Origin of the sequence: Ideonella livida (genome assembly GCF_010499455.1) — a bacterium.
GTDB classification, from domain to species: Bacteria; Pseudomonadota; Gammaproteobacteria; order Burkholderiales; family Burkholderiaceae_C; genus Ideonella; species Ideonella livida.
The window spans coordinates 1-48,395 of the sequence record NZ_JAAGOH010000032.1 but is presented as its reverse complement, the minus strand read 5'-3'; the positions used below and the strand labels follow the sequence as shown (position 1 = coordinate 48,395).

Below are 48,395 nucleotides of genomic sequence, written 5' to 3'. Positions count from 1 at the left end.
GCGGTGGCCGCCGTGTCACTGGCCGTGGCGGCCCTGGCACCCGTCACCGCCGCGCAGGCGCAGACCGCTGGCGCGGCCCCCTGGCCCGCCGGCCCGGTGCGCCTGCTGGTGGGCTTTGCCGCCGGCGGCCCGTCCGACCTGGTGGCCCGGGCCTTTGCCGACCACGCCGCCCGCCCGCTGGGCCAGCCGCTGGTGGTGGAGAACCGCCCGGGCGCCAACGCGGTGCTGGCCACCGAGGCGGTGGCCCAGGCCCGCCCCGACGGCCAGACCCTGCTGGCCGCCGCCAGCAACCACGCCATGATCCCGGCGCTCTACGCCGCCCGCATCCGCTTTGACGCCGCGCGCGCCTTCAGCCCGGTGTGCACGCTGGCGCAAAGCGCCACCGTGCTGGTGGTGGGCCCGGCCCTGCCGGTGCGCAGCCTGGCCGAGCTGCTCCAGCTCGCCCGCAGCCGGCCGCAAGGCCTGACCTACGGCTCGCCCGGCCTGGGCAGCTCGCCGCACCTGGCGGCAGAGCGCTTTGCCCGCCTGGCCGGCGTGCCGCTGGTGCATGTGCCCTACAAGGGCGCGGCCCCGGTGGTGACCGACCTGATGGGCGGCCAGCTGGAGCTGTCACTGGCCACGCTGGGCTCGGTGCTGCCGCACCTCAAGTCGGGCCGGCTCACCGCCTTGGCGGTGGCGTCGGCGCGCCGCTCGACCCTGCTGCCGCAGGTGCCCACTTTTGAGGAGGCCGGCCTCAAGGGCTTCACCGTGGACACGTGGTACGGGGTGCTGGCGCCCGCCGGCACGCCGGCCCCGGCCCTGCAGGCCCTCACCCGCGAAGCCATGGCCTTTGGCCAGTCGCCAGCCGTGCGCGAGCGCCTGGCCAGCGCCGGCCTGGAACCCTCCACCGTCTGCGGCGAAGCCTTCGCCGCCCAGATCACGCAGGAGATCGCCCTGAACCAACGCCTGGCCCAGGCGCTGGACCTGAAGGCAGAGTGAAACGCCCCGCCACGCCCCACCAAGGACCCATGCCCATGCGCCGCACCACCGCCCGCCCAACCGGCCGCCCCAACGCCTGTCCCGCCACGCCCGACCAGCCCAGCCAGCCCAGCCAGCCCAGCCAGCCCAGCCAGCCCGCCAACGCCGCCCGCCGCCGCCTCTGCCAGGGCCTGGCCCTGGCCTCGGGCCTGGCGCTGACCGCCACCGGCCTGCCCGCAGCAGCGCAAGCGGCCCCGGCGGCCGACGGACCGGCCGCGGGCAAGACCGTGCGCCTGGTGGTGCCCTTTCCGCCCGGCGGCAATGTGGACCTGAGCGCCCGCCTCCTGGCCCCAGAGCTGGGGCGCGAGCTGGGCCTGACCGTGGTGGTGGACAACCGCGCCGGCGCCGCCGGCATCGTGGGCCTGGACAGCGTGGCCAAGGCCGCACCCGATGGCACCACGGTGGGCATCGCCTCTCCCGTCAACCACCTGGCCGCCCCGGCCCTGCACCCCCGCCTGCCCTACGACCCGGTGCGCGACTTCAGCCCCGTGGGCCTGATCGCCAGCGTGCCCATGGTGCTGGTGGTGGGCCCGTCCTCGCCGGTGCGCAGCGTGGCCGAGCTGCTGGCCCGCGCGCGTCAGAAGCCCGGCGCGCTGACCATGGCCTCGGCCGGCAGCGGCAGCGGCAACCACATCGTGGGCGAGCTGTTCCAGGACGCCACCGGCGTGCAGCTGGTGCATGTGCCCTACAAGGGCAGCTCACCGGCCAACACCGACGTGGCCGGCGGCCATGTGGACCTGCACTTTGACCAGCTCTCGGCGGTGCTGCCGCTGCTGCAGGCCGGCCGGCTGCGCGCCCTGGCGGTGACCACCGCCCGCCGCTCGGCCCTGCTGCCTGAGGTGCCCACCCTGGCCGAAGCCGGCGTGCCCGGCTTTGACGCCTCCACCACCCTGGGCCTGGTGCTGCCCGGCCGGGCCGACGCCGCCTTGGTGCAGCGCTGGCACCAGGCCTTGCAGGCCGTGCTGCGCCGACCCGCCGTGCGCGAGCAGTTCGCCCGCCTGGGCGCCGAGCCCCGCGAAGGCAGCACCGCCGCCTACGCCGAGTTCATCCGCAGCGAGATTGCCCGCACCGCGCGCATCGTGCGCGAAGCCAAGATCACCCTGGACTGATCGGCCCGCCATGACCCCTGCGCCCCACGCCCCCGCCGGTCCCCCATCGGGCGCCGCCCACCCCATCGGCGTGACCGATGGGGTGGACTGCCACTTTCACGTCATCGCCCCGCCCGAGGACGCCCCCATGGCGCCCGGCCGCAGCTACACCCCCGCGCCCGCTCCGCTGGCAGCCTGGCGGGCCCGCCTGGGCGGCCTGGGGCTGCGCCAGGGCGTGGTGGTGCAGCCCAGCCTGTACGGCACCGATGCCCGGGTGCTGCTGGACGCCCTGGCCCAAGGCGGCGGCGCCCTGGTGGGCGTGGCCGCCGCCACACCGGAGGTGGACGAGGCCACGCTGGACCGCTGGGCCGAGGCCGGTGTGCGCGGCCTGCGCATGGCCCACTTCGAGCCCGGCGACCCGCGGGCGCTGAGCGGTTTTGTCCACTTTGAGGCCGCCTTTGACGCCCTGGCCCCGCGCATGGCCGCGCGCGGCTGGCACCTGCAGCTGCTCACCGACAGCCGCCTGCTGCCCGCGCTGGCCCCCCGCCTGCGCCGCTCGCCCGTGCCGGTGGTCCTGGACCACATGGGCCGCACCCCGGCCCGGCTGGGCACCGCCCACGCCGGCATGCAAAGCCTGTGCGCCCTGCTGGCCGAAGGGGTGGTGTGGGTCAAGCTCTCAGGAGTAGCCAATGTGTCAGAGGCCGCGCCCGGCTATGAGGACGCGCGCGCCGTGCACGATGCCCTGCTGGCCGCCGCGCCCGAGCGCCTGGTGTGGGGGTCGGACTGGCCGCACACCCGCCCCCAGGGCGAGGTGCCGGACACGGCGGCGCTGCTGCGCCACTTTCTGGCCTGGACGCCCGAGGCCTGGCACGCGCCCATCCTGTGCCGGCAGCCGCGTGCGCTGTACGGCCTGCCGGACATTACCCAACCGGCGGCGGCATCGGTCTGAGCTGGCTTCAACCCTTCAGCGCCTGGGCATGCCAGGCCACATGCTCGCCCAGGAAGCTGGCGATGAAGTAGTAGCTGTGGTCATACCCCGCATGACGGCGCAGGGTGAGCGGGTGGCCGGCGGCGGCGCAGGCCGCCTCCAGCAGCTCGGGGCGCAGCTGGGTGGCCAAGAACTCGTCGGCCTCGCCCTGGTCCACCAGCAGGGGCAGGCGCTCCTGAGCCTTGGCGATCAGGGCCACCGCGTCATGCGCGGCCCAGGCGGCGGGGTCGTCGCCCAGGTAGGCGGTAAAGGCCTTCTGGCCCCAGGGCACCTGGCTGGGCGCCACGATGGGCGAGAAGGCCGACACGCTGGCAAAGCGCCCCGGGTGGCGCAGCGCCAGGGTGAGGGCGCCGTGCCCGCCCATGGAGTGGCCGCTGAGGGCACGCCGGCCGGGCTGCACCTGGCCGGCAAAGTGCGACTCCACCAGGGCCGGCAGCTCCTGCACCACATAGTCTTCCATGCGGAAGTGCGTGGCCCAGGGCGCCTGCGTGGCGTTCAGGTAGAAGCCCGCGCCCTGGCCCAGGTCGTAGGCCGCATCGTTGGGCACGCCCAGGGTGCCGGCGGGGTCCCGCGGGCTGGTGTCGGGCGCCACCACGATCAAGCCGTGCTGCGCGGCATGGGCCTGCACGCCCGACTTGGTGATGAAGTTCTGCTCGGTGCAGGTCAGGCCCGAAAGCCAATACAGCACCGGGCAGGGCTGACCGGCCAGCGCGGCCGGCGGCAGGTACACGCCCAGTTTCATGGGGCAGCCCAAGGTGGTGCTGGCGTGCTGCCACACCTCCTGCCGGCCGCCAAAGCTGGCGTGCTGTTCAACGCGTTCCATGCGGTCGCTCCAGGTCAGGCGGGCCGGGATCAGTACTGCAGCACCGAGCGGATGGACTTGCCTTCGTGCATCAGGTCAAAGGCATGGTTCACCTCGTCCAGGCCCATGGTGTGGGTGACAAAGGGCGCCAGGCGGATGCGGCCGGCCATGGCGTCTTCCACCATGCCAGGCAGCTCGCTGCGGCCCTTGACGCCGCCAAACGCGGTGCCCAGCCACTTGCGGCCCGTCACCAGCTGGAAGGGGCGAGTGCTGATCTCTTGGCCGGCACCGGCCACGCCAATGATCACGCTCTGGCCCCAGCCGCGGTGGGCGCATTCCAGCGCCGCCCGCATGACGTTGACGTTGCCAATGCACTCAAAGCTGTGGTCCACGCCCCAGCCGGTCATCTCCACGATCACCTGCTGCACAGGCTTGTCAAAGTCCTTGGGGTTGACGCAATCCGTCGCGCCAAAGGCCCGGGCCAATTCAAACTTGTCGGGGTTGGTGTCCACCGCAATGATGCGGCCCGCCCCGGCCAGCTGCGCGCCGTGCACCACCGCCAGGCCAATGCCACCCAGGCCGAACACGGCCACGGTGTCGCCCTGCTGCACCTTGGCGGTGTTCTTCACCGCGCCCAAGCCGGTGGTCACGCCGCAGCCCAGCAGGCACACCTGCTCGGGGTTGGCGTCGGGGTGGATCTTGGCCAGCGAGACCTCGGCCACCACCGTGTACTCGCTGAAGGTGGAGCAGCCCATGTAGTGGTACAGCGGCTGGCCGTTGTAGCTGAAGCGGCTGGTGCCATCGGGCATCACGCCCTTGCCCTGGGTGGCGCGCACCGACACGCACAGGTTGGTCTTGCCGCTCTTGCAGAACAGGCACTCGCCGCACTCGGCGGTGTAGAGCGGAATGACGTGGTCGCCGGGCTGCACGCTGGTCACGCCCTCGCCCACTTCCACCACGATGCCCGCGCCTTCATGGCCCAGCACCACCGGGAACAGGCCTTCGGGGTCGTCACCGCTCAGGGTAAAGGCATCGGTGTGGCACACCCCGGTGTGGGTGATCTTGATCAGCACCTCGCCCTTCTTGGGCGGCGCCACGTCAATCTCCACCACTTGCAGGGGTTGACCAGGACCAAACGCAACAGCAGCACGGGATTTCATCGGGGGATTCCTTGTGGGGGGAAAGGGGGCTTCGGGAACAGGAAGGGGGTATGGACCAGGCCTGCGAAATAGGGTGGCGCCAGAAGACCGCCAGCCGCCTCAGCGCAGGTAAGAGCGCACCAGGGCCGTCAGGTCCTGCGCCAGCTCGCCGGCAGGCCGGTCAGCGGCCAACGCCTCACGAATGTGCGACTCCAGGATCTCGGACATCAGGCCATTGACCGCGCCACGAATGGCCGCCAACTGCTGCAGCACCGGCGCGCAATCTGCGCCAGCCTCCAGCGCGCGCTCCAGCGCCTCGGCCTGGCCGCGGATGCGGCGCACGCGGGCCAAGGCCTTGCGTTTGTCTTCAGGTGCGTGGGGCATGGCCTAAGGCCTCCAAGGTACTGGGGGCCAGTATATGAAGGACAAGGCCGCCGCGCCACCCACAACGCTGTTCACCACACCGGCTCTCCGCACCACAGGCCGCGCACCGCACACTGCCCGCCACAAGCGACCAACGGGCCCTGCACCTGCCCAGTTGCCGAGCGATCTCGCTGGGCTTGACGTCCTGGCTCAGCAGCAGGCTGATCTGCGTGCGCTCCTCCATGCTCAGGCTTGAATATGCTTGGCCCATCGCTTCAAGTCATTGACCCAGTTGAGGTGTTGCACTTCAGTCTAGAGCCCAGGCTCACCACTTTTGAGCTGCCTGTGCGGCAGTGAACTCATCGTCGGCTGATCCGCGATGCGATCACCATTTCTGAGCTGCCTGTGCGGCAGTGAACGTCAGCATTGAAGAGCGCGTGGTCGAGCCAGATTTCTGAGCTGCCCGTGCGGCAGTGAACAGAATGTCGGCTTCCTCTATCGCTCGGACCTTTTTCTGAGCTGCCTGTGCGGCAGTGAACCTGGCGTTCCTCCGCGCCCGCAACGGCGCTGATTTCTGAGCTGCCTGTGCGGCAGTGAACCGCTGCCTCTCGGCGCTCGTCCTGCTCCTGCATTTCTGAGCTGCCTGTGCGGCAGTGAACATGGAAGCGGGCGCTTGAAGAGGGCCGCATGTTTTCTGAGCTGCCTGTGCGGCAGTGAACCGAACCCTGCGACAGGAAACGCGGCTCCGTCATTTCTGAGCTGCCTGTGCGGCAGTGAACGGCGGATGCGGGGGAGCTGGTGCGCGCCACTTTTTCTGAGCTGCCTGTGCGGCAGTGAACCCGCGGATTGCATCGTCTGGACTGCTGAACAATTTCTGAGCTGCCTGTGCGGCAGTGAACGTCCTGGAGCGCAGCCTTGCCAAGGCGCTGGTTTTCTGAGCTGCCTGTGCGGCAGTGAACACCCCTCTGAGCGATTCGCGCATCTGGACCCATTTCTGAGCTGCCTGTGCGGCAGTGAACCGTGGAATTCTCGCGTCACCGTGGCGCCGTCATTTCTGAGCTGCCTGTGCGGCAGTGAACCCCCAGCCAGACTATTCCCGCCCTACGGTGAATTTCTGAGCTGCCTGTGCGGCAGTGAACATCCTGCATCCCGCGATCACGGCAATCGTCCATTTCTGAGCTGCCTGTGCGGCAGTGAACGGCACGGGTGTTGTGCTGCTGCGCTGGATTGTTTTCTGAGCTGCCTGTGCGGCAGTGAACTGCGTTCCCAGCAGGTTCGTCGCCACTCCCAATTTCTGAGCTGCCTGTGCGGCAGTGAACATCGACGTGACCAACGAGATGGCCCGCGCACTTTTCTGAGCTGCCTGTGCGGCAGTGAACAACAGCTACAGCCCAGGTGCTGCGCACCTGAATTTCTGAGCTGCCTGTGCGGCAGTGAACTCCTGTGCCCACTGTCGATAGCGGCCACGTGTTTTCTGAGCTGCCTGTGCGGCAGTGAACATCTCGTCGCGGTTGAACTGGCCGCGGTCGTATTTCTGAGCTGCCTGTGCGGCAGTGAACAAAGCATTTCCGTCTTTCTGTTGGGTTGCGATTTTCTGAGCTGCCTGTGCGGCAGTGAACGCTCGATGTGCTCGGCAGAAACGCCGTGCTCTTTTCCGAGCTGCCTGTGCGGCAGTGAACGGTACATCAGCGGCAGGTGGTCGCCGTTGCCTTTTCTGAGCTGCCTGTGCGGCAGTGAACCGAGGGTGGAACCAGACCCAATTGGCGATTGCTTTCTGAGCTGCCTGTGCGGCAGTGAACCAGAGGAAAGCCGGCTCCTGTTCGGTGCGCATTTTCTGAGCTGCCTGTGCGGCAGTGAACAGTGCGCTGCGCTCCCACGAGGCAGTCTTCATTTTCTGAGCTGCCTGTGCGGCAGTGAACAGTGCGCTGCGCTCCCACGAGGCAGTCTTCATTTTCTGAGCTGCCTGTGCGGCAGTGAACGCCATGGTTTAGGGCTCCCAGACGGTGCGCAGTTTCTGAGCTGCCTGTGCGGCAGTGAACCTCTCCACCGGCGGCGCGACGGGCGCGAGTGTTTTCTGAGCTGCCTGTGCGGCAGTGAACGGCTGCACGTCCCGCGGACAGGCTCACCGGGCTTTCTGAGCTGCCTGTGCGGCAGTGAACGCATGCCCCGCGTGGCGCTGGAAAGCCCAGAATTTCTGAGCTGCCTGTGCGGCAGTGAACACAAACTGGCTCTTGGACAGAGCGTCATTCGTTTTCTGAGCTGCCTGTGCGGCAGTGAACTTCCGGCTTTGTGGCATTCCGAATCATGATGATTTCTGAGCTGCCTGTGCGGCAGTGAACGTACCAGCGAGCGTTGCTCCAATTACGTCTCATTTCTGAGCTGCCTGTGCGGCAGTGAACCGAAGCCTTGAGCCAAGGTGCGCAGCACCTGATTTCTGAGCTGCCTGTGCGGCAGTGAACCGAAGACGTCGATCTCTGCTAGTGCAGGTCGTTTTCTGAGCTGCCTGTGCGGCAGTGAACGGCTGGAGCGCCCGCCACGGCAGCTTTGCACATTTCTGAGCTGCCTGTGCGGCAGTGAACGAAGTGCCGCACACCGGCCGCCCCATCGTGGTTTTCTGAGCTGCCTGTGCGGCAGTGAACCCCATCTTCACGCGCAGCGTTTTCATGCGCACTTTCTGAGCTGCCTGTGCGGCAGTGAACTTCATCATGCGCACGTCCTCGATGGGCGTGGATTTCTGAGCTGCCTGTGCGGCAGTGAACACCGTGGGCGAAAACTCCACCCTGCTCGACCATTTCTGAGCTGCCTGTGCGGCAGTGAACGCGGTGAGCGCCTGCGGGCCGCGGTTCTGCAGTTTCTGAGCTGCCTGTGCGGCAGTGAACGCCGCCGCCATCGCGCGCCGGTCGGGGTCATATTTCTGAGCTGCCTGTGCGGCAGTGAACAATTTGTGAGCGACGCAATTAGACCGATGAAATTTCTGAGCTGCCTGTGCGGCAGTGAACTAAGGACACGATCGGCAATGCCACCCGCCTTATTTCTGAGCTGCCTGTGCGGCAGTGAACAGCCATTCGTCCCCGATCCAAAAGCCGCGGATTTTCTGAGCTGCCTGTGCGGCAGTGAACGTGACGTGATCAAGTTGAAGGACACCCCGTGGTTTCTGAGCTGCCTGTGCGGCAGTGAACGTCAGCGCACGCTCGCCGTAAGCGCTAGCGTATTTCTGAGCTGCCTGTGCGGCAGTGAACGGGTCATAGATGTCGCTGCGCCCATCCATGAGTTTCTGAGCTGCCTGTGCGGCAGTGAACAAAGCCCGCGCCGCCTACAACAAGGGCGTCAATTTCTGAGCTGCCTGTGCGGCAGTGAACGTCAGGCCACCACGTCGAGGGTGACTTGAGCGTTTCTGAGCTGCCTGTGCGGCAGTGAACGGAGGAAGGCCGTACTCGCTCAATATCTCGTTTTTCTGAGCTGCCTGTGCGGCAGTGAACTTGGCTAGAGCGTTCTGGCCTCCGCACTTTTCTTTCTGAGCTGCCTGTGCGGCAGTGAACTGCCCGCACAGCTCGCAGCGGCCCGGGCAAAATTTCTGAGCTGCCTGTGCGGCAGTGAACGCGAAACGGTCGCGTGGGGCGGTGTCGGAAAATTTCTGAGCTGCCTGTGCGGCAGTGAACCAGGCGCAGCACGCCGCCAGCGGTGGCCACCTTTTCTGAGCTGCCTGTGCGGCAGTGAACCGCCTGAGCGCCCTGGAATTGATGGCGCTGCTTTTCTGAGCTGCCTGTGCGGCAGTGAACGGTGTGCCGGCTTCCCGTCCGGCGCCGGGAGTTTTCTGAGCTGCCTGTGCGGCAGTGAACTGATCGCGGCAGGAACGAGGTCTGAGCGCGTGTTTCTGAGCTGCCTGTGCGGCAGTGAACCGCATCATCGCGTGCGCCCAGCGCGCAAGCATTTTCTGAGCTGCCTGTGCGGCAGTGAACCAGCGCTCCACCGTCCAACTCCCCCGCCTTCATTTCTGAGCTGCCTGTGCGGCAGTGAACCCATTCCACAACGTCACTGTCCGCGCCCTCGTTTTCTGAGCTGCCTGTGCGGCAGTGAACGTCGATCCACTCATCCCCATGCTGCTGGCGCATTTCTGAGCTGCCTGTGCGGCAGTGAACGAAGCTGTCCGAAGCATGAAGCTTCGGGAGCTTTTCTGAGCTGCCTGTGCGGCAGTGAACGCGTGGTGGAGATCCGCGGCGAGTCGTCGCTCTTTCTGAGCTGCCTGTGCGGCAGTGAACCGCTGCCGTCGATCATCAGCGCGCGCCTGGGTTTTCTGAGCTGCCTGTGCGGCAGTGAACGGCGGCACTAGTCCCGCCGGGTCGTATCTCGTTTTCTGAGCTGCCTGTGCGGCAGTGAACGCCGACCTGCTGACGGCACTGGGGATCAGCGTTTTCTGAGCTGCCTGTGCGGCAGTGAACATGGCCGCCGGATCGCTGACGCTCATTGCCGATTTCTGAGCTGCCTGTGCGGCAGTGAACGTGTCCATGTGGCCCTGCACGCGCTTGGCAAATTTCTGAGCTGCCTGTGCGGCAGTGAACTTCTCCCTCAGCAGGACGTACTCAATCCCCAGTTTCTGAGCTGCCTGTGCGGCAGTGAACGACGACCTCGACTTGCAGCACATCCTGCCCCATTTCTGAGCTGCCTGTGCGGCAGTGAACGCATCAGGCCTGCACGTTGGACTGAACCTGCATTTCTGAGCTGCCTGTGCGGCAGTGAACGAGGTGAGCCTGCGCGACATGGCCCGCCGGGTTTTCTGAGCTGCCTGTGCGGCAGTGAACCGGGCCTGCCCCTGACCCTGCCAGCTCTGACATTTCTGAGCTGCCTGTGCGGCAGTGAACCCTCCTGGGCTGCGCCTTCGCATGGGCCCTGTTTTCTGAGCTGCCTGTGCGGCAGTGAACAGCTCGCGCTGGAATATGCCGAGTACACCCAATTTCTGAGCTGCCTGTGCGGCAGTGAACGTCGCCACGGTCTACAGCCGGGATCGCTTCATTTTCTGAGCTGCCTGTGCGGCAGTGAACGATCCGCGCCAGCGATCGGAAGGGGTACAAATTTTCTGAGCTGCCTGTGCGGCAGTGAACACAGACGGGTATTGGCGGCTGCGCAGCTCCATTTTCTGAGCTGCCTGTGCGGCAGTGAACGAGAAAACCCCGGAAACATCCTGCGTCGTCCATTTCTGAGCTGCCTGTGCGGCAGTGAACAATAGGTGCATATGTCCTGCGGGTTTTACAGATTTCTGAGCTGCCTGTGCGGCAGTGAACGCGGTGAACACCTGCACGCGCTCGCCGGTCTCTTTCTGAGCTGCCTGTGCGGCAGTGAACTCCGGGGTCTTGGTGCTCGGTGAAGCCACTGTTTTCTGAGCTGCCTGTGCGGCAGTGAACGCGATGGGCGTGTGCACACCGCCGGTCTTGGTTTTCTGAGCTGCCTGTGCGGCAGTGAACGAGTCCCCCGCCCACCCCCAGCCGCACGAACATTTCTGAGCTGCCTGTGCGGCAGTGAACTACCTCGGCAGCCAGAGACAAAACCGCCAGGATTTCTGAGCTGCCTGTGCGGCAGTGAACTTTCAGGCCACAACGTCCAGCGTCACTTGAGCTTTCTGAGCTGCCTGTGCGGCAGTGAACGCTTCAGCCGCTGCCGTCTCCTCGTCGCACCATTTCTGAGCTGCCTGTGCGGCAGTGAACACAGTAACCACATTGCTAGGCGTGCTGCTGCTTTTCTGAGCTGCCTGTGCGGCAGTGAACGGATGGTTTGCGGGCACTGCGGTGGCCGATCATTTCTGAGCTGCCTGTGCGGCAGTGAACGCGATGAAGGCGCTTGGCGCGTCGCTGTTGGCTTTCTGAGCTGCCTGTGCGGCAGTGAACTTTCCGGTCGCGTCGTCTCGCCTTCTCCTTCTTTTCTGAGCTGCCTGTGCGGCAGTGAACTAGAAGAGGCTTTTTCTAGACCGTTGATTGTCAAAGAGTTTTGTCCGAACGGCGCCATCAGACCCAAATTTTCAGATCAGGCGTAAGTGATTGATTCTTAAGGACCGTGGGTGGCGCCGGCAATTTTGGGCTGCCAGGTGATCAGAACCAAGGCACGGTGGAGCCGTCCAAACCCATGCCATAGGCATTGAAGGTCCCCGGTTTGGCTGCGGAGACGACCTGCCGCACGAACAGCGGAAAGGGCTGTCCCGTGCTGCGGCTGCGAAGCTGAATGAATGGCAGGTCGAGCTTCTCTGCCGCTTCGGCAGGAAATGCTGCCTCTGCCACTTCGGGGGCTTCGCCCGGATGACGCTTCAACCAACGCCGGCGCAGCCGATTCGGGTTGCTCTGGGCTTGTACCCGCTGCACTACGCGGTGCGCCACCACACTGCCCGGCACCGGCAAGATGTCCGGGTTTGGCTGTTGCAGGTGATCTCGCAATCCAGTCAGCCAGGTGGTAGCCATGAGGAGACCTAGGGTTTGCGCGCTGCCGTGAAGGCGAACGGATCGCCCCAAGCCCCCCGGCCGGGGCCGGTAGGCCGGAAAGCTCAACCCCACACTGCTGGCAGCACCGTGTATGGCCAGTTGGTCAAACAAGGCGCGGTGAAGCTTGTTGATGAGTGCGCTCATCAGCTGGGCTTCGGTGAAGTCCGGGTCTTGATGAAGCGTCAATTCCAGGTAGTGGCTGGTTGGCGCCACCGCACCTTCATCGAAAGGTGCCATGGCTCAGTCCTTGCCCGCGTCGCCAAACACGCCACCCCGGATGAGGGTGGCCACCACGAAGTGTTGCTGCACCAGCTCAGGTGCCCGGTCCTTCAGGATCCAGTTGTCCAGCAGGTTGTAGAAGTCTTGCTTGCCCGCTCCCGGCGCACGGAAGGCCTTGCCCAGCGTGGTAACCGAGCCATACGGCTCCACGGCGATGGGGCCCAGGTCTTCAGCGCCGGGATACCAGGTGTCGATGGTGCGCAGCGCGTTGCCCAGCTTTTGGGAGTGAATGCCCGCCACGCCCTTCACGTGGTACAGCGTCTTGCTCTTCTTGCTGTTGCCCTTGTCCAAGATGAGTTCTTGCGACGGATACACCTCTTGGGCGGCTCCGATGCGTGCAAATGCCGTGACTTGCAGCAGCACATGGCTGCTGCCTGCCAAGCCCTGGGCGATCACATCGGCCAGCGCAGCCAGGTCAGCAGCCTTGGCTGGCGGGGCGTCAAAACTGCGTGTGGGCATGGCCAGGGCGTCAAAGGTCCAGGCTTGGGTGGGTGCGCCCTGCACCAGCTGGGTCACGTGCACCTCCACTTGCTCCGCCCCCACCCGGTTGCGCCACAAGAAGCGGCCATTGGCCAGGTTGAAGGCGTAGCGCCGGGCCAACTCAGTAAAGCCATGGGCCTGCACATAGCTATGTACTGTGGCCAGCAGCTTGGCTTGGTAGTCGGCGTTGTTGCAGGCAGAGGGGGTGCCCGTGCCACCCAACACACGCAGCGTGAAACTGACTTTCAGGGTGTCAGCATCGGCCGGCAGGGCGGCCACATCCACGGTCTGCAGGTTGGGGTTCTCGATCTGGGCATCCAGCTTGGCCGGGTCTTGGTCCTTGGCCTTGAGCCGGTTGGAGATGGTGCCGCGCACCGACTTTTCATTGATCGTGACCGGCGCCCACGCTTTGGCGTCAGCGCGGGCATCCCAGCGGCCGGAGAAGAGTTGGGCGTCAGACGGGTCCAGCTTGCGCTCAAAAGCGAGCACAGAAGCGGTCTTGAGAGCGATTTCCTTGGTAGCCATGAAAGATCTCCTTGAAGTTCAGTGTTCAGCCGTTGATGGCTTCTGGCGCCCAAACGGTTGGGCTGGGGGTGTACTCATTGACGCAGCGGTACAGCGCGTGGGCGCTGTCCTCTGCGGTGGGTGGGGTGTAGACGGGGAACCAAACCAAGTCCGCCAGGCTGCGCAGGCGATGGGGGCTGATCCACTGGCCCATGGACCAGACGGTCTCCACAAAGCGCACGGGTGTGCTGCGGTCGCGTGCGCCCGCCACCGTGCCCGGGGCCTGCAAGGGGGTGAGCCCGGCAAAGCCCACAGGAATGGGCACCGTCCACCCCGCGCGGGGTGCCGTGGTCCAGGTGGCTGGCGTGGCGTCAGTGGGTTCACCGTCGTGGTCTGGTGCCAGCGCGGCTTGGCTGTTCCAGCGAGAGAGGTCCAACCAAGCGTCCAACACCGTGGTGGCGGGTTCGGCCTGCCGCATGTGGGCCAAGTGGTTCTGCAACAAGTCATCGCGCGAGACCAAGGCAAAGCCCGGCATCCACTGCCGCGCCAGCTTGCGGAACTGCGCCCGCCCTGCCTCGGCGTCCTCAACATCCGCCAGCAAGGCCAGGCTGGGGTGGCCCTTGCGCCGCGCACCTGTCCCTACCCCGCCTATGGGTGGCAGCACGCTACCCCCCGCCAAGCGCATGCTGGCAAGCGTGTGGCCCACACGCGCTGCCAGGGCAGCGCGTTCAGCGTCACCCACCAGCTCTTTGGCCAGGTCCACGGAGAAGACCAGCGTCAGGTCCAGGTGGATCCGCCCTTCTTCCACCAAGGCGGCGCTGCTGCCGTCTGCCAGCACGGGGTGCCGGCTGAGGTGAAACGCTCGGGTATAGCCCCCGGAAACCTGCGCTTCATAGCCGTGGCAGACCACCCCAACACCCAGAAAGGCGATGCCGGCTTGCGGGCCCAGCCGCCGCTCCAGCGCTGTCATCAGGCCGGTGAAGGCCGTCATGGCCGGGAAGCCCCAGGTCAGCGGGCTGGAGATGGCGTTGGCACCCTGCACCCGCAGGTGCGGCAGCACCAGCACGGCGGCGCGGTCAGGGGCGGAGAGTTGAACCGTGTCGGTCGTCACAGCGCGCCCTCCCGCTCGGCCAGTTTGAACAGCTCACGCGCCTGCTTGCGCCAGTGCTGGTACTCCGGATCCGCCATGGCCAGTGATTCACGCAGTTGTTGGTTCAACCAGCGCGCAAAGGCGGCCGCCATCTCGTCCAGGGCGTCATCTCCGGGTTCAGGGGCAGCCTCAGGGTCCAGCCACGCCTTTTGGGCTTGGGGCAAGTGGCAGGCCGGGTCTTGGCTCCAGCCGGGTGGCAGGGTGTGCTGCTCAGCGGTCAGCTGCATGAGTTCATCCAAGAGTTGCTCCACCAAGTCGGCGCGGTGGCCGCGCGTGCGCTGGTTGTTGGCGGGGTCCGTTTCCAAGAACTGACGCAGCGACTTGAGGAGGTTCCGCACGCTCTTGCGCCAGGCCATGGCCTCAAACATCGAACCCACGCCCAGCAGGGGCTTGACCGCTGCGGACTCCCACACCGGCGGGAGAGAGGCCAGCAGCAGGTTTTGGCCACGCCGTTCACTGTTGAGCTGGCTGATGTTCTGAGGATTGCTACCTCCCATTTGACGGCAGGCCAGCTGGGGGTACTCGCGCAGTGGGTGCGAGCTCCAACGACCTGCATTGGACGCAGCCCATGCCGCTTTGGCGGCATCACCAAAGCGGTCTTCCTGCAGCGTCAAGTGAACCTCATGCACCAGTGAGGTGGGGAACAACGGCGCCAACAGGTGAAAGTCCGCATCGCTGTGGGGATTGGTGCCAGTGAACCAGTACAACTGCTTGGCCAAAGTGTGCGAAGCCAGCAGACCAATTGGCTGAGCTAGGCTCGCGAAAGCAGCGAGCCATTGAGCCGCTTCAGCAGGATCGGTGCTGAAAGCCGAGGCGAGGTCAATGTCTGACTCGACACATAAGACCCAAAGCGTCTTATCTAGGAACGGAAGCTTCAGAAACTGGTAGACGTCCAAATTGCGCGCGTCACACACTACATCTGCTTCAAAGCGCTGGCCAAGCGCATGACTGCCCAACTCCGATAGCGGCGCCAAGGTACTGGGCAAGCAGTACAGATTTGTACCTTTGGCGTCAGGGTGGATTGGCTTGAGGGAATGGGTAACGGCTTGAACTTTTTCGACCCGACGAGCGGCGTCTGCGAGCCAAGTCTTGTATTCGAACTTTGCATAAAGCGCCGCTCGGCCGGACAGTTGCTCAGCGCCAAGCTTTTCGACCGCTTTCTCCTTCTTGTCTAACTTCTCCAGCTTGTCTGCCAGCCGCTGCTGAAGAAAGCCCTCTATCAAGGCGCGCAAGGCCTCAGTTCGCTGTGGATCGGGTGGTGCCATCTTTGCTCTCCCAGAAAAACCGGTCATCAAACTTGTGTCAACCAACTATGCCGTGGTGGCGCTACACGCCTTTGGCAAAGCCCAACATCGGGTGATATCGCCAGCCGCCGGCGCTCTCCGGCACGGTCACGGTGCCAAAGCGCTCGGCGCACTGGCGCAGTGACAAGCCTTTGGACTCGGCAAGCTCGGAGAGGGCGGTCTCGTAGTCGGGCACCGCCCAAGGGGCGACACGCTCAGCTTGGAGGGCCCCGTCGTCGATGGACACACAAGCTTCGCCTTCTACTGGCCGGTAAAGCTTCTTATGTCCTGGACCCATGAGCTGATGCAGCTTGATGTCGCCGTCTTCATCTGGCAACCGGGCCACCGTGACCTCGTGCTGTGTGGTCTTGCGGAACGGCTGCTTCTGTTGCAACAAGGCGGTGAGTTGCGCGCGCTGTGTGGCAGCCTGCCACCAACTGCTGGCATTGATGGCGGGCGCTGCTGGCGCATCGCTCTGCGCCGCAAGGGCCCTGGCCCGTGGGTTGGCGGTGCGCGCGGGCGGGGGCACCGAAGAGCGAGGCAGCATGTCGTGCTGCAGCCGCGCGTGCTCCAGGTCAGACAGGTAACGCTGCGGCTCCAGGCTGCCTCCTGCTGGCAGGCACAGCCGCGGGCGGGCGTCGATGACCGGCAGTTCCTCCGGGCGCAACAGCGTCTTCATGTCATGGCTGCGCAGCGAAAACGGTGAACCCGGGGCGCCTTCAAAACCGGGCCAGCAGAAGGCGGCTGTTTGCGGGCTGCGCTGGCTACGCAGGTTGTGCTGCAGGATCAGGATGTTGGGCTCCGTGACCGGGCCCCCGTGGTGGCGGCGCACCCGCCCACACAACTGAATGAAGGACCGCATGGAAGACGGCTCCACCACAGCCCAGTCGTAGCAGTGGTCCCGCCCCACCTCCGTGACCGGGCTGCCCAGCACGATGAACAGGTGGTCCGGCTGCTCGGTGGCATCCAAGCGCTGGCGGATGCTGGGGCGTGAGAACACGGCTTCAGGCTTATGGCGCTGCAAGGTGGCGTCCAGCTCATGCTCAATGGCTGAGCGCACCAGTTGCGGATGGCGTGCGTGGTACACGCAAACATGCAGTTGCACCCCTGCGGGCGGCACCTGCTGGTACAGAGCCAAGGCCAGTTCAAACAGGGGTTCAATGTTGGCCAGGCGCACCAGGCCAAAGCTCACACGCCGCCCCGTCACCGGGTCAATGCTGTGATGGTGGTGGTGCAACTGCCCAGCCGCCTGCATCAACTGTGCGGCCAGGTCCGCCGCCAGATCGGCCATGCCCATGCCGCTGGGCAGTGGCTGGGCCGGCCAGGGCCACAGGGCGGCCCGCCGGCGGGGTGAGGCCGCCTCTTGGGCCAGGCGGGCGTGGCGCCGCTGGGCAAATTGCTGATGCGTGGCCAAGAAGCTTTCACCATCTCCGCAGGGCTGGGCCTGTTGCTGGAACTCATCGACCCAGGCGCAGCAAACGGGCTGGGCGGCCACTTGGCCGGGGCGATCTGCGCAGTGCCGTTGGTGGAGCTGGCGGCCCTGGCGATAGGCCTCAAACAGCCCGTGCACCAGCGCCGGCGGCAGCGTGGCAGAAGACAACAGCACCCGGGCGCCCAGCAAGCCGGCCCAGTTCACCAAGCGGGTCAAGGCCGGCAGGTCCGACAGGTCAAAGTCATCTGGCTCATCCAGCACCAAGTCGCCACTGAGCAGGCGCAGCATGGGGGCAATCTGCCGGCCGCCGCGTTGGCTCTCCGTCGCGGGTGCCAGGTGGTCAATGGTGCAGACCAAGAGCGGCGCCACCAGCAGCTTGCGCACGGTGGGGTCAGCCACGGCGCGGCGCAGCAGCGGGTCGGCATCCACCGCGCCGCCAAAGTCCACATGCCCGTCTTCGTCCAGCAGCGCTTGCTGAGAGGCTGAACCAGTTTTTTCGGCCCGCGCTTCGTGAAACTCAAACAGCGCCTGGCTGGCCGACCCGCCCACGCGCACGGCCAATTGGTCATCGTCCAGCCGGAGCATGTCCCGAAACGCCCGGCCGGTCTGCAGCGTGAGCGTGCGCAAGCCCATGGCAAAGGCACAGCGCATGCCCACGGCAGGGTCGGCCAGCGCATACATCATGCGGGCATTGCCCAGCGTCTTGCCGCAGCCGGTAGACGCCATGTTGACGATGAACGCCCCCTGGCGGCGCGAGTCATCGCGCAGGCCACCAGCCAACTCTGCCGCGCGGTCTTGCCAGCGGAACCGATCCAGCTTGGCCCGCTTCTTGAGCAGGGGATGCTCCCCCAGATGCGGCAGGTTCTGCGCCACCTGCGGCAAAAAGCGTCCCACCAGCGCGCCCAGTTGGGCCACCCCCACCAGATGCTCATCCAAGCCTTGGTTGCGCCCACCTTGGGCCGTGGTGTTGGCCCACAGCGGAAAGCCTGGTGCGCCCTTCACCCGGTCAGGGTGCGAGCCCTGCAGGCTGGAATAGTGGTGGTCCGCCAGCATCAGGCACAGGCGGCTGAGGTGCATCACAAAGGCATCGGCGGGAACGGCCTGCACCGCTGGGCCCGCTTGGGCCAGAACCTGCAGCAGGCCACGCGCCACGCGGCTGGCCCGTTGGCGCCAGGCGGTTTGGGTGACCATGGGCAGGCCATGGGGAAAGGTCCAATAGGGGCGAAAGGCCTCGGCGTCCAGCTCCTTGAGGCAGGCATCCTCGTTCCAAGAGGACGCCAGCTCTTGCAATGGGTCTACCAACGTCGCAGGCTGAAGCACTTGCTGCTCTTGGGACCGATGGGGCAACTGAGGCAAGCGGTGGTGGGTGACCACCAACCAACCCAGTGCGGCCGCCAAGGGGGCATGCGCCAGGGCCTTGAACGGCGAGGGTTGTGGGCCGTCCAGATGGTCACGCCGCAAGTGGGTCAGCCAGGCCGCGTCGTCAGCCGCCGTGGGGGCTGCCAAGCGCTGCAGCCACTGCGCGTCAGGGTCTGAGCCGACAAACGACTCCAGCAGGCGGAGTGACACCCACTCATGCCGGATGAGGTTCTTGCCTTCCAAGTTGCCAGACAGGCGCATTTGGAAAGCCTGCGTGGCCTTGCCCAAGTCGTGCAGCAGGCCGGCCAAGTCAGCCAACAGGCGAATCAGCCCGGCCGATTGCCAGGTGTCTTCATCCTTGGCTCGCAACACATCGCGGGTGGTGGTGTTGGTGGGCACGGCGCCTTGGGCATTGAAGCGGCTGCGGTCGCCCACCACCCACAACAGCTCAGAGTGGTCGATGCCCCGGATCCAGTGGCAGGCCACGGCGGTGTTCTTGCGCGCCGAAGTTCGCAGCAGACGGCGCAGGGTGTCCAGCCCATCTTGCGTGATGGGGGTCTGCCAGGTGCGGTCACCCCGCCGCTCGGCGAACTGGTCCAGGATCCGGCGGGTCTGCGTGAGGGCCCGCTTGTCGCACTGGGAGATCAGCAGGATGTTCACTTCTGCGCCCCCGCCTGAACTTGTTGCCCCAAGGCCGTTGCCGTGGCCTTGAGTGTGTCAATCATGAAGTCCAGCGCCTCGCTGCGGGTGAGCGCTTCCACACAAGCTTGGCGGAAGGCCTGTTCGCTGTGGCCCCGCATGGCGGACACAAAGGCCTGGGGCAGGATCACCGCGTCCTTGACCAGATCGGCCACGTCAAACACCAGGCCGCCGCGCCGCGTTTTGCCGTGCAACACGGCCAATCCGTGCGGCAAACCCAGCACCCAGCAGGCGGTGGCCCCCAGCCCGTAAGCCAGGTAGTTGCCATGGTCCAAGAACTGGTTGGCCGGGCCATCGCCGCCTGCGGGTTGGTCGTCACCACGCTTGGCGCGGGTGAACTCGCCGTAACGAGTGGCTTGGGCGGCCAAACGGTACAGCTGCTTGGTGAGCCGAGCCTCCTCTGTGAGCAAGGCCGTGTGATCCGGCGCCATGGCCTGGGCCGAGGCACTGCCCAACACCAAGGATTCCAGCGCCTGGCCATCGGGCTCAAAGCCCTGCTCTTTGAGTGCTTTGGACTGGATCCAGTGGTCACGCAGCCGAAGCAGCCGCGCCTTCTGGAACATCTTGGCAGCCTGCAGGCGCAGCGGTTCGTCAAACCAAAAGCGCACCCATTGCTGCAGGTACTCGGTGGGCCGGTACTCGCTTTGCGGCGGCATCCAGGCGACTTCCAGCGTCGCCTCGGTGCCGGCGAACAAGGGCGTGCCGCCGCCCCCGCAAAAACCCACCATCACCCCGGCCTTGACCAACTCCCGCATGGCAGCCTGGGTGATGGAGGTGCCCGTGCCCAGCAACACCGTGGTGGTGTTGGCAATGGGAATGTTCCAGTACTGCTGCTGTTTGCCGCGTTCGGTGAGGTACTCCACCCGCCCACCGTTGACCAACACCCGGCAATGCTCTAGGTAGTACAAGTTGGCACGCTTGGAATGCAGGATGGTCTTCAGATCACTGGCATGTATCTCGTCCATGGCCGCCCCTAAACATTTTTCCAACCATCTTGCCAGGCCAAAGGCTCATGGGACGACACCGTAACCAAACACCACTCAAGTTGAATTTACGCGCCGCCCCCCTCAATCCAACACGTGAAACCGGTCCGGACTGGCCGGGAGCGGCAGGCTGTCGGCATCGCACAGCTCCAGCAGGCTGCGTTCGATGGTCAGGCACATGGCGTTGAGGGGGAGGTCGTTGGGTTCGGTACCGAAGGGTTCTTCCAGCTCGCAGGCGATGGCGTCTAGGGCCATGAAGGCGTAGGCGATAAAGACGGAAACGACGGGGGTGAGCACGCCAGCGGCGCTGACCAGGCTGAAGGGCAGCAGAGTGCAGTAGACGGTGACGGTGCGGTGCAGCAGGACGCTGTAGGCGTAAGGGATGGGAGTAGCGGCGATGCGTTCGCAGCTGCCGTGGTAAAGGGTAAGTTCGTCGAGGTTGCGGTCCATGGACTGGACGGCAACCTCGCTCAGGCGGCCTTCGGTGTGCTGGCGGCGCACCCAGGCGGCCAGCTCACGCAGCAAGCGCACGCAGGGGTACTGGGCGCGGGCCACGGCGGCAGCAAGGTCGGCGGGCAGCAGGCGCTGCAGGTCGGCCTGCGCGGCGGGGCTGGCCAGGCTGTGGCGCAGTTGGTGGCGCAGCACGCTGGCCAGCGCCACCAGCAGGTGGCAGAACTCGCGCACGGCGGGGTCGGTGGGGGCACGGCCGGTCAGCGTTTGCGCCTGCCGCAGCAGGCAGCGTGAGGCCACAAGCAGGCCGCCCCAGAGCTTGCGCGCTTCCCAAAAGCGGTCGTAGCTGACGCTGTTGCGAAAGCCCAGGAAGATGGCCAGGGCAATGCCGATGAGACTGAACGGCGCGGTGGACAGCTCCAGTCCGTGGCCCTTGAGCCAAGGCATGAGGCAGACGGCAAAGATGGCCAGCGCGCCGTTGAGTCCCAGGCGGAACAGGATGTGGCGCAGCACGGAGCCGTGCCACACCAGGAGCAGTTGCAGCCAGTGCTGGCGGGGGCGAACGATCATCGGCAGGATCCGAACAAGCTAAGGGAAAACCCTCATTTTGTCCGGGCCTGCTCACCGCGGCCTGACGGGGCGTGGTCTGCGCCCAGACGGGCCCAACCGTTGAGGCGTCAGCCCCTCCCCCACCGCCCCAGCAGCGCCGAGATGTCCGCCGGCCCGGTGCGGCAGCAGCCGCCGATGAGGCGGGCGCCGCAGTGGGCCCAGTCCTGGGCGTGGTCGGCCAAGGTGGCGGCGGTGCCACCGGCATGGGCGGGGTCGGCACGCCAGGTCTTGCTGACGGCGTCGTAGACCTCGCCGCCGTTGGGGTAGGCCAGCAGGGGTTTGGTGGTGTGCGGCCGGGCGCTGGCCAGCAGGGCGGCCACGTGCTGGGGGGCGGTGCAGTTGACGCCCAGGGCCAGCACACTGGCGAAGGGTTCCAGGGCGGCGGCGCAGTCGGCCAGGGGCTGGCCTTCGCAGGTGTGGCGGGCGTCGCGGCAGGAGAAGCTGATCCAGCCCACGGCCTGTTCCGTGTCCATCAAGGCGGCCAGGGCCAGGGCTTCGGTCAGGCTGGGCAGGGTTTCGCAGGCCAGCAGGTCCGCCCCGGCGCGGGCCAGCACCTGCAGGCGCGGGCGGTGAAAGTCCGCCAGGGCCTGGGGGCTTTGGCCGTAGTGGCCGCGGTATTCGGAGCCGTCGGCCAGGTAGGCGCCGTAGGGGCCCACGCTGGCGGCCACCAGGGGGCGGTGGCGGCCGGCCACGGGCTGGGCGGGGTCGGCGGGCGGGGTGGCCAGACCGGCGGCGGCGCCATGTTCAGCGCAGTGTTCGGCCCAGAAGCGGTTGCGGGCGTTCACGGCCAGTTGCACGGCGCGGCGCATCAGGTCGGCGGCCTGGTCGGGGTGCAGGCCACGGCGGGCAAAGCCTTCAAAGGTGGCCTGGTAGCTGGCGGTGGTGGCCACGTCCGCGCCGGCGCGGAAGTAGTCCAGGTGCACGGCCTCGATCAGCTCGGGCTGTTCCAGCAGCACACGGGCTGACCAGAGCGGGTCGTTCAGGTCGGCACCGCGGCGCTCCAGCTCGGTGGCCAGGGCGCCGTCCAGTAGCAGGTGGCCGCCCTGGGCCAGGAAGGGGGCCAGGGGGTTGGGGCAGGCGCTGTGCATCACGGGTTGGCCGAGGCGGCGGTGGTGGACGACGGGGCGGTGGCGGCAGCGGTGGGCACGCTGCCCGGCAGCGCGGTGGGGGCGGCGCCAAACCAGCGGGTGTGGATCTCGGCGTAGCCGCCGTCGGCCAGCAGCTTGACCAGGCCGTCGTTGAGCTGGGCCAGCAGGGCGGCGTTGCCCTTCTTGACGACCAGGCCGTACTGCTCGGGGATGAAGCTGGGGTCTTCCACCGATTTGAAACGGGCGCCGGGGTGGTGGGCCACGTAGTGGGCGATGACGCCGTTGTCGGCCACCACGGCGTCCACGCCGCCGGCATCCAGCTCCTGGAGGGCCAGGGGAGTGGATTCAAAGCGCTTGAGGCGGGGGTTGGTCTTGCCCAGCAGCTGGCTGACGACCTCGTCGCCGGTGGTGCCGGTCTGCACGGCCACGCGCAGGGGCTTGAGGTCGGCAAAGCGCTGCACCTTGGAGGCGGCGGGCACGGCGATGAGCTGGCGCGCATCGAAGTACGGGGCGCTGAAGTCCATGGTCTGCGCCCGCTCGGGGGTGATGGTGATGGCCGAGACCAGGATGTCACGGTCGCCCTGGGCCAGGGTGTTGAACATGCCTTCCCAGGGCGTGTTGACGAACTTGACCTCGATGCCCGCGCGCTGGGCCACGGCCTTGACGAGGTCGATGTCAAAGCCCTGGATCTCGCCGCGCTCGTTCTGGAACTCGAATGGGGCGTAGACCGCATCCGTGCCCACGGTGTAGATGCGGGCGGCCGGTGCGGCGGCCGGGGTGGGGGCAGACGCGGTGGGGGCGGCGGGCGCCTCGGTGCGGCCGCAGGCGCTCAGCAGGGTGGCCAGCAGCGGGGTGGCCAGGGCAGCGCCCAGAGTGAAGGTGCGGCGGCGCAGGGTGGCGGGGGGGGTGGTCATGTCGGGGGGTGTCGTGGGGAATGGGGAGGGGTCAAGCGCGCAGGGCTTGGTCCAGGTCGGCTTGCAGGTCAGGCAGCGCCTCCAGGCCCACGCTGAGGCGAAAGACCCCGTCGCCGGCATAGCGGCGGTATTCGGCCAGGCCGGCGGGGGGCAGCGCGTAGCTGCGCATCATGTCGTCGGTGCCCAGCAGCACCACGAGGCTGCGCTGGTGGCCCAGCGAGAAGGCGTAGTGCACCAGGCGCAGGCGCTGGGCCAGCTGGCGCGCCATGGCCTCGGGCTGCGGGGTCTGAAAGGTGAGGACCGCGCCAAAGCCGCCGGGCATCTGGCGGCAGGCCAAGGCGTGCTGGGGGTGGCTGGGCAGGCCGGGGTAGGTGACGGCACTGACTGCCGGGTGGCCTTGCAGCCAGTGGGCCAGGGCGGCAGCGCTCCGGCTGGCCTGGGCCAGGCGGGCGCCCAGGGTGTCCAGACCGCGCTGGATGAGCCAGGCGGCCTGGGCCGAGAGGCAAGCGCCCAGGTACACGCCGGCGCGGCCGCGCAGCCGGGCCACCAGCGCGCGGGCGCCGATGACACAGCCCCCCAACGCGTCGCCATGGCCGTTGATGAATTTGGTCAGCGAGTGGATGACCAGGTCGGCCCCCAGGCTGAGCGGGCGGCTCATCACCGGCGTGGCCAGGGTGCTGTCCACACTGAGCAGGGCGCCGTGGGCGTGGGCCAGTTCGGCCAGCGCGCCCAGGTCGGTCAGGCGCAGCAGGGGGTTGCAGGGGCTCTCGGCATGGATGAGGCGGGTCTCGGGGCGCAGCGCGGCGCGCACGGCGTCCAGGTCGCTCAGGTTGACGGCGCTGACCTGGATGCCGAAGTCGGGCAGCAGCTTGCGCATCAGCTCATGGGCGCCGGCGTAACACACATCGCTCACGATCAGGTGGTCGCCCGCGCGCAGCAGGCCCAGGCAGGTGGCGGCCACGGCGGCTACGCCGCTGGCGGTGCACAAGGCGTCTTCACCGCCTTCCACCGCGGCCAGGCGTTGTTCCAGCTGGCGCACGGTGGGGTTGCCCCAGCGGGCGTAGAGGAAGGGCAGCGCGGCCAGGTCGTCCACGCCGTCGGCCGAGAAGGCCGCGCTGCCGGGGTCGAAGCCCTGGTTGACCGAGGCGTCGAGCACCGGCTGGAGGGAGCGGGTGCCGGGGTCGGGCCGCAGCGCGGCGTGCAAGGCCAGGGTGGCGGGGTGCAGGGCGGGCGTGGCGGGCGTGGCGAAATCTTCAGCAGGCATGGCCGCGCCAGTGTCCGCAGGCCGGGCGCGGCCTGGCCGTGTTGTTGGGGTGGCAGGCGCGGCTTGGCGGCATGCGGGCGGACCCGGACGCGGGCGGGCGGCGTGCGCTGCCTACACTGCCGGCCATCATGTCCCGTGTTCCTGCCCTGCCCCCACCGGAGGCCGCCGCCGCCGCCACAGGCGCCTGCCCGGCGCTGGATGACTTTGACCGCCACCTGCTGGCCTTTGTGCAGCAGGACTGCACGCTGAGTGCCGAGCACATGGGGGCGGCCATCGGCCTGTCGGCCTCGGCCGTGCAGCGGCGGCTCAAGCGGCTGCGGGCGCAGGGCGTGATCCAGGCGCAGGTGGCCGTGCTGGACCCGGCGCGCGTGGGCCGGGGCGTGACGCTGCTGGCCGGCCTGCAGATCGACCGGGACAACTATCCGGTGCTGGCCGCGCTGCGCCCGCGCCTGGCGCAGGATGCCGCCGTGCAGCAGGCCTGGTATGTGACAGGCCAGAACGACCTGATGGTGGTGGTGCAGGTGGCCAACATGGCGGCCTACGACGCCTGGTGCGCAGCGCTGATGCAGGCGCTGCCGCAGATTGGCCGCATCACCACGCAGGTGGTGATCGAGTCGCTCAAGCGCGGACTGGTGGTGCCGGTGGAGGCGCCGGTCTAGTCACCCTGGATCGACCGCACCCCGCGCGGTTCACCTGCACCACCGCCGGCCCGGCGCGGTTATCGTGGCCGCATGCCCCAAGCCACCACGCCCACCGTGCACTTCCACAGCCAGACGCTGCTGTGGCCGCTGCGCCTGCTCACGCCAGCCGGTCATCCAGGCATGCCGCAGCGCCGCCCCTGGCAGTGCCTGGACGGGGCGGGCGCCGACTGCCCCTGGCAGCCCTTCACCGAACGCTTCGGGCCGCAGGGCGAGGGCTTTGCCGAGCGGCATTACCACGAGTTCGTCACCTTTTTGCCCTATGTGCAGCGCTTCCTGTACGGCGGTGCGGGCGAGCAGGCAGCGCTGCGCCTCTACCGCCGGCACGACGTGGCGGCGCTGCGGGTGCAGCTGGCGCCGGGGCAGGCCCCCATCACGCTCAAGGTGGACCACATCGAGCTGTTCTTCTTTTTTGATGTGGACCTGATCTTCCTGAAGGTGGCGCTGCAGGGCCAGGGCCTGACGCTGGCGCAGTCGCAGGAGCTGATGTACCGCCTGGGCCGCGGCTATCCCAGCGGCTGGGACGCCCAGGGCAACGCGGTGCACGCGCCGGCCCAGGTGGAGTGGCTGGGCGCTCAGGATCAGGTGCTGACCCGCTCAGACGCGCAGCAGCAGCAGCCCTTTCTGGCCCAGGTGGCGCGCCAGCGCATGCCCCGGGTGGCGGCCGACTGGGCCTGGCTGCTGCAGCCCCTGGTGGCCGACGGCAGCGCCGAGGCGCCGCCCCAGGCCTGGCGCTACCGGCAGATCGAGTACTACCGCATGCCGCTCATGGCGTGGCTGGCCCTGGACGACCCGCGCGCCCTGAGCCGGGCCGACTTTGTGCGCCTGGGTCTGGTCACCGGCGCGGCCGGGCCCGACGCGGCCCTGCCCTTTGCCGAGGCGCACCTGGCCGACTTTGAGGCCCGCCACTGCATCGACCGCTTCTGGCTGGACGGCGGCGGGGCGCCGCGCACCCGCTACCTGGCCAGCGGCCATGCCCTGGTGGTGGTGGGCGACGCGCACGCGCCCTTCTTCACCTGCGCCGAGCGCGGGGTGCTGGCCCAGTTCCGCCACGAGCACTTTCTGCTGTTCCTGATCGCGCACTTCCAGAAGGCGGCACTGCTGATGTTTGCCGACCGGCTGGCTGAGAGCCTGCGCGCGCTGGACGTGCAGGACGCCGAGAGCGTGCGACGCTTCAAGCGCAGCATCCGCGCCAATTTCGAGGGCTTTCTGCGCTTCACGCACCGCTACTGGTTCCATGAGGTGGCGGAGCAGGCGCACGCCCGCGACCTGTTTGCCCGCACCGCGCGGCAACTGGAGAGTGAGGCCCTGTACGCCGAGGTCAAGGAACGCATCCGCGACATGAGCGACTACCTGGACGCCGACAGCATCCGCCGGCAGGCCAACACCGTGGTGCGGCTGACGGTGGTGACCATCCTGGGCATGGTGGGCACCACCACCACCGGCTTTCTGGGCATGAACCTGCTGGACGAGGCGGGCGCCCCCGGCTGGCAGAAGCTGCTGTGGTTTGCCGCCATCGGCGGCGGCAGCCTGGCGCTGACGCTCTACACCATGAGCAAGTCCAAGCGCCTGTCGGACTTTCTGGACGTGCTCAGTGACGAGCGCCTGCGCTGGTGGGACAAGCTGCGCGCTCTGGCCGGGGTGTGGCGCTGAGCGCGCTGCCGTGACGGCGGCCCCGGCCGCCCGGGCGCACCGCCCGGGCCCTGCCTCAGCGCAGCCGCTCCAGCCGGTAAGCCCGGGTCTCGCCCGTGCGGGTGTTGCGCGCCTCGCCCGTGATATAGCCGTTCTGGCTCAATGCGGTGGCGGTGCTCAGGCGCCAGCCGGCATCGCGCAGGCGCTGGGGCAGTTGGGTGTTGAGGTCACGAATGCCACCGGCACGGCGCCACAACACGGCCCGGCGCTGAAAGTCGGGCGCGGTGCAGTAGCCGACGATGTCGCCGTGGTCGTTGACGGCAAAGGCCTCACAGCGGCTGTTCGGGTCGTCGGCCAGGGTCGGCAGCGTCGTGGCCTGCCCGTCCTGCCAGCGCATGGCGTACAGATGGTCCATGGCCCAACCCGTGGCGCGATAGCCCACCGCCACGCCCTGGGCGTTCACGCCCCGGGCCAAGGTGCCGTCGTCGGGGTGCAGGGCGCCCAGATCGGTGAGCTGGCGGCCGCGCCAGAGCGCGGCACGGGGGAAGGGATCAAACCCGGCGCTGCGGTGGACTTGGCCCACCGTCCAGCCGCCACTGGCGATGCCGTAGGCAAAGGAGGTGCATCCCTCACACAGCCCCTTCAGCAGCGAGACCGCGCCGGTGGGGTCCCAGCGCACCGCCTGCCATTGGTCAGCCACCAGGGCCAGACCCGCCGTCATGCCCGACGGGGCGATGGCGGTGGCCACCGACGCGGCATCGTCGCCGTCCGGCGAGCGCAGCGGGGTGCGGCGGCCGTCGGCATGCCAGACCATGCCCTGTGAGCTGAGCTGGCCCACCACGTCGCCCACGTCGTTGAGGCCGTAGGGCACGGCGTAGCGGTCCAGCGCCTGCGGCTGACCCTCCACCCAGCGGATGGCGTTGTATTCGGTGCTGAAGGCACGGCCTGCGACGGTGCCGCTGCTGTTCACACCCAAGCCATCGGCACTGCTGGTGCCCGGGGGGCTGACCATCAGCTTGAGGCGGTAGGCGGTCTCCGCCTGGGCCCCCAGGGCGACTGCGGCCAAGGCCGCGGCGGTCAGCCACTTCAGGGGCCGCAGGGAAATGGGCATCTGTGCGCTGCGCGCCTGCAGCCCGGAGACTTGCTTCAGTACGGGGTTCATCGGTCTCCCTCCTGTTGGAAATGCGAAAGTGGAATGTCCTCGCGGACGCATTGTGGTGTGGCTGGCGTGGCGGCGGCATGACGTAACAGGGGATGCCGCGGACACATGGTGCCGTCACAAACTTCCTCTACCCTGCGGGGCCCTGTGCCTGCACCGCCCTTGTGGACCCGCCGCCATGTCCCTGCCTGATGACGACCACGCCACCTTGGTGGCCCGCCTGCGCCGTGACCTGATGGACGGCTACGACGAAGAAATCGAGATGGAGATCGAGGACCGCTCGGTCGATGAGGCACTGGGTCTGCTGCAGGCCAGCGAGGGCGAGCGCAGCGAGCGGCTGCACTACTTCAGCACCCTGTTCCGCCTGCAGCGCGAGCTGGTCAAGCTGCAGGACTGGGTGGCCGGCACCGGGCAGAAGGTGGTGATCCTGTTCGAGGGCCGCGACGCCGCCGGCAAGGGCGGCGCCATCAAGCGCATCACCCAGCGCCTGAACCCCCGCGTGTGCCGCACCGTGGCCCTGCCCGCGCCCAACGACCGGGAGCGCACGCAGTGGTACTTCCAGCGTTATGTCTCGCACCTGCCGGCCGCCGGCGAGATGGTGCTGTTTGACCGCAGTTGGTACAACCGCGCCGGCGTGGAGCGGGTGATGGGCTTCTGCACCGAGGACGAGGGTGAGGAGTTCTTCCGCTCGGTGCCCGAGTTCGAGCGCATGCTGGTGCGCTCAGGCATCCGGCTGATCAAGTACTGGTTCTCGATCACCGACGACGAGCAGCACCTGCGCTTCCTGAGCCGCCTGCACGACCCGCTCAAGCAGTGGAAGTTGAGCCCCATGGACCTGGAGAGCCGCCGCCGCTGGGAGGACTACACCAAGGCCAAGGAGGCGATGCTGGAGCGCACCCACATTCCTGAGGCGCCCTGGTGGGTGGTGCAGGCGGTGGACAAGAAGCGCGCCCGGCTGAACTGCATCGCCCACCTGCTGGAGCAGTTCCCGTACCACGACATCGAGCGCGAGGAGGTGGAGCTGCCGCGGCGCGAGCGCCACCCCGACTATGTGCGCCACCCGGTGCCGCCCGAGATGTTCGTGCCCGAGCGGTTCTGAGCCCGCCGGCGCGGGCGGCGGGGTTCAGGGACGCAGGCCCTGCACCGCCAGGTAGCCGTCCAGGAACTCCTCGAAGCTGCCGGTCTGCTGGGCCTCGATGCGGGCCTGCGCGGTGAGCGATTCCGTGGCCAGGCGGGCCCAGTGGGCCTGCTGCGGCGGCGCCAGCGGTGCGGCCAGGCAGACCTGGCGGGTGGCCTCGGAGCGGGCGCGGCCAAAGCGCAGGTGCTCGCCGCCGTGCAGCTCGCGGGTCTCGGCCAGCACGCGCGAGGAAGGCAGGCCCTCGGGCGCGGCCAGCGCCGCCTGGGCCCGCGCCACCGCCTGCTGGTGGGCCTCGCCGCTCTGCAGGGCCTCGTCCACCACCGCGGCGATGCGGGCGCAGTCGGCCAGCAGCTCGGCGGCCCAGTCGCGCAGCGGCTGGCTCATGCCATCGCGCTCCAGCAGCAGGCCGGGCTCGCGGCCGTAGCCGGCGGTGCGGTGCTGGTTGCGGCCCAGGGCGGCGATCTCCTCGGGCGTTTCGGGTGGGCTCTCGGCCAGCAGGCAGTGCAGCAGGAACACGTCCAGGAAGCGCGCGGTCTCCTCGCTGATGCCGGTGGGGCAGAAGGGGTCCAGGTCCATGCAGCGGACCTCCACGTACTCCACGCCGCGCTGGCGCAGGGCATGCAGCGGGCGCTCGCCTGGGCGGATGGTGCGCTTGGGACGGATGGTGCCGTAGAACTCGTTCTCGATCTGCAGCAAGGTGGTGCTGAGCTGCTGCCAGCGCCCGCCCTCGTCGCGCAGGCCCACGGCCTCATAGGGCGGGTAGACGCGGGTCATGGCGTCCTCCAGGCTGGCGCCGTAGCCCTCCAGGCCGTTGTAGCTCACCCGCAGGCTGGCCTGGGCGTCGCTTTGATAGCCCAGCCGGCCCATGCGCAGCGAGGTGGCGTGTGGCAGGTGCAGGGTGTGGGCGCCCAGCGGCTGCAGGCCGTGGGGCAGGCCGGCCACAAAACAGGCGCCCACGGCGGGCGACGCGCCAAAGAGGTAGAGCAGCAGGAAGGAGTGGCGGCGGAAGTTGCGGATCAGGCCGAAGTAGTCGGCATCGCTGGCGCCGGGGATGGACCAGTTGTAGTGGATGCCGGAGATGGTCTGCATGCGCCGGCCGTAGCGGTGGCCCAAGCCGCGGCGGTAGACGGTCTTGGCCTGGCCGATGTGCGAACGTCCGTACTGGCCCAACGGAATGTCGGCGTCGGCCGGCAGGCGGCAGGGCATGGAGGACACCCACATGCGCTCCTCCTCGCCCAGCCCGCGGGCGACCACCTGGTGCAGCGCGGTCAGCTCGGCCAAGGCCGCCTCCACGCTGGTGTGGGCGCCGGTGACCAGCTCCAGCTGCGATTCGCTGAAGTCCGTGGTGATGTGGGGATGGGTCAGCGCCGCGCCCAGGGCCAGGGGGTGGGGGGTGAAGGCCAGGGCGCCGTCGGGGCGGGCGCGCAGGCTCTCCTTCTCGATGCCGCGGCGCACGCCCTGCAGGCGTTCGCGGCGAAGAAGAGGCAGTTGCTGGTGCAGTGAAAGGGTCAAGACCCGTCTCCTGGAGGATGGGGATGCGGTGCGGGCCCCGATTGGACGTCATTTGCACGAATGGCGTGCGACAGCGGGCCTTTTCCGGCGCTGGCCGGCTGCAGGACTCTTGATGATGGTCAGAACGCGGACACCGGCGCCCCTGGTGCCGTTCTTGCTTGACGACGGACAAGGTTCCTCCACCATGTGTCTCATCCTCAAGAAGCCAGCCGGCCGGACCATTCCGGCGGATTTCCTCCAGCACGTCTGGCAGCACAACCCTGACGGCTGGGGGCTGTGCCACCGCGCCGGCACGCCCGACGCCCCGCGCCTGGCCTGGACCAAGGGCATGGCCCTGGCCGAGCTGCTGGTGCACAACGCCCACCTGCCCCGGGAGGCCGAGGCCTGGCTGCACCTGCGCCGGGCCACCGTGGGCCCGGTCAGCCACGACATGGCCCATCCCCACCTGGTGCGCGACACCCCGCAGGGCGGCCTGCTGCTGCTGCACAACGGCACCCTGGAGACGTTGCGGCCCGGGGCCGCCCCGGCGCCCTGCTCCGACAGCGCGGAGTTGGCCCGTCTGCTGGGAGAGCTGATGCACGGCCTGGAGGAGGCGCAAGCGGCCCGCCTGCTGCGCAGCCCGGCGCTGGCGCGGCTGCTGCAGCCGCTGCTGGCCGGCTCCATGGTGGTGCTGCTGGATGCGCAGGGCGAGGTCTGCCTGGGCCGTGACTGGGTGACGCTGCAGGCCGGGCACTGGTCGGCCGACATGGCCGGCCTGGCCGTCTCCAACCTGCAGGCCTGGCAGCCGCGCGGGCTGGAGCCCCAGGCCACGGGCCTGAACGGGACCGCCAGCCCCTGGTGGCAGGCCTGGCACGAGCGCGCGCGGCAGTCGCGGCGCGGCCGTCTGGCCCGCGCGTCCTGAAACTCAAGGGCAGGCGGGGCGCGGGTTTGACGCCACGCAACGCCGCCGTGTGAAGTCTTGCGCGCCGCCCAGGGTCTTGCCGACTTCAGGGGCCGCCTGGCGGTCCGATACGGCACAGGCAGGCGGCGTCCTCCGCCCTGCGGCCGCCAGCCCCCCCTGCGGGGTGGAGGGCGCCTTCCCTCACCTCTCCTGACTGCCACCGCCCATGAACCGCACCAACTTGCTCTGCTGCTCCGTCGTCCTGGGCCTCTGGACCGGCCTGGCCCAGGCCAACGACCCCAAAGCCACCATCACCGCCCTGGACGCCCGTCTGGCCAAGATTGGCCCGGCCAAGGTGGAAGGCACCGACAAGGCCGGTGAGCGCACCGTGCCGGCCATCTACTTCGGGGCGCGCAAGCTCAACAACAACTACGACGTGGTCGACGAGGTGCGCAAGGCCAATGGCGCCACGGCCACGGTCTTCGTCAAGGACGGCGAGGAGTTCATCCGCGTCTCCACCAACGTGCTCACGCCCGAGGGCAAGCGCGGCGTGGGCACGCCACTGGCGCGGGCCAAGGCCTATGAGGCGCTGATGAAGGGGGCCGAGTTTTGCGGCGATGTGGACGTGCTGGGCACCGCCTTCGCCGCCTGTTACCACCCCATCAAGGACGCGGGCGGCAAGGTCATTGGGGCCACCTATGTCGGCTACAAAAAGTGAGTGATCGCCACCGGCAACCCGCCCGACCCACCTGACCCACCGAAGGAAACCCCATGTCCGCCCCTCCGACCCTGCGCCAAGCCTGGGACCGCCTGCGCATCGGCACCCAGCTGATGCTGGCCTTTGGCCTGGTGCTGGCCTTGCTGGCCAGCCTGGCTGCGGTGTCCTACCTGGCCCTGCATCAGGTGGCCAACGCCTCGGGCACGCTGGCGCGCCAGTGGCTGCCGGGCGCCGGCGAGCTGGCCCGCAGCCGCGCCGCCCTGCTGGAGGTGCGGGAGTTCGAGGTCAAGCTCAGCCGGGCCGCCGACACCAGCTACCTGGCCGAGTACACGGAAAAGCAGGACGCCGCGCGCCAGCGGCTGCAAGCCAGCCTGCAGGCCTACCAGGGCTTCGGGCTGCGGCCCGACCCCGCGGCCGAGGACAAGCTGGCCAAGGCCCTGGAGGACTACCGCACCCAGGGCGACCGCATCCGGCAGCTGGCCCAGGGCGGCAAGATGGACGATGCCCGCGACATCGCCGACGGCGCCGGCCAGATGAGGGCCGATGAGGCCCTGGCCGCCCTGGATGCCACGGTGGCGGCGCACTTCAAGGCCGCCGAGGCCTACGCCACCCAGGCCGAGACCGAAGACGCCCAGGCGCGCCAGTGGGTACTGGCGCTGGCGGCGGGTGCCTTGGTGGCGGGGCTGGGGATGGCGGGCTTCATCACCGCCCGGCTACGGGCACAGCTGGGGGGCGAGCCCGCCCAGGCCGTGGCCCTGGCCGCCGCCGTGGCACAGGGCGACCTGGCCACCCCGGTGCACCTGCGGCCGGGCGACCAGCACAGCGTGATGGCCCAGCTGCGGGCCATGCAACAGGGGCTGGCGCGGGTGGTGCGGCAGGTGCGTGAAGGCTCTGAAGAGGTGGCCACCGCCAGCGCAGAGATCGCCTCGGGCAACAACGACCTGTCGGCGCGGACCGAGCAGCAGGCCAGCGCCCTGCAACAGACCGCGGCCTCCATGGAGGAGCTGGGTACCACGGTGCGCCACAACGCCGACAGTGCCAACCAAGCCAACGCCCTGGCGCAGGAGGCCAGTCAGGTGGCCAGCCGCGGCGGCGAGGCGGTGGGTGAGGTGGTGGAGACCATGCGCCGCATCAACGAGAGCTCACGGCGCATCGCCGACATCACCGGCGTGATCGACGGCATTGCCTTTCAGACCAACATCCTGGCGCTGAACGCGGCGGTGGAAGCCGCCCGCGCCGGCGAGCAGGGCCGCGGCTTTGCCGTGGTGGCGGGCGAGGTGCGCACCCTGGCCCAGCGCAGCGCCGATGCGGCCAAGGAGATCAAGAGCTTGATTGCGGCCAGCGTGGAGCGGGTGGAGCAGGGCACGGCCCAGGTGGACCGCGCCGGCAGCACCATGCAGGAGGTGGTGGGCGCCATCGGCCGCGTCTCCAGCATCGTGGGCGAGATCAGCACGGCCAGCCGCGAACAGAGCAGCGGCGTGCAGCAGGTGGGCGAGGCGGTGAGCGCCATGGACCAGGCCACGCAGCAGAACGCGGCGCTGGTGGAACAGAGCGCCGCCGCGGCCGAGAGCCTCAAACAGCAGGCGCAGCAGCTGGTGCAGGCGGTGGCGGTGTTCCGCGTGGGCGGCTGAGCACGCCCCGCGCGGCGACGCCACCGGCGCCGCCGGCCCTCACTTCTTGCCGCTGCGCAGCTTGTCCAGCGCCGCCTGGGTCTCCACCCACAGGTCCATGCCCACGTTGACGCCGATGCCGGCGTTGACGCGGGTGAGCTTGGTGCGCATGCGGGCGGCTTCGGCCGGGCTCAGCTCGTTGATCTGCATGCCCTTGGCCTTGAGCTCGGCCAGCGCCTTGGTGGCCTCGGCGCGGGTGTCCTGGCGCTCAAAGGCGCGGCTGGCCACGGCGGCATCCTTCAGGACCTTCTGCTCGGCCGGGCTGAGCGTGTCCCACCACTTCTTGCTGACCGTGAGGATCCACGGGCTGTAGACGTGGTTGGTGATGGACAGGTACTTCTGCACCTCGTAGAACTTGCTCGACAGGATGGTGTTGTACGGGTTCTCCTGGCCGTCCACCGCCTTGGTCTCCAGGGCACTGAACAGCTCGGAGAAGGGCAGCGGCACCGCGTTGGCGCCCAGCAGCTTGAAGCTGTCGAGGAACACGTTGTTCTGCATCACCCGCAGCTTGATGCCGTCCAGGTCTTCCACCTTGTTGACCGGGCGCTTGTTGTTGGTGAGGTTGCGAAAACCGTTCTCCCAGTACACCAAGCCCACCAGGCCCTTGTCCTGCAGCTTGTCCATCACCTTCTGGCCGATGGGGCCGTCCAGGATGACATCGGCCTCGGCGGCGGTGTTGAACAGGAAAGGCGTGTCCCACAGCGCCATCTCCTTGGTGATGCCCACCAGGGTGGCGGTGGAGCCCACCATCATCTCCTGCGCACCGCCAATGAGGGCCTGCTGCATCTGGGTGTCCGGGCCCAGGGCGGCCGCACCGATGGCGCGCACCCGCATCTTGCCGCCGCTGGCCTTCTCCACCTGCTCGGCAAAGAACTTGACGGCGCGGCCTTGGTTGCTCTGCTCATTGAGGCCGTAGCCAAAGCGGATGAGGCGCGGCTTGATGTCCTGCGCGGCAGCGGCCAGGGGCGCGGCCAGGGTGCAGGCCGCCACGGCGGCGGCGGCCAGGGCAGAGAAAGTGCGGCGGGCGAGGGTCATGGAGTCGTCTCCTGCTTTGGGGCGCCTGCGGGCGCCGGTCTGGTGAAAGGGAAAAGGCGGCGCCGGTGCGCTCAGCGCAGCCAGGCCAGGGGCGCCGTGACCAGCGCCGGGAACAACACGAACAGCGCCAGGATGGCGGTGTAGGTGAAAAGGAAGGGGTTCACGCCCTTGATGACCTGGTGCAGCGGCAGCCGGCCCACGCCGGCCACCACATTGAGCACGGTGCCCACGGGCGGCGTGATCAGGCCGATGGCGCCGTTGAGCACGAACATCAGGCCGAAGTACACCGGGTCGATGCCCGCCTTGACGGCGATGGGCAGCATCACCGGGGCAAAGATCAGGATGGTGGGCGTGAGGTCCAGCGCCGTGCCGATGAGCACCAGCACCACCATCATCACGGCCATCAGCAGGCGCGGGTGGTCCACCAGCGGGCCCAGCCAGCCGGTGAGCACGCCGGGCAGGTCGGCCAGGGTGATCATGTAGCTGGCCACCTGGGCGCCGGCGCACAGGAACATGACGATGGCGGTGGTCTTGCCGGCGCGGGCCAGGGCACCGCCCAGCTCGACCACCTTCATCTCGCGGTGCACGAACAGGGCGATGACCAGGGCATACACGGCGGCCACCACCGCGGCCTCGGTGGGGGTGAACACCCCGCTCTTCATGCCACCGATGATGATGAGCGGCATGAGCAGCGCCCAGAAGGCGCGGCCCGTGGCGCGCAGGCGCTCGGCCAGGGGCAGGGCAGGCCGGGCCGGCAGGTCCAGGTCGCGCAGCACCCAGCGCCAGGCCAGGATGAGGCCCGCGCCCATGATCAGCCCCGGCACGATGCCCGAGACGAACAGCGCCGAGATGGAGGTGTTGGTCGTCACCCCGTAGATCACGAAGGGCATGGACGGCGGGATGATGGGGGCGATGATGCCGCCCGAGGCCACCAGCCCGGCCGAGGTGGCCATGGGGTAGCCCTGCTGGCGCATCATGGGCAGCAGGATGGTGGCCAGGGCGGCGGTGTCGGCCAGGGCCGAGCCGCTCATGGCGGCCATCAGCACCGCGGCGCCAATGGCCACATAACCCAGGCCGCCGCGGATGTGGCCCACCCAGGCCTGGGCCATGTCGATGATGCGGCGGCTGATGCCCCCGCCATTCATCAGCTCGCCAGCCAGGATGAAAAAGGGCACGGCCAGCAGGGCGAACGAGTCCACCCCGCCCACCAGGTTCTGGGCCAGCAGCTGGGTGTCCCAGAACTCCAGCACCCAGGCCATGCCCGCGCCGGTGAGCACCAGCGCCAGGGCCATGTTCATGCCAATGCCCATCAGCAGCAGCATGCCGCCGCAGAAGACGATGAACGCTTGTCCTTCGGGACTCATCATGTGTTTCTCCAGTCTCGACAGGTCAGGCTCATTCCACGTCGGCGGCGTGGCCCAGGTGCAGCGGCACCCCGCGCAGCAGCTCCCAGGCGGCGCACAGGCCGATGGCCAGGCTGCACAGCAGGGCTGGCAGCGGCAGCAGGGCCACCGGGTAGCCCAGCACCACCGAGCGGCTGTCCAGCCCCACCACCACCTGCTGCCAGGCGCCCCAGGCCAGCAGCGCGCAGGCCAGCACGGTGAGCCCCCGGATCAGCAGGGTCATGACCCGCAGGGCCAGCGGCCTGCCCTGCAGCAGGCCCACCAGGCTGGTGAAGGCCATGTGCTCGCCCTGGGGATAGGCCGCGGCCGCGCCGATGAACACCAGCCAGACGAACAGCAGGCGCGACAGCTCCTCACTGGCCGGGATGCCACTGCCAAAGCCATAGCGCAGCACCACGTTGACGAACACCGACAGGCACATCACCGCCAAGCAAGCGCCCATGGCCCACAGCGCGGCGGTGTGCAGGCGGGCGCCCAGCCCGGCCGACGGGGCATGGGGGGCGTGCGACGGGGGAACGGGGGCGGCGCTCATGCGGGGTCTCCAGCGTTCAGCCAGGCCAGCACCTGCTGGCAAAGGGTGTCCAGGGGCAGGGCGGCGTCCAGCGTCAGCACGCCGGGCTCGCCCACGGGCGGCTCCAGCGTGGCGAACTGGTTGTCCACCAGGCCGGCGCCGGCAAAGAAGTGGCCCGCGCGGCTGGCCACGCGCCGGCCAGCCTCCTCGCGGCTGATCTGCAGAAAGGCAAAGCGCAAGCCCGGCGCGGCGGCGCGCAGGCGGTCGCGGTAGGCGCGCTTGAGGGCCGAGCAGGTCATCACCACGCCTTGGGAGCGGGCCTGCAGCAGGGCTTGGGCCAGGCTGTCGAGCCAGCCGGCGCGGTCGGCATCGGTCAGGGCGATGCCTTGGCGCATCTTGTCGAGGTTGGCGGGGCTGTGGTGGGCGTCAGCTTCGATCAGCGGCGCGCCACGCGCGGCCGCCACGGCGGCGGCCAGGCTGGATTTGCCGCAGCCCGAGACGCCCATCACCACCAGCGGTACCGTCCGGATTGCCTGGATTTGCATGGTCTAGTTCTGGATAGCGCTGTCCAAGCGCTGCAAAAAAATTCGGCAGGCGCGGGTGCAGGGGGTCTGCCGGGCATGCCGTTCAGAGAGAATCTCAACGACATCCGGGTAAACACGGACCATGACACGCCGGCCAAGCCGTCGGATAGCGCTATCCTAAGAACTCCCCGACCCGGCCCGCATCCGTGTTAACCCTGAGCCCTTCCTGCCGTGCCTGACGTGTCCGACTCCCGCTCCCGCCGCCGCGCCACCGGCCGCACCACCTTGGCCGATGTGGCCCAGGCCGCCGGGGTCAGCCCCATCACCGTCTCGCGGGCGCTGCGCGGCGAGCGCGCGGTGGACCCCGCCCTGGTGGCCCGGGTGCAAGAAGCCGCCCAGCGCCTGGGTTACGTGCCCGACCCGGCGGCGCGCGCGCTGGCCTCGCAGCGCGGCACGCATGTGGCGGTGCTCATCCCGCTGCTGTCCAACGCCCTGTTCGTGGACCTGATCGAGGCGGTGCAGCGCGCCCTGCGCCCGGCCGGCTACCAGACGCTGATCGGCATCACCCACTACGACGAGAGCGAGGAGGAGCAGCTGCTGCGCGAGCAGCTGCTGCACCGCCCGGCCGGGCTGATCGTCACCGGCTTTGAGCGCAGTGCCGCCGCCCGTGCGCTGATCGCAGGCTCGGGTGTGCCCTGCGTGCATGTGATGGAGACCTCCACGCAGCCCGGGCAGTACAGCGTGGGCTTCTCGCAGCAGGACGCCGGCCGCGCCTTGACCGAGCACCTGCTGGCCCAGGGGCGGCGGCGCATCGCCTTTGCCGGGGCCCAGCTGGACGCGCGGGTGATGCAGCGCCTGCAGGGCTGGCGCCAGGCGCTGCAGGCCGTCGGCGGCCACGACCCGCGGCTGGAGTTCCTGCATCCGGCGCCCTCCTCCATCGCCCTGGGCGGGCAGATGCTGGAGCAGATCCTGGCCTTCAGGCCGGCGGTGGACGCCATCTTCTTCTGCAACGACGACCTGGCCCAGGGGGCCTTGCTGGCCGCGCTGCGGCTGAAGGTGGCGGTGCCGCGCCGGCTGGCCATCGTCGGCTTCAACGACCTGACCGGCAGCGAGCACATGCTGCCGCCACTGACCACGGTGCGCACGCCCCGGGCGGCCATCGGCGAGGCGGCTGCCCGCATGCTGCTGGGCCTGATCCGCGGCGAGGCGCCGGCCACGCCGGGCGTGGACCTGGGCTACGAGCTGGTGGTACGCGGCAGCAGCTGACGGGGCGGGGGGCAGGCGCTCCCGGGCCAGGCAGGCGCGGGCGCGTCTCAGTCACGCACCATCAGGGCCGCCAGCTCGCGGTAGCGGCGCAGGTGGTCCTCGGTAGGCCCCAGGGCAGGCCCCAGCTGCAGCGGCAGCGCCCGGAACCACAGTGTCCAGCCCGCCAGCTGGGCATGGTCAGCCGGCCAGTCCAGCGCCATCTGCGCGCCCTGCAGGCGGCAGGACGCCAGCGGCACCAGGCCGTCGTTGGGCTGGTGGCGGAACACCGGCAGCCGGGCCATGGCCTTGAACAGGGTGTCCTCGTCCTGGGTGGCGGCGTCGCGCCCGGTCACGGTGATCCAGCGCACCCGCAGGTTGAGCGGGCTGGCCGCGGTGAGGGCGCTGGCGCCGGCGGTGCTCAGGTCCTGCAGCGCGCCGCCCAGCGGCAGCAGGGACATGGCCTGCAGCTGCGCCAGGGGCCCGGGCAGGTTCACGCCCTGGCCGGTGAGCAGGTCGGCCATCGGCGTGCCGCGAAACGGGGTACCCAGCGAGGCCACCCCCTGCACCCGGGCGGTGGCCTCCCGGTGGTGGTGCAGGGCGTGCAGCGCATCGAGCCCGCCCATGCTGTGGGCGATGAGGTGCAGGCGCTCGCCCGGGCAGGCCTGCCCGTCGGCCAGCAGCCGGGCCAGGGCTTCGGCACGCTGGGCCACCCGCGCCTGGGGCGGCAGCTGGGCCACCACCACGTGGTGGCCGGCGGCGCGCAGCGCCGCCTCCACGCCGCGGAAGTAGGCCAGGCGGTCGGGCAGGGCCAGGCCCCAGGGCGCGTCGCCGTAGCCCAGGTAGCCGTGCACCAGCACCAGGGTGTCGCGGGGGCTGGGGGTGGAAGGGGTCATGGCGTTCTCCCTGACAGACATCGTGGTGGACATCGTGGTGGATCTGCCGGCGGCCCGCCGGGCCGCCGCCCTGGCCGCCGGGCGGCACCCGCGACCTGTCTGACCCATGCTCCCGCGGGCCGGCCGCGGTGGCAAGCTGGTGTTGCCCCGCATTCAGCGGCCCGTCCGGCGGGCCGACGGTTTTCCGTGCACCCGGCGTCGGAGCGGGGGGAGGGAGACGGTTTTCCGTTCTGCCCGGGCGGTCGCGGCGGGGTTTGCCCGGGGCGGAATGCCGCCGGCCATGGGTGGCATGGCTTGTGCATCAGCGGTGGGGTGAAGCGCTTTTCCGCCCCCTTGGCCCCTGCGGCCGGCCGCCGTGCGCGGGCCGGGGCCCGTGGTCGCCCGGGTGTGCGCGCGCTGGCCAGCCTGCTGGCGGGCCTGGTCCTGGTGGCGCTGGCGCCGCGGGCGGGGGCGCAGGACGGCGACACCCTGCAGCGCATCGCCGAGACCGGCACCATCCGCCTGGGCCACCGGGAGTCCTCGGTGCCTTTCTCCTATTACGACCAGCGCCACCAGGTGGTGGGCTACTCGCAGGAGCTGATGCTGCGGGTGCTGGACACCATCAAGGCCGAGCTCAAGCTGCCGGCGCTGACGCTGCAGCTGGTGCCGGTGACCTCCCAGAACCGCATGGCCCTGGTGCAGAACGGCACCGTGGACCTGGAGTGCGGCAGCACCACCCACAACCGCGAACGCGAGCGGCAGGTGGCCTTCTCGGTCTCGATCTTCGTGGTGGAGCTGCGCATGATGGTGCGCCGCGGCAGCCCGGTGAAGGACCTGGCCGACCTCAAGGGCCGGCGCGTGGTGGTGACCGCGGGCACCACCTCCGAGCGGGCGCTGCTGCTGCACCGCGAACGCTCGGCACAGGACTTCACCATCGTGCTGGCGCGCGACCACGACACCGCCTTCAAGGTGCTGGAGAGCCGGCAGGCCGAGGTCTTCCTGCTGGACGATGCGCTGCTGCACGGCATCCGCGCCAAGTCCGCCCGCCCCGAGGACTGGCAGGTGGTGGGACAACCGATGGCAACCGAGGCCTACGCGTGCATGATGCGGCGCGGAGATGCCGCCTTCAAGCGCGTGGTGGATCGGGGCCTGAGCCAGCTGATGCAGTCTGGCGAGGCACTCCGGCTCTACCGGCGCTGGTTCCAGCGTCCCATACCGCCCCGCAACCTCAACCTTGACATGCCCCCTTCCGAACGGCTGCTGCAGCTCTACCGCCAGCCCGAGGACCGGCCCCTCAACTGAGCCCCTCACGTTTCCCCCCTAGCCCCCTCAGGAGACCGTTGATGAAGATCCAGAACACCGTCCTCGCCGTGGCCGCCGTGGCCGCCACCCTGACCGCCGGCGCCGCGCAGGCCGACACGCTCAAGAAGATCAAGGATTCGGCCAGCATCACCCTGGGGGTGCGCGAGTCCTCCGGCGCCCTGTCCTACACCCTGGGCGACGGCAAGTACGCCGGCTTCCACACCGAGCTGGGCGAGCTGGTCATCGCCGACCTGAAGAAGTCCCTGGGCCTGGGCAAGCTGGAGGTGAAGTACCAGCCGGTGACCTCGCAGAACCGCATCCCGCTGGTGGAAAACGGCACCGTGGACCTGGAGTGCGGCTCCACCACCAACAACGCCGCCCGCCAGAAGCAGGTCACCTTCGCCGTGACCACCTACGTGGAGGAGGTGCGCATCGCGGTCAAGGCCGCCTCGGGCATCACCAGCATCAGCCAGCTCAACGGCAAGAACGTGGCCACCACCACCGGCACCACCAGCGTGCAGCTGCTGCGCAAGCATGAGCGGGCCGCGGGGGTGGACTTCAAGGAAGTCTTCGGCAAGGACCACGCCGACAGCTTCCTGCTGCTGGAGAGCGGCCGCGCCGACGCCTTCGTGATGGACGGCCAGATCCTGGCCGGCGCCATCGCCAAGAGCAAGAGCCCGGCCGACTACAAGATCGTGGGCGAGGTGCTCAACGTCGAACCCATCGCCTGCATGATGCGCAAGGACGATCCGGCCTTCAAGAAGGCCGTGGACGACAGCATCATCGCCATGATGAAGTCGGGCGCCATCGCCAAGCTCTACGACAAGTGGTTCATGCAGCCGATCCCGCCGACCGGCGCCAAGGTGGGCCTGCCCGCCAGCGACGCCACCAAGGCCGCCTGGGCCAAGCCCAACGACCTGCCGGCCGAGTCCTACAACAAGTGATGACGGCGCCGGTGCCCCCCCTTGCGGGCGGCGCCGGCCTCTGCCGCCGATGCCGCCCGCAAGGTCGCGCCGGCGGCCCTGCATGCGACGGGCCGGGTGGCCCGGCCACCCCTTCCCTTCCTCTTTCTCTAGGACCTGCCCATGGCCACCTGGGACTGGCAGGTGTTCTGCAAGAACACCATCGACGGCGAAGTCGTCGAGCGCTGCTTCGGCAGCGGCGGCGACATCACCTACCTCGACTGGATGCTCTCGGCCTGGGGCTGGACCGCCTCGGTCTCGGCCCTGGCACTGGCCGTGGCCCTGCTGACGGGCATCGTCATGGGCATCCTGCGCACCGCACCCAGCCGCGGCCTGGTGTTCATCGGCGAGGCCTGGACCGAGCTGTTCCGCAACATCCCGGTGCTGGTGCAGGTCTTCCTCTGGTACTTCGTGGTGCCCGAGCTGATCCCGGCGCTCAAGTCCCTGCCCAGCTTCATCCTGGTGGTGCTGGGCCTGGGCTTCTTCACCTCGGCGCGCGTCTCCGAGCAGGTCAAGGCCGGCATCCAGAGCCTGCCCAAGGGCCAGCGTTACGCCGGCCTGGCGCTGGGCCTGACCCTGCCGCAGACCTACCGCCACGTCATCCTGCCCATGGCACTGCGCATCGTCGTGCCCCCGCTCACCAGCGAGAGCATGGGCATCGTCAAGAACTCCTCGGTGGCCTTTGCGGTCTCGGTGGCCGAGCTGACCATGTTCGCCCGCCAGGCGCAGGAGGAGACCTCGCGCGGCATCGAGATCTACCTGGCCGTCACCGCCCTTTACTTCATCACCTCCATCCTGGTGTACCAGCTGGCGCACTGGATCGAGCGCCGCGTGCGCATCCCCGGCACCGTGGGCGGAGGCCATTGAGATGAACCTCGACTTCAGCTTCCTCACCGGCGAGGTCCTCGCCAGCTACGTCACCAAGGGCCTGCTGTTCTCGCTGCAGCTCACGCTGGTGGCCATGGTCGGCGGCATCGTGCTGGGCACCCTGCTGGCGCTCATGCGCCTGTCGGGCAAGCCCTGGCTGGAAAAGCCCGCGGCCTTCTACGTCAACACCATGCGCAGCATCCCGCTGGTCATGGTGATCCTGTGGTTCTTCCTGCTGATCCCGCTGCTGACCGGCCGCCCGCTGGGCGCGGAGGTCTCGGCGCTGATCACTTTCACACTGTTTGAGGCCGCCTACTACGCCGAGATCATGCGCGCCGGCATCCAAAGCGTGCCCAAGGGCCAGACCTACGCCGGCTACGCCATGGGGATGAGCTACCGCCAGACCATGCAGCTGGTGGTGCTGCCGCAGGCCTTCCGCAACATGATCCCGGTGCTGCTCACCCAGACCATCATCCTGTTCCAAGACACCTCGCTGGTCTACGCCATCGGCGCCTATGACCTGCTCAAGGGCTTTGAGCTGGCGGGCAAGAACTTCAACCGTCCGGTCGAGACCTACCTGGTCGCCACCGTGGTGTACTTCGTCATCTGCTTCTCGCTGTCGATGCTGGTGCGCCGCCTGCAGAAGCGCATCGCCATCATCCGCTGACCCCCCACGCGCGTGGCCGCGGCACAGACCGCCGCCGCGCCGGCCAGGAGAACCCCCATGATCGACATCCAGAACGTTTCCAAGTGGTACGGCAGCTTCCAGGTGCTGACCGACTGCACCACCTCCATCCAGAAGGGCGAGGTGGTGGTGGTGTGCGGGCCTTCGGGCTCGGGCAAGTCCACCCTCATCAAGACCGTCAACGCGCTGGAGCCCTTCCAGAAGGGCGACATCGTGGTCGATGGCGTGTCCATCGCCGACCCCAAGACCAACCTGCCCAAGCTGCGCAGCCGTGTGGGCATGGTGTTCCAGCACTTCGAGCTGTTCCCGCACCTGTCGGTGACCGACAACCTCACCCTGGCGCAGATCAAGGTGCTGGGCCGCAGCAAGGACGAGGCCATCACCCGCGGCCTGAAGATGCTCGACCGCGTGGGGCTGATGGCACACAAGGACAAGTTTCCCGGCCAGCTCTCCGGCGGCCAGCAGCAGCGCGTGGCCATCGCCCGCGCCCTGTCCATGGACCCCATCGTCATGCTGTTCGACGAACCCACCTCCGCCCTGGACCCCGAGATGGTGGGCGAGGTGCTGGACGTGATGGTGCAGCTGGCCGGCGAGGGCATGACCATGATGTGCGTCACCCACGAGATGGGCTTTGCCAAGAAGGTCTCCAACCGCGTGATCTTCATGGACAAGGGCCAGATCATCGAGGACTGCAAGAAGGAGGACTTCTTCGGCAAGCCCGAGGAGCGCTCCCCGCGGGCCAAGGACTTCCTGTCCAAGATCCTCAACCACTGACCGGCTGAGCGCTCCCCCTCCAGCGCGGGGGGCCGCCCCCCCCCGGGCCGGCCCTCTGCCCCCCCGCACGGCATGAGCCAGGTTCCCGCCGCCCCCGCCCCCGCGCCCACCGCCGCCCCTGCGGACGACGCGCCCAGCCTCAGCTTCCGGCCCCTGGGTTGGCGCCCGGTGCTGCGCCTGCTGCCCTGGCTGCTGGGCGTGGCGCTGGCCGGCTGGGCCGGCTACCAGCTCAGCCTGGAGCGTGGCACCCAGCGCCTGCGCGACGAATCGGTGCACCGCCTGGACCTGTTCGCCTCGGCGGTGGACGGGGTGATCAAGCGCCTGGAGCCGCTGCCGGCCACGGTGGGCCTGCACCCTCAGGTGCCCGCCTTGCTGGCCCAGGGCCCGGGCCGCGGCCCCTCGCCGGCGCTGACCGAGTCGGTCAACGAGCATCTGCGCAAGCTCAACGCCCACCTGGGCAGCCTGGCGCTGTACGTGCTGGACGAGCGCGGCATCGTGCGTGCCACCAGCAACAGCGCCGCCCCCGGCACGCCGCCCGGCCCGCCCCGCGCCCCCGACGACAGCCGGCTGGGCGAGGACCTGTCCTTCCGCCCCTACTACCTGGACGCCCTGGCCGGCCGGGTGGGCCGGCACTTTGCCATCGGCCTGGGCGGCGAGCCCGGCTACTTTGTGTCCCACCCCATCCGCGTCGGGGCCCGCGTGGTGGGGGTGGCGGCCATCAAGATCAGCCTGGACCCGGTGGAGCCCACCTGGGACCTGCTGGGCGCGCCCGGCCTGCTGGCCGACGCCAACGAGGTGGTCATCCTCAGCTCGCAGCCCGAGTGGCGCTACACCGCCCTGACCGAGCTGGCGCCCGAAACGCGGGTGGAGCAGCAGCTCACCCGCCTGTACGGCGGCCAGCGCATCGGCCGCTTCCCGCTGGACGTGCGGCTGCAGGTCGAAGGCGATGGCCAGGTGCTCAAGGGCATGCTGCCCGGTGGCCTGGTGGCCCAGCCCCGCGCCGGCGCCGCCGGCCAATACGGCATGCTGGCCCTGGGCCGCAACCTGGACGGCATGGACTGGCGGCTCATGCTCTTTGCCGACCTGGTGCCCGTGCGCCACCAGGCCCTGCTGACCGGCATGCTCACCGCCGTGGCCGCTGCCTTCTTCGCCCTGCTGGCCCTGCTGATGCGTCAGCGACAACGCATCCTCAAGCAGAAACTGGAGGCCAAGCGCTGGCTGGAGACCGCCAACGCCGAGTTGGAACACAAGGTGGCCCGCCGCACCCGCGCCCTGACCGAGACCAATGTGCGCCTGCGCCGCGAGGTGGCCGAACGCGTGCAGGCCGAGGCCACCCTGCGCGCCGCCCAGGACGAGCTGGTGCACGCCGCCAAGATGGCCCTGCTGGGCCGCCTGGCCACCGGCATCACCCACGAGCTCAACCAGCCCCTGGGCGCCATCCGCACCCTCTCGGGCAATGCGCAGGAGTTTCTGCGGCGCGGCCAATCCGGCGCGGCCGAGAGCAACCTGGGCCTGATCGCCCGGCTGGCCGACCAGATGGGCGACCTGATCCAGCCGCTCAAGGCCTTTGCCCGCAAGGCCGAGGTGCGGCCCCAGCCCACCGACGTGGCCCAGGCCCTGGCCAACGCCCTGTTCCTGGTGGGCCAGCGCCTGCGCGCCGAGAAGGTGCAGGTGCATGACCAGGTGCCCCGCGCCAGCCTGTACGCCTGGTGCGACCCCAACCGCCTGGAGCAGGTGCTGGCCAACCTGCTGGGCAACGCCCTGGACGCCATGGCCCGCACGCCCGAACGCCAGCTGCGCCTGAGCGCCGGCGTGCACACCCTGCCCGAGGAGGGCGACCCCGTGGCCCAGGCCCTGGCACGGGCCGAGGCCCACTTCGACGGCCTGACCGACCCGCACACCCAGGCCCCGGCCCCGCGCCGGGAGGTGTGGGTGGAGGTCCGCGACAATGGCAGTGGCTTCACCCCCGAGCAGGCCGAACGCCTCTTCGAGCCCTTTTTCACCACCAAGTCCGAGGCGGGCGGCCTGGGCCTGGGCCTGGCGATCTGCCGTGACATCGTCGAGAGCTTCGGCGGCCACCTGCGCGCCCAGGCCCTGCCCGAGGGCGGGGCCGCCTTCACCGTCTTCCTGCCCGCCAGCGCCCCGGACGCCACCGATCCCCCGCCGCGGCTGCGCCTGGGCGGCCGCATGCCCGCCGCTGCAGCCGCACCGCAGCCCGATCCCCAGACCGCCACCACCTCGCCACCATGACCCCCGACCTCACCGTCCTGCTTGTCGAAGACGACTTCCATGTCCAGCTCGGCTGTGTCCAGGCCCTGCAGCTGGCCGGCCTGGGCGTGGAGGCGGTGGACAGCGCCGAGGCCGCCCTGCCCCGGCTGCAGGCCGGCTTCCCCGGCGTGGTCGTGACCGACATGCGCCTGCCCGGCGCCGACGGCCTGAGCGTGGTGCGCCACTGCCACGGCCTGGACCGTGACCTGCCGGTCATCATGATCACCGGCCACGGCGACGTGAGCCTGGCGGTGGAGGCCATGCGCAGCGGCGCCTACGACTTCATCCCCAAACCCTTCTCCCCCGAGGTGCTGGTCGAGGTGGTCAAGCGGGCCCTGGAAAAGCGCCGCCTGACGCTGGAAGTGGCCCAGCTGCGCCGCGCCCTGGCCGCCCGCGCCGACCTCAGCGGCCAGCTGGTGGGCCGCTCTCCGCAGATGCAGCGCGTGCGCCAGCTCATCAGCGAGGTGGCCGACTCCCCGGTGGACGTGCTCATCCGCGGCGAGACCGGCACCGGCAAGGAAGTGGTGGCCCGTGCCCTGCACGACCACTCCCGCCGCAAGACCGCCCCCTTCGTGGCGCTGAACTGCGGCGGCGTGCCCGACAGCCTGCTCGACAGCGAGCTCTTCGGCCATGAAGCCGGCGCCTTCACCGGCGCGCAAAAGCGCCGCGTGGGCAAGATCGAGTACGCCCACCAGGGCACCCTCTTCCTCGACGAGTTGGAAAGCATGCCCATGGGCATGCAGATCAAGCTGCTGCGCGTGCTGCAGGACCGGGTGGTCGAGCGCCTGGGCGCCAACCAGGGCCAGCAGGTGGATGTGCGCGTGGTGGCCGCCACCAAGGACGACCTGCTGCAGCGCTCGCGCGAAGGCACCTTCCGCGCCGACCTGTACTACCGGCTCAACGTGATGACCATCGACCTGCCGCCGCTGCGCGAGCGCCGCGAGGACATCCCACTGCTGCTGGAGCACTTCACCCTGCTGGCGGCCAGCCGCTTCCAGCGCCCGCAGCCGGCCATCAGCACCGAGCAGCTGCACCGCCTGATGGCCCACAGCTGGCCTGGCAACGTGCGCGAGCTGCGCAACGTGGCCGACTGCCTGGTGCTGGGCGTGCGCCAGGACATCCTGGGCGAGCTGCCCCCGCCCAGCGCCGACGGCGAGCCCGAGGGCGGCCTGTCGCTGTCGGAGACCGTCGACAACTTCGAGCGCAGCCTGATCGCCGAGGAAATGAAGCGCCAGGGCGGCAACATCGCCCGCACCGCCAAGGCCCTGCGCATCCCCAAGACCACCCTGGCCGACAAGATCCGCAAGCACGGCCTGGGCGCCCAGGCCGCCGACGGCGCCTGAGCCCGCCGCGGCGACTTGCGCCAACGCAGGCCACCAAGCCCGGCGCGAGGTCCAGGACACGGCCCGCGGGCCTACACTGTGCAGGACCGTGTTCTTCTCCGCCCCGCCCTTGCCCATGCGCACCGCCGTCCTGCTCCCCGCCCTCGTCATGCTGGCCTGCCTGGCCGCCTGCCAACCGGCGGTGCAGCAGGCCCAGCAGCGGGTGGACTTCGCCCTGGACGCCCAGGGCCGCTGCCAGGTGGGCGACCAGCCGGTGGACTGCGCCCAGGCCGGCACCACCGCCCGCAGCCGCTACCCCACCCAGACCCTCAACGCCGTGCTGCGCCTGGACCCGAAGGCGCCGGACACCGCCCGCGCGGCCCTGCTGCACAGCCTGGAGGCCGCGCGCATCGACCGCCTGCAGTTTGGCGAGCCCGGCGACCGGCCCACCGAGCGCCGTATCGAGTTCTGAACCCCGGGCCATGACCTCCTCCCGCTGGCGCGCCGCTCTGCTGCTGCTGCTCATGCTGGCCCTGCCCTGGCAGGCCTGGAGCAGCGGCTGGCGCCAGGCCGTCTGGCACCAGGGTGCGCTGAACCCGGCGGCCCTGGAGAGGGGCCCACACGAGCCGCTGCAAGCGAGCCCGCATGACGGCCCCCACGACGCCCACCGCACGGCGCCGCCGCCCTGCCATGCCGCCACCGCCGGGTCGGCCGACGTCCCGGCCGCCAGCCCTGCCGATGCCCCCCAGGACGCCGCCCACCACGGCGGCGCCTGCCAGCAGTGCACCGCCTGCCAAGTCGGCCTGGCCTTGCCGGCCCTGAGCCTGCCCCTGCCGGGCGCCGGCGCCCAGCACCCCCCGGCC

The 48,395-nt window shown here is 69.0% G+C and carries 39 protein-coding genes and 1 CRISPR repeat array; of the genes, 19 read left to right on the top strand and 20 right to left on the bottom strand.

Features of this window, described 5'->3' with window-relative positions; translation table 11 throughout:
* Positions 1-3: 3 nt before the first annotated feature.
* The 3 genes from G3A44_RS19185 to G3A44_RS19175 are packed head-to-tail and all read left to right on the top strand — an operon-like array spanning position 4 to position 3,054.
* Positions 4-978, top strand: coding sequence for a tripartite tricarboxylate transporter substrate binding protein (locus tag G3A44_RS19185; protein ID WP_163459371.1), 975 nt, complete (start codon positions 4-6; stop codon positions 976-978).
* Between the two features lie 35 nt (positions 979-1,013).
* Positions 1,014-2,126 carry a Bug family tripartite tricarboxylate transporter substrate binding protein gene (locus G3A44_RS19180; RefSeq protein ID WP_203561479.1) on the top strand — a complete coding sequence of 371 codons (1,113 nt, stop codon included), beginning with the start codon at positions 1,014-1,016 and terminating at the stop codon, positions 2,124-2,126.
* Between the two features lie 10 nt (positions 2,127-2,136).
* Positions 2,137-3,054: an amidohydrolase family protein gene (locus tag G3A44_RS19175; RefSeq protein WP_163459362.1), complete on the top strand. Its 918-nt coding sequence runs from the start codon at positions 2,137-2,139 to the stop codon at positions 3,052-3,054.
* Between the two features lie 7 nt (positions 3,055-3,061).
* Here G3A44_RS19175 and fghA read toward each other — a convergent pair whose 3' ends face one another.
* From fghA to G3A44_RS19105, 13 genes are all read right to left on the bottom strand, one after another.
* Positions 3,062-3,916, bottom strand: coding sequence for an S-formylglutathione hydrolase (fghA, locus tag G3A44_RS19170; RefSeq protein ID WP_163459361.1), 855 nt, complete (start codon positions 3,914-3,916; stop codon positions 3,062-3,064).
* 29 nt (positions 3,917-3,945) lie between these two features.
* Positions 3,946-5,055 (bottom strand): S-(hydroxymethyl)glutathione dehydrogenase/class III alcohol dehydrogenase, encoded by a 1,110-nt coding sequence (locus G3A44_RS19165; protein WP_163459360.1) that lies wholly within the window; start codon positions 5,053-5,055, stop codon positions 3,946-3,948.
* 99 nt (positions 5,056-5,154) lie between these two features.
* Positions 5,155-5,418 carry a metal/formaldehyde-sensitive transcriptional repressor gene (locus G3A44_RS19160; protein ID WP_163459359.1) on the bottom strand — a complete coding sequence of 88 codons (264 nt, stop codon included), beginning with the start codon at positions 5,416-5,418 and terminating at the stop codon, positions 5,155-5,157.
* 310 nt (positions 5,419-5,728) lie between these two features.
* A CRISPR array of direct repeats spans positions 5,729-11,336; the repeat unit is 28 nt; unit sequence TTTCTGAGCTGCCTGTGCGGCAGTGAAC.
* A gap of 141 nt (positions 11,337-11,477) precedes the next feature.
* A complete protein-coding gene (gene cas6f, locus G3A44_RS19150; protein ID WP_203561478.1) occupies positions 11,478-12,098 on the bottom strand; it encodes a type I-F CRISPR-associated endoribonuclease Cas6/Csy4 in 621 nt (206 codons plus the stop codon).
* Positions 12,099-12,101: 3 nt separating this feature from the next.
* Positions 12,102-13,145, bottom strand: a complete 1,044-nt coding sequence (csy3, locus tag G3A44_RS19145) for a type I-F CRISPR-associated protein Csy3 (RefSeq protein ID WP_163459357.1) — start codon at positions 13,143-13,145, stop codon at positions 12,102-12,104.
* Between the two features lie 25 nt (positions 13,146-13,170).
* Positions 13,171-14,235, bottom strand: coding sequence for a type I-F CRISPR-associated protein Csy2 (csy2, locus tag G3A44_RS19140; protein WP_163459356.1), 1,065 nt, complete (start codon positions 14,233-14,235; stop codon positions 13,171-13,173).
* A complete protein-coding gene (gene csy1 / locus G3A44_RS19135; RefSeq protein WP_163459355.1) occupies positions 14,232-15,539 on the bottom strand; it encodes a type I-F CRISPR-associated protein Csy1 in 1,308 nt (435 codons plus the stop codon). Before csy1 ends, csy2 begins: the two co-directional genes overlap by 4 nt.
* A 61-nt stretch (positions 15,540-15,600) precedes the next feature.
* Positions 15,601-19,008, bottom strand: a complete 3,408-nt coding sequence (gene cas3f, locus G3A44_RS19130) for a type I-F CRISPR-associated helicase Cas3f (protein ID WP_163459354.1) — start codon at positions 19,006-19,008, stop codon at positions 15,601-15,603.
* On the bottom strand, positions 19,005-20,012 hold the full coding sequence (gene cas1f / locus G3A44_RS19125) for a type I-F CRISPR-associated endonuclease Cas1f (protein ID WP_163459353.1): 1,008 nt from the start codon (positions 20,010-20,012) through the stop codon (positions 19,005-19,007). The genes cas3f and cas1f overlap by 4 nt, the downstream gene beginning before the upstream one ends.
* A 102-nt stretch (positions 20,013-20,114) precedes the next feature.
* Entirely contained in the window at positions 20,115-21,050 is a 936-nt protein-coding gene (locus tag G3A44_RS19120; protein WP_163459352.1) for a bestrophin family protein, read from the bottom strand.
* A 107-nt stretch (positions 21,051-21,157) separates the two neighbouring features.
* Complete coding sequence (gene mmuM / locus G3A44_RS19115) at positions 21,158-22,177, bottom strand: homocysteine S-methyltransferase (protein ID WP_163459351.1); 1,020 nt, start codon at positions 22,175-22,177, stop codon at positions 21,158-21,160.
* Complete coding sequence (locus G3A44_RS19110) at positions 22,177-23,091, bottom strand: basic amino acid ABC transporter substrate-binding protein (RefSeq protein ID WP_163459350.1); 915 nt, start codon at positions 23,089-23,091, stop codon at positions 22,177-22,179. The genes mmuM and G3A44_RS19110 overlap by 1 nt, the downstream gene beginning before the upstream one ends.
* A 31-nt stretch (positions 23,092-23,122) precedes the next feature.
* Entirely contained in the window at positions 23,123-24,355 is a 1,233-nt protein-coding gene (locus G3A44_RS19105; protein ID WP_163459349.1) for a trans-sulfuration enzyme family protein, read from the bottom strand.
* Between the two features lie 128 nt (positions 24,356-24,483).
* Here G3A44_RS19105 and G3A44_RS19100 point away from each other — a divergent pair, with 128 nt between their 5' ends.
* Together G3A44_RS19100 and G3A44_RS19095 are read left to right on the top strand one after the other, a co-directional pair.
* Complete coding sequence (locus G3A44_RS19100) at positions 24,484-25,014, top strand: Lrp/AsnC family transcriptional regulator (RefSeq protein WP_163459348.1); 531 nt, start codon at positions 24,484-24,486, stop codon at positions 25,012-25,014.
* 72 nt (positions 25,015-25,086) lie between these two features.
* Complete coding sequence (locus G3A44_RS19095) at positions 25,087-26,706, top strand: magnesium transporter CorA family protein (RefSeq protein WP_163459347.1); 1,620 nt, start codon at positions 25,087-25,089, stop codon at positions 26,704-26,706.
* 55 nt (positions 26,707-26,761) lie between these two features.
* Here the strand turns inward: G3A44_RS19095 and G3A44_RS19090 are convergent, their stop codons facing one another.
* On the bottom strand, positions 26,762-27,847 hold the full coding sequence (locus G3A44_RS19090; RefSeq protein WP_163459346.1) for a hypothetical protein: 1,086 nt from the start codon (positions 27,845-27,847) through the stop codon (positions 26,762-26,764).
* Positions 27,848-28,022: 175 nt separating this feature from the next.
* Between G3A44_RS19090 and ppk2 the strand changes: the two genes are divergently transcribed.
* Complete coding sequence (ppk2, locus tag G3A44_RS19085; protein WP_163459345.1) at positions 28,023-28,943, top strand: polyphosphate kinase 2; 921 nt, start codon at positions 28,023-28,025, stop codon at positions 28,941-28,943.
* A gap of 24 nt (positions 28,944-28,967) precedes the next feature.
* Here ppk2 and gshA read toward each other — a convergent pair whose 3' ends face one another.
* Complete coding sequence (gene gshA, locus G3A44_RS19080) at positions 28,968-30,494, bottom strand: glutamate--cysteine ligase (protein ID WP_163459344.1); 1,527 nt, start codon at positions 30,492-30,494, stop codon at positions 28,968-28,970.
* A gap of 184 nt (positions 30,495-30,678) precedes the next feature.
* Here gshA and G3A44_RS19075 point away from each other — a divergent pair, with 184 nt between their 5' ends.
* The 3 genes from G3A44_RS19075 to G3A44_RS24175 all read left to right on the top strand — a co-directional run bounded on the left by G3A44_RS19075 (position 30,679) and on the right by G3A44_RS24175 (position 33,723).
* Positions 30,679-31,395, top strand: coding sequence for a class II glutamine amidotransferase domain-containing protein (locus G3A44_RS19075; RefSeq protein ID WP_163459343.1), 717 nt, complete (start codon positions 30,679-30,681; stop codon positions 31,393-31,395).
* Between the two features lie 205 nt (positions 31,396-31,600).
* Positions 31,601-32,092, top strand: coding sequence for a Cache 3/Cache 2 fusion domain-containing protein (locus G3A44_RS19070; RefSeq protein WP_163459342.1), 492 nt, complete (start codon positions 31,601-31,603; stop codon positions 32,090-32,092).
* A gap of 53 nt (positions 32,093-32,145) precedes the next feature.
* The gene (locus tag G3A44_RS24175) at positions 32,146-33,723 is read left to right on the top strand and encodes a methyl-accepting chemotaxis protein (protein WP_310734417.1); all 1,578 of its coding nucleotides are present in this window, start codon (positions 32,146-32,148) and stop codon (positions 33,721-33,723) included.
* Between the two features lie 39 nt (positions 33,724-33,762).
* On the opposite strand, the gene G3A44_RS19060 is transcribed toward G3A44_RS24175, so the two are convergent.
* The 4 genes from G3A44_RS19060 to G3A44_RS19045 all read right to left on the bottom strand — a co-directional run bounded on the left by G3A44_RS19060 (position 33,763) and on the right by G3A44_RS19045 (position 37,256).
* On the bottom strand, positions 33,763-34,797 hold the full coding sequence (locus G3A44_RS19060) for a TRAP transporter substrate-binding protein (RefSeq protein ID WP_163459341.1): 1,035 nt from the start codon (positions 34,795-34,797) through the stop codon (positions 33,763-33,765).
* A gap of 71 nt (positions 34,798-34,868) precedes the next feature.
* Positions 34,869-36,161, bottom strand: coding sequence for a TRAP transporter large permease (locus G3A44_RS19055; RefSeq protein ID WP_163459367.1), 1,293 nt, complete (start codon positions 36,159-36,161; stop codon positions 34,869-34,871).
* A gap of 31 nt (positions 36,162-36,192) precedes the next feature.
* Positions 36,193-36,732: a TRAP transporter small permease gene (locus tag G3A44_RS19050; protein ID WP_375138681.1), complete on the bottom strand. Its 540-nt coding sequence runs from the start codon at positions 36,730-36,732 to the stop codon at positions 36,193-36,195.
* Positions 36,729-37,256: a gluconokinase gene (locus tag G3A44_RS19045; RefSeq protein ID WP_239061972.1), complete on the bottom strand. Its 528-nt coding sequence runs from the start codon at positions 37,254-37,256 to the stop codon at positions 36,729-36,731. The genes G3A44_RS19050 and G3A44_RS19045 overlap by 4 nt, the downstream gene beginning before the upstream one ends.
* A gap of 219 nt (positions 37,257-37,475) precedes the next feature.
* Here G3A44_RS19045 and gntR point away from each other — a divergent pair, with 219 nt between their 5' ends.
* Complete coding sequence (gene gntR, locus G3A44_RS19040; protein WP_163459340.1) at positions 37,476-38,501, top strand: HTH-type transcriptional regulator GntR; 1,026 nt, start codon at positions 37,476-37,478, stop codon at positions 38,499-38,501.
* Positions 38,502-38,548: 47 nt separating this feature from the next.
* On the opposite strand, the gene G3A44_RS23750 is transcribed toward gntR, so the two are convergent.
* Entirely contained in the window at positions 38,549-39,373 is an 825-nt protein-coding gene (locus G3A44_RS23750; protein ID WP_163459339.1) for an esterase/lipase family protein, read from the bottom strand.
* A gap of 387 nt (positions 39,374-39,760) precedes the next feature.
* Between G3A44_RS23750 and G3A44_RS23745 the strand changes: the two genes are divergently transcribed.
* The 9 genes from G3A44_RS23745 to G3A44_RS18990 form a co-directional block, all read left to right on the top strand.
* Complete coding sequence (locus G3A44_RS23745) at positions 39,761-40,654, top strand: transporter substrate-binding domain-containing protein (protein WP_375138682.1); 894 nt, start codon at positions 39,761-39,763, stop codon at positions 40,652-40,654.
* A 41-nt stretch (positions 40,655-40,695) separates the two neighbouring features.
* Positions 40,696-41,598: an amino acid ABC transporter substrate-binding protein gene (locus G3A44_RS19025; protein ID WP_203561475.1), complete on the top strand. Its 903-nt coding sequence runs from the start codon at positions 40,696-40,698 to the stop codon at positions 41,596-41,598.
* Positions 41,599-41,739: 141 nt separating this feature from the next.
* Complete coding sequence (locus G3A44_RS19020; RefSeq protein ID WP_163459338.1) at positions 41,740-42,483, top strand: amino acid ABC transporter permease; 744 nt, start codon at positions 41,740-41,742, stop codon at positions 42,481-42,483.
* 1 nt (position 42,484) lies between these two features.
* On the top strand, positions 42,485-43,150 hold the full coding sequence (locus G3A44_RS19015) for an amino acid ABC transporter permease (protein ID WP_163459337.1): 666 nt from the start codon (positions 42,485-42,487) through the stop codon (positions 43,148-43,150).
* 57 nt (positions 43,151-43,207) lie between these two features.
* A complete protein-coding gene (locus G3A44_RS19010; RefSeq protein ID WP_163459336.1) occupies positions 43,208-43,942 on the top strand; it encodes an amino acid ABC transporter ATP-binding protein in 735 nt (244 codons plus the stop codon).
* Between the two features lie 72 nt (positions 43,943-44,014).
* The gene (locus tag G3A44_RS19005) at positions 44,015-46,192 is read left to right on the top strand and encodes a sensor histidine kinase (protein ID WP_163459335.1); all 2,178 of its coding nucleotides are present in this window, start codon (positions 44,015-44,017) and stop codon (positions 46,190-46,192) included.
* Complete coding sequence (locus G3A44_RS19000) at positions 46,189-47,553, top strand: sigma-54-dependent transcriptional regulator (protein ID WP_163459334.1); 1,365 nt, start codon at positions 46,189-46,191, stop codon at positions 47,551-47,553. Before G3A44_RS19005 ends, G3A44_RS19000 begins: the two co-directional genes overlap by 4 nt.
* 88 nt (positions 47,554-47,641) lie before the next feature.
* Positions 47,642-48,004: a hypothetical protein gene (locus G3A44_RS18995; protein ID WP_163459333.1), complete on the top strand. Its 363-nt coding sequence runs from the start codon at positions 47,642-47,644 to the stop codon at positions 48,002-48,004.
* Between the two features lie 10 nt (positions 48,005-48,014).
* On the top strand, positions 48,015-48,395 hold a 381-nt coding region (locus G3A44_RS18990), incomplete at its 3' end, for a hypothetical protein (protein ID WP_163459332.1).

Coding starts and splice junctions, on each gene's coding strand:
- ppk2 (WP_163459345.1), top strand. CDS start 28,023: ATGTCCCTGCCTGATGACGACCACGCCACCTTGGTGGCCCGCCTGCGC.
- fghA (WP_163459361.1), bottom strand. CDS start 3,916: ATGGAACGCGTTGAACAGCACGCCAGCTTTGGCGGCCGGCAGGAGGTG.
- G3A44_RS19025 (WP_203561475.1), top strand. CDS start 40,696: ATGAAGATCCAGAACACCGTCCTCGCCGTGGCCGCCGTGGCCGCCACC.
- G3A44_RS19055 (WP_163459367.1), bottom strand. CDS start 36,161: ATGAGTCCCGAAGGACAAGCGTTCATCGTCTTCTGCGGCGGCATGCTG.
- mmuM (WP_163459351.1), bottom strand. CDS start 22,177: ATGCACAGCGCCTGCCCCAACCCCCTGGCCCCCTTCCTGGCCCAGGGC.
- G3A44_RS19165 (WP_163459360.1), bottom strand. CDS start 5,055: ATGAAATCCCGTGCTGCTGTTGCGTTTGGTCCTGGTCAACCCCTGCAA.
- G3A44_RS19060 (WP_163459341.1), bottom strand. CDS start 34,797: ATGACCCTCGCCCGCCGCACTTTCTCTGCCCTGGCCGCCGCCGCCGTG.
- G3A44_RS19175 (WP_163459362.1), top strand. CDS start 2,137: ATGACCCCTGCGCCCCACGCCCCCGCCGGTCCCCCATCGGGCGCCGCC.
- G3A44_RS19180 (WP_203561479.1), top strand. CDS start 1,014: ATGCGCCGCACCACCGCCCGCCCAACCGGCCGCCCCAACGCCTGTCCC.
- G3A44_RS19005 (WP_163459335.1), top strand. CDS start 44,015: ATGAGCCAGGTTCCCGCCGCCCCCGCCCCCGCGCCCACCGCCGCCCCT.
- G3A44_RS19010 (WP_163459336.1), top strand. CDS start 43,208: ATGATCGACATCCAGAACGTTTCCAAGTGGTACGGCAGCTTCCAGGTG.
- G3A44_RS23750 (WP_163459339.1), bottom strand. CDS start 39,373: ATGACCCCTTCCACCCCCAGCCCCCGCGACACCCTGGTGCTGGTGCAC.
- G3A44_RS19015 (WP_163459337.1), top strand. CDS start 42,485: ATGAACCTCGACTTCAGCTTCCTCACCGGCGAGGTCCTCGCCAGCTAC.
- G3A44_RS19095 (WP_163459347.1), top strand. CDS start 25,087: ATGCCCCAAGCCACCACGCCCACCGTGCACTTCCACAGCCAGACGCTG.
- G3A44_RS19105 (WP_163459349.1), bottom strand. CDS start 24,355: ATGCCTGCTGAAGATTTCGCCACGCCCGCCACGCCCGCCCTGCACCCC.
- cas6f (WP_203561478.1), bottom strand. CDS start 12,098: ATGGCACCTTTCGATGAAGGTGCGGTGGCGCCAACCAGCCACTACCTG.
- G3A44_RS19160 (WP_163459359.1), bottom strand. CDS start 5,418: ATGCCCCACGCACCTGAAGACAAACGCAAGGCCTTGGCCCGCGTGCGC.
- G3A44_RS19000 (WP_163459334.1), top strand. CDS start 46,189: ATGACCCCCGACCTCACCGTCCTGCTTGTCGAAGACGACTTCCATGTC.
- G3A44_RS24175 (WP_310734417.1), top strand. CDS start 32,146: ATGTCCGCCCCTCCGACCCTGCGCCAAGCCTGGGACCGCCTGCGCATC.
- G3A44_RS19090 (WP_163459346.1), bottom strand. CDS start 27,847: ATGAACCCCGTACTGAAGCAAGTCTCCGGGCTGCAGGCGCGCAGCGCA.
- G3A44_RS19050 (WP_375138681.1), bottom strand. CDS start 36,732: ATGAGCGCCGCCCCCGTTCCCCCGTCGCACGCCCCCCATGCCCCGTCG.
- csy1 (WP_163459355.1), bottom strand. CDS start 15,539: ATGGCACCACCCGATCCACAGCGAACTGAGGCCTTGCGCGCCTTGATA.
- G3A44_RS19110 (WP_163459350.1), bottom strand. CDS start 23,091: ATGACCACCCCCCCCGCCACCCTGCGCCGCCGCACCTTCACTCTGGGC.
- G3A44_RS19045 (WP_239061972.1), bottom strand. CDS start 37,256: ATGCAAATCCAGGCAATCCGGACGGTACCGCTGGTGGTGATGGGCGTC.
- G3A44_RS19020 (WP_163459338.1), top strand. CDS start 41,740: ATGGCCACCTGGGACTGGCAGGTGTTCTGCAAGAACACCATCGACGGC.
- csy3 (WP_163459357.1), bottom strand. CDS start 13,145: ATGGCTACCAAGGAAATCGCTCTCAAGACCGCTTCTGTGCTCGCTTTT.
- G3A44_RS19070 (WP_163459342.1), top strand. CDS start 31,601: ATGAACCGCACCAACTTGCTCTGCTGCTCCGTCGTCCTGGGCCTCTGG.
- G3A44_RS19120 (WP_163459352.1), bottom strand. CDS start 21,050: ATGATCGTTCGCCCCCGCCAGCACTGGCTGCAACTGCTCCTGGTGTGG.
- cas1f (WP_163459353.1), bottom strand. CDS start 20,012: ATGGACGAGATACATGCCAGTGATCTGAAGACCATCCTGCATTCCAAG.
- G3A44_RS19100 (WP_163459348.1), top strand. CDS start 24,484: ATGTCCCGTGTTCCTGCCCTGCCCCCACCGGAGGCCGCCGCCGCCGCC.
- G3A44_RS19075 (WP_163459343.1), top strand. CDS start 30,679: ATGTGTCTCATCCTCAAGAAGCCAGCCGGCCGGACCATTCCGGCGGAT.